A 54,740-nucleotide genomic window follows, 5' to 3' on the forward strand; every position below is an offset into this window, starting at 1 on the left:
AGGGAACTCCATGGTCAGATCGACGCCTCTACCCGCTCAAGTCAAATGCCTGTCGCGCCATCTCAGGCCGAGGCGCTCCTCCCGCGGAGCGGGTTCGTGCATGCTGCGCGAAGCGGACATTCGGTTCCGCACCCCCTACCTTTCCTCCACAATCCGCAAATAAGCCGCCGTGACGAACAGCACGATCAGCCCAAACAAGATCCGCCTTGCCCCCTCCGGCATCTGCAGGATGGTCAGCAGGGTCGTCAGCACCGTCAGGATCAGGGCGCCGATGATGGTGCCGGTGTAGCCGCCGCGGCCGCCGAAGATCGAGGTGCCGCCGATCACGGCTGCCGCCACCGAGGGGAGCACCAGCGGTTCGGCGAGCGACAGCGACGGGGCCTTGATCAGGCCGATATAGAGCAGGCCGGTGATGCTGGCGAGCACGCTGGAGATGACGTAGAGCGCCGTGATGACCTGCCAGTATTGCACGCCCGACAGGCGCGTTGCGCGCTCATTGTCGCCGACGGCGTAGAGCAGGCGGCCGAAGCCGGTGCGGGCAAGCGTGAAGACGATCAGCGCGGCCAGCGGCACGAACAGCAGCAGCGCGTTGGGCACGCCATATGTCAGGCCGGTGCCGAGCCAGGCGAGGAAGTCGGGGATTTTTGCGCCCGACGCTATCACCGTGCGCTGGTAGACCTGCAGGCAGCCGGTGCCGATCAGGCTGGTGCCGAGCGTCATGATCAGCGGGTGGACGCGGAAGACGCCGACGCCGATGCCGTTGACGAGGCCGATCAGCACCGCCGGCATCATCGCCAGCAGGAAGGCCACCGCCGGATCCTGGTTGACGACCTGCGTCGCCATGATGAAGGCGCTCATCGTCGCCACCGTGCCGACCGAGAGGTCGATGCCGCCGGTCAGCATGGTCATGGTCTGGCAGCCGGCGAGGATCGCCAGCGGTATGGCGAACTTTATCGTGTTGGCGATCCAGCGCTCGTTGACGATGCCGGGGCGCAGGATCTGCAGGATCACCACCAGGATGACCAGCAGGATGATCAGCGGGATCAGCGGCCGGTCGGCCATGAAGCGTTTTACGCGGCGGCCGAAGGGGACGGGTTGGATCGCGGTTGTGCTCATGAGGGGGCTCGCGACTGGGGTGGTGTGGTGTTGGTCGGGTTGACTGTGAAGGATGGTGCTCCACGGCGCCCCCCTCTGTCCTGCCGGACATCTCCCCCACGGGTGGGGAGATTGGCGGCTTTGGCGCCTCGCTCATTCTTGCAACGCCGACGATTGGCGAAAGCCGTCGCGCCGTCCGATCTCCCCCCAAGTGGGGGAGATGTCCGGCAGGACAGAGGGGGGCGCGAAGGATCGCCAACCTCACACCGATGCGCCAGCGTCACGCCGCCACTCATGACTGCCGGCTCCGCATGGTGATGAAGGCGCCGAACATCACCACGGCGACCATGATGGCGCCTTCGATGATGGCGGTGACGTTGGGGTCGATGGCGAGCAGCGTCAGGTCGGTGCGCACCAGCCGCAGCACGAAGACGGCGACGATCGGGCCGAGCAGGCCGCCCTTGCCGCCGCCGAGTGCCACGCCGCCCAGCACCACCGCCGCGACGCTGGCGAGCAGATAGGGGCCGGGGATGGGGGCGCCGATGCCGGTGCTCATGGTCAGCGCCAGCCCGCCAAAAGCGGCGAACAGGCCCGACAGCGCATAGGCGATGATGCGAGTGCGCGCGACGGGCACGCCGCTGCGGAACGCCGCCAGCTCGCTTGAGCCGATGGCGTAGATGGAGAGGCCGAGGCGCGAGCGCCTGAGCGGGATCCAGATGATGCAGAGGCAGATGATGAGTAGCAGCAGCGCCTTCGGCAGCCAGGCGTCGATGCCGTCGGAGAGGCCCGGTATCGGCACGATGCCTGAGATCAGCGCCTTCAGCCATTCGGCCGCGGCTCCGCCCGGCGCGTCGAGCACCAAGAGGGCCGCGCCCTGCAGCACGAACAGTGTGGCCAGCGTGACGACGATGTCGGGCACGCGGGTGACGACGATCAGCATTCCGTTGACGGCGCCGAGCACGAAGCCCATTGCCAGCACGAAGGGCACTACGAACAGCGCGTATTCTTCGGAGGCGCCGTTCATCATTGAGGCCGCGGTGACGCTGGTAAGCGCCATCATGGCGGCGACCGACAGGTCGATGCCGCCGGCGATGACGACCACGGTCTGCGCGGCCACCGCAAAGGCATAAGGCAGCACGGCGCGCACCAGCGAGCCGAAATCGCCGCTGCCATAGGCCGGCTGGATCAGCCTGGTGACGATGAACAGCATGACGAAGAGGACGAACAGGCCGGCAACCCAGCCCTGGCGGCGCAGGAAATAGCTCATGGCGTCGCCCCCGGCGAAGTCGAATCCGAGGGACTCGCGGTTTCCGGGGACGAAGAGTGGGGATCGGCAAGGATGCCGATATCGGCCTTGGCGCCGCGCGGCAGGCCGTAGGCGGCGCGCATCAGCGCCGGCTCGTCGGCCTCCTCGACCGGGAAGATATCGACGACGCGGCCGCCGAAGATGACGATGACGCGGTCGCAGACACGCTGCACTTCTTCCAGTTCGGAGGTGTAGAACAGCACCGACTTGCCGTGGCCGGCGACCTCGCGCAGCAATTTGTAGATCTCCTGCTTGGTGCCGACATCGATGCCGCGCGTCGGGTCGAAGCACAGCAGGGTCTGCGTGTCGGCGGCGATCCAGCGGGCGATGGTCACCTTCTGCTGGTTGCCGCCGGACAGGCGCTGCACTTCCCCTTGCGCGCGGGTGTCGATCTGCAGCCGCTCGATGGCGCTGACCACTTTGGCGCGCTCCTGGCGCATGGCAATCGGCCCCCAGTTGCGCAAGGCGGCGCTGAAGGGCAGCGCGATGTTCTCGCGCACCGAGCGCTGCATGGCCAGCGCCTCGGCACGGTCGCCCGGCACATAGGCGAGGCCGGCGCGGATGGCGTCGATCGGGTGCGAGAATTTCACCGGCTGGCCGTCGACCCCTATTGCGCCGCCAGAGGGCCGGATCGAGCCGGCAAGCGCGGCGAACAGCTCGTCCTGGCCCTGGCCCTCGAGCGCGACGACACCGGCGACCTCGCCATCGGCGAGATCGAAGGAGACGTCGTTGAGCTTGGTGCCGACGCGCAAATTGCGTACGGCAAGCCGCGGGCGGGCAGGGGCGGGCGCAGCCTTTTGGGCAGCGCTGCGGGCGGCGACATGGGTCTTGACGATGCGGGTGCCGAGCATCAGCTCGACGATCTTTTCCTCGACGCCGGGCACGATGTCGACGACGCCGACGGTCTCGCCGTCGCGCAGCACGGTGGCGCGGTCGCAGAGCGCCGAGATCTCGACGAAGCGGTGCGAAATGAAGATCACCGCACGGCCACTGTCGCCCTGGCGGCGCACCACTTCCAGCACCTTTTCGGCGAGGTTGGCGGGCAGGGCCGCCGTCATTTCGTCAAGCAGCAGCACGTCGGGTTCGACGGCGAGCGCACGCGCCAGGTCGAGCACGCGCAGCACGGCCAGCGGAATGTCGCGTGCTGTCTCGCGGATATCGAGGTCGGGAATGCCGAGTTCACGCACCCAGGCGCGGAACGGCTCGACCGGCGTGCCGGTCAGCCGCAAATTGGACAGCACGTCGAGATCGGGGATCAGCGACGGCTCCTGGTAGACGGGCAACAGACCGGCGCGGCGCGCGGCGGCGGGCGAACGGATGTCACGCGCCTCGCCACGGATCAGGATGCGGCCGGCGTTGGCAGAAATAGCGCCGGTCAGGATCTTCACCAGCGTCGACTTGCCGGCGCCATTGGCGCCCATCAGCGCGTGCACCTCGCCCGGCAGCACCGACAGCGACGCGTTGCGCAGCGCGGCAACGGCGCCGTAGTTCTTGGCAACGCCCGTGGCGTCGAGGAGGGGGCTGGTGGTCAAATTGTGTGGTTCTCGATCATGTGGCTCAAATCATTTCGCGTTGACGCCGCCCCTCACCTGCCTGCCGGCCGGCATCCTCTCCCCGTATAGAGACGGGGAGAGGGGCGCTCGTCGCCGGCGTTGCGGCCAGCTGCTCTCTCCCCGTTCACGGGGAGAGATGTCCGGCAGGACAGTGAGGGGCAGCGCCGACCGATGGTCAGCAGCGAAACCCCAGACTTACTCGCCCGGGCCCTTGCAGGCGACGATCTGGTCCTTGGTGTAGGTGGTCCAGTCCGGGATCGAGATCGACACCGGCCATTCCGGGCTCAGCGACGGGTCGGCGGCGGCCTTCAGCTTGGCCTTGCCTTCGTCGGTGGCGTTTTCCCACAGCTGCGGCTCGACCAGCACGGTCTGCTGTGCCGGCTTCTTGCCGTCGAGGATCTGTAGCGCGAGCGTCACGCCCGCACCGCCGATCGAACCGGGGTTGGTCACCGCGGCGCCGACGAGTCCCTTGACCGAGCTCAGCTGGCCGACGAAGCCGGCATTGTCGGCGCCGACGATCGGCACCAGCGGCGCCTGCGACTCGACCAGCGCGTCGACGATGACGTTGTCGATGCCGGAGGTCCAGATGCCGTTGATCGGCGTGCCGGTGGCGAGGAAGGACAGCATCTGCTGCTTGGCCTGGTCCTGCTGCCAGCCGGTGAAGACTTCCTGCGCGACCTTCACGTCGGGGAATTCGGCCAACGCCTTCTTGAAGCCCTTGTCGCGGTCGCTGTCGGCGGACGCGCCGGCCGCACCACGCATGTAGAACACCTCGCCCTTGCCGCCCATCTGGCCGAACAGCCATTTGGCGCCGAGATAGGCGTACTGTTCCTGGTTGTTGGAGATGATGTAGGCGGACGGTTCGGTGACCGCCTGGTCGACGGCGACGACGACGATGCCGGCCTTGGTGGCTTCCTCGAGGCCCGCCTTGATGCCGGCCGGATCGGCCGGGTTGACGACGATGGCGTCGACCTTGGCGCTGATCAGGTTGCGGATGTCTTCCAGCTGGCCGGCAGCATCGGTGTTGCGGTGGGCGATGTTGAGCTTGGCGACCTCGCCGGAGGCCAGCGCCTGCGCCTTCATGGCGCAGACCATCTCCTCGCGCCAGCCATTGCCCTGCACGGTGTTGGAGATGCCGATCGTGTATTTGCCCGCGGCGGACGAGGCGCCCACCGAGGCCAGCAAGGCCGCGCCGGCAAGCAGCGGGACCATGGTCAGGTATTTCTTCATGTCAGACTTCCTCCACATTGTTTTTCAGTTCAGTTCCAAGTCGTTAAACCGCGTCGCGTAGAAAGAGATTCAGAGAGATTCAGGCGGCGCGCCTTAAGTCGTTGTTCTCTGCATGTCACTGTCCCGGAACCGCTCCACCCTTTGGGCGACATGCATTTTGCACCGTCATTTGACGAAGGGACGCAGCACGTCGCGGGCGAGCAGGAATCCCCGCTTCACCTGATCGTCGCTGCCTTCAAATCGCCGGTCCTCGTGTTCGATGATGATGGGCCCGTCATAGCCGGCCCGGTAGAGGCCGGAGAAGAAGCCGCTCCAGTCGACATCGCCGAGCCCCGGCATGCGCGGCACCTGCCAGCCTATGCCAGCCGAAAGGATTCCGCGCTCATAAAGTCCATCATGATCAATCATCAGGTCCTTGGCGTGGGCATGAAGCATGTAGGGGCCGAATTCCCGGATGAAGCGGGCCTGGTCGATCATCTGCCAGACCAGGTGCGACGGGTCGAAATTCATGCCGACTTCGCCGCCCCAGGCTTCGAGGATGCGGCGCCAGACCAGCGGCGAATAGGCGATGTTGTGCCCGCCCGGCCATTCGTCATAGCTGAAGATCATCGGGCAGTTCTCGAAGGCGAGCTTGACGCCGTGGTCGCGCGCATGGGCGACGATTTCGGGCCAGACCGTGAGCGCATCCTGCCAGTTGACGTCGACGGTCTTGGAAGCATCGCCGCCGCAGAAGGTGTTGACGACAGGCACGCCCATATTGGCGGCCAGCACGATCACCTTCTTCAGATGGCCGATGACCGCCTCGCGGTGGGCCGCATCCGGGTGCAGCGGGTTGGGGTAGTAGCCGAGGCCGGAGATGGAAAGGTTCTTGTCCGCCAGCGAAGCGACGATCTCCTTGGCCTGCGCGGCGGAAGTCGAAGCGGCGTCGATATGGCTGGTGCCGGCATAGCGGCGGCTGGCGCCCGAGGATTTCGGCCAGCACGCGATTTCCAGCGCCTCGAAGCCGGCCGAACTTGCCCAGCCGGCGACCTCGCCAAGCGGCGTCTCCGCGAAGGGTGCGGTGAGCAGTCCAAGTTTCATCGTTCCTCCCCTGGTCGTGAATTCACGACCGACTTGTACTATGCAGATCGTGCCGGCCGCTTCAACCGTGTGGTGTCGGCTTGTTTCAGATTGCGCCTGACGGTTGCCATCGGATCGTCCGAAAGCAAGCCGTCGAGCGCTGATGTGACGGCCCTGCGGAACACATCGTTCGCGGCAAGGCCGGGGGCGAAAATGGTGTCGATGGCAAGAATGCTGGCGGCCAGCGCCTGTGCATCGCGGCCGGTCGCGTCGGCAATCGCAGCGACCTTGCCGGCATAGGGGTCGGACACCGGCCAGCGTTTGCCGAACCGCTCCGAAGCTTGGATCAGATAGGCCATCCAGCCGGCGACCGGCACCGCCAGCAGCGCGATGCTCTGGTCGTGTCTCAGGCGGTCGCGGATCGGATTGAGCAGGCGCTGGACGATTTTTTGCGAACCGTCGGTGGCGATCTGGTGGTTGCGGTGGCGGATCGCGGTGTTGCGCAGCCGGGCGAGGCTCTGCGCCGCATAGGCCAATGGCTCCATGCCCGGAACCGGCATCAGCGTCGGCAGCGTCTCTTCGACAAGCATGCGCCGCACGAAGGCCAACAGCAGCGGATCGGCGATGGCATCGAATGTATGTTCGAGGCCGGCCAGCACGCCGAGCGTGGCGAGCGTCGTCTGCGCGCCGTTGAGCACCCGCATCTTGAGATGTTCGAACGGCGTGACATCGTCGACGAAACTGGCGCCGACGAGATCCCAGCTCGGCACGCGGCCGGCGAACTTCTTTTCGATCACCCATTGCCGGAACGGCTCGCTGACGGCGACGGCGGCATCGCGATAGCCGAAGCGCTGCTCGACGTCGTCGAGATCGGCTTGCGTGACTGCCGGCGCGATGCGGTCGACCATGGCCGAAGGGAAGGCGGCGTTGGCTGATATCCAGTCGGCAAGGCCATTGCCGCGCCGTTCGGCGAAAGCCTGCACGACATTGGCGAGGATAATGCCATTGGTCGGGATGTTGTCGCAGGAGAGCAGCGTCAGCGGCCGGCCATGCGTCGCCCTGCGCAGCTCCAGCGCCCGCGCCAGAATGCCGGGCACGCTGCGCAGCGTCCGGGGGTTGGCGAGGTCATGGACGATGTCGGGATGGCCGAGATCGAGTTCGCCGCTCGATGGGATGTGGCAATAGCCTTTCTCGGTCACCGTCATCGTCACCAGGTCGATGTCTGGGGAGGACAGTACCTCGAGCGCCGGCGCGGCACTGGCCTGGCTGTCGACCACCTCTGTGATGCTGCCGATGACGCGCGCCTCTATGCGGCTGTTTTCGCGGATCAGCCGCGTGTAGAGGCCGCCTTGCCGGCCGAGCGTTTCGGTGAGGCCGGGCGGTCGGATGTTGATGCCGACCACGCCCCAGCGGTCGAACTGAAGTGACAACAGATCGTCGGTGTATTCGGCCTGATGGCAGCGGTGGAAGGCGCCGACGCCGAGATGCGCCATGCCGGGCGCGAGCGTCGCGCGGTTATAGGCCGGTTTCTGGACGGTCGCAGGCAAACGGTCGAGCAGCGCCGGCCCAAGTGTTTCGGGGGAGGCGGCAGCGCTCACCGGTTCGCCCCGATCACCCACTGTTCCTGGTCGACCAGCGTGCCGGTCATCGGTCCCGCCGCGTCGGAAAGCAGGAAGACCGCGAGGTTCGCCACGTCGTTCGTCGAGAACAGGCGGCCGAAAGGCTGCGACGCGTTGGCAGCATCGAGCCAGCCTGGACCGTTGCCCAGCGTCTCGGCCTGCATGACGCGCTCGGCCGGCGTGTCGGTCCAGCCGACATTGATGCCATTAACGCGGATGCGGTCGAAGCGGTGGGCGTTGGCGGCATTTTTGGTCAGCGTCGCCAGCGCGCCCTTGGTGGCCGAGTAGACGGCGAGTTCCGGTGAGCCGCAATGGGCGTTGATCGACAGGATGTTGACGATGGCGCCGCCCTGGCCGCGCTTCTTCATGTCGGCAATCGCCGCCTGCATCAGGAAGAACGGTGCGCGCGCATTGACGGCGAACAGCGACGCCCAGTCGTCGAGGCCGGCATCGAGGAAGGACGCGCGGTCGGTCAGGCCGGCGGCGTTGACGAGGCCGTCGATGCGGCCGAAGCGCTCGATGCAGGCTTGCGCCAGCAGGGCAGGGGCTGCCGGGTCGGCGAGGTCAGCGGCGACGAAGACGGTCGGTGTGCCGAGCTGCGAAAGCTCCGCCGCCACCGCGTCGCCGCGTGCCTTCTCGCGGCCGGTGACGAGAATGCCCCCGGCGCCGGCACGCGCGAGTGTCTCGGCGATAGCGCGGCCGATGCCTTGCGTCGCACCGGTGACCAGCACCACCTTGCCGTTGAGCTGAAGCTCCATTCCTCCTCCCGGAACAAAGTTTCTATTTTTCGAAATATGGAACGCAAATTCCCGATAGTCAATTGTGCCAGCGGCGTCTCATGTGCCGCGGCGCGCGGCGACGCCTTGGACCAGCGCCATGCCGACGGCCAGCGACGCGGCCAGCGAGCGGAAGCCGGCGAAGTCCGACTCCACCACCTCGAGCCAGGCGTCCGACAGCCGGATCAGCGGGCTGAAGGTGCTGTCGGTGATGGTGACGATGCGGGCGTTGCGCTCATGCGCCACCGCGACGAGATCGGGCGTGATTGAATTGTAGGGGCTGAAGGACACCGCCAGCACGGCGTCCTGCCTGCCGATGCAGCCGACCTGGTCGAGCGCGGTGGAGCCGACATTGTCGACCAGCACGTTGCGCACGCCCTGCTGCGACAGGGTCAGCGACAGATAGGTGGTGACGGGGAAGGAGCGCTTGGAGCCGATGACATAGATCAGGTCGGCGGCTGCCAGCAGCGCCACCATCTTCTCGAAACTCTCGACGTCGAAGCCGCTCTCGATGCGGCCAAGCGAGGCTTGCGAGGCGCCGACCATGCCGTGCAGGAAATGCAGATTGGGCTCGGCCTCGGTCCGCTGCTCGCCGCGCCCTTCCGGCCACGACCCCTTGACGTGATCCTTGAACAGGCCCTGGAAATCGGAAAAGCCAGCATAGCCGAAGATCTGGGCGAAGCGCACCAGCGTCGAGGGCTGCACGCCGGCCTGTGCCGCCACCTGCGCAATGGTGCCGAGCGCCACATCGCTTGGATGCTGCCACAGGAAGATGGCGACCTGGCGCAGCCGCTTGGGGAAATGCACCGTGCCGGACGACAGCACCGCGCGCAGTTCCTCATAGGTCTGCGGCTGGATGTAGCCGAGTGCCGCCAGAGAGCGCCCGCGCTTGCGCGTCGCCGCCTCGTCGGCAACGGACCGTCCGGATGTTTTGCGCGCCCCGCTCATGATTTCAGGCTAGCGCGGCACGATCGTTTTACAATATGGAAATTGGAAATCGTGTTCGAAAGCGCTAGCGGCGTCATAGGCTTGCACGCTGTCGGAAGTCGCCTGTCGGGAGGAGTTTGAAAAATCATGGTCTATGCAACATCGGACGGATCGACACGCCAACGTTTGCGGGTCGGCATGGTTGGCGGTGGCCGCAACGCGTTCATCGGCGCCGTGCATCGGCTGGCCATGCGCCTCGACGACCAGATCGCGCTGGTGGCCGGCGCGCTGTCCTCCGACCCGGAGAATGCCGCCGCATCGGCCGCCGAGATTGGCATAGCCCCGGAGCGCAGCTATACCGATTATCGCGCCATGGCGCAGGCCGAAGCCTCGCGGCCGGACGGCATCGAAGCCGTCGTCATCGTCACCCCCAACCATTTGCACGCGCCGATCGCCACAGCCTTCCCCGAGGCCGGCATCGACGTCATCTGCGACAAGCCGCTGTCGACGACGCTCGCCGACGCCGAAGCCTTGGTGGCGCTAGCGCGGGCGAAAAGGCGCCGCTTCGTCGTCACCCTCAACAACACCGGCTACGCCATGGTCCGCCAGGCGCGCGAGATGGTGGCGGCGGGCGAACTCGGGCGCATCGTTTCCGTGCATGGCGCCTATATCCAGGACTGGCTGACCAAACCGATCGACGCCGAGGGCCAGAAGCAGGCGGAGTGGCGCACCGATCCGGCGCGTGCCGGCCAGTCGGCGGTGCTGGCCGATATCGGCGTCCATGCCTTCAACCTGGCGAGCTACATCTCGGGCTGCGAGGCCGAGGCGGTCTCGGCCGACCTGTTCACCGCGGTGCCGGGGCGGCGGCTCGACGACAACGCGCATGTGCTGGTGCGCTGGACAGGCGAGGCGCGCGGCACGATCCTGGCCAGCCAGACATCGCCCGGCCACTACAATGATCTGTCGGTGCGCATCTATGGCGACAGAGCCGGGCTCGAATGGTCGGGCGCGCGGCCGGAGGAACTGCGCTTTTCCATCTACGGCGAGGAAACCCGCACGCTGGTGCGCGGCGGCCATGGCTCGACGCAAGAGAGCCGGCGCGTATCGCGCATGCCGGCGGCGCATCCCGAAGGCTATATCGAGGCCTTTGCCAATTTCTACCGCGACGCCGCCGACATCATCCGCGCCCATCGTTCGGGTGGCGCCGTCGATCCGGCGCGCGCCGCGCAGGTGCCCGATGTCGTCGACGGCGCCCGCGGCGTGAAGTTCGTCGCGGCGGCGGTGGAGTCGAACGTGGCTGATGGAGCGTGGACGCCGGCGCGATTTGGGTGAGGATAGACGATGACGCCTCATCGCTCCTTCAACGTTCCAGCGACCGGCCCGCTGCCTCCATCGGTGGCGCATTGAGGCCGGCGGCGGCCAGCCGTGCTTCCACCGCCGCCGCCATGGACAGCACCTGCTCATCGGCAAAGCGCCGCCCGACGATCTGCAGGCCGACCGGCAGCCCGTCAGCGGCAAATCCGGCGGGCAGCGACAGCGCCGGCAATTGCGGAAGCATGTTGAAGGGGCAGGTCAGGTCGAGCCCCTTGAAGCGGCCATCGGGCAGTGTCGCGGCATGGTCGTCATCGGTCTCGGTCACAGCAGGCGCGGTGATGGCGCAGGTCGGGCACAGCAGGGCATCGTAGCGTTCGTAAAGCCGAGCCATGTCGCGCCACATCGAGGTGCGCAACAGCTCGACCCGCTTGTAGGCGGTCGCATTCATCGCCAGCCCGCGTTCGATCATCGATACGACCGACGGGTCCATATGGTGGCGATGGTCAGTGAGTTCGCCACCAAAGAAGGCCGACATGAAGACACACCAGAGGTCGAACCATTCGTCGTTGACGGCGCGCGTCCAGTCCATCGGCACTTCGTCGACGACGGTGCCCGCCCTGCGCATCTCGGCGACCGCCTGGCGGATGACCGCTTCAACCTGCGGCTGGATGGCGTAATAGCCGAGGTCGATCGACAGCGCGAAGCGCTTGCCTTCGAGCCCTTCTCGCCGCGCCGCCGCGCCGTCGAATCCGATCGGCAGCGAGGCGATGTCCTCGTCACTGCCGCCCGCCGCCGTCTCCATGAAGGCGACGGCGTCTGCAACGCTGTGCGCCAGCGGCCCGAAATGCGAGATGTTGTCGAAGACGCTGGGCAGGATCGTCATCGGGATGCGGCCGAGGCTGGGCTTCAATCCGACGACACCGCAGAAGGCGGCCGGAATGCGCACCGAGCCGCCCATGTCGGTGCCTTCGGCAAACGGCACGACGCCGGTTGCCACGGCGACCCCCGCTCCCCCGGAAGAGCCGCCGCTGGTGCGCTCGGGATTCCATGGGTTGCGGGTCACGCCCCAACGCGGGCTGTTGGTGAAGCTGGAAAAGGCGAACTCCGGCGTCGTCGTCTTGCCCATCAGGATGGCGCCGGCGGCCTCCAGGCGGCGGATGCAGAGCGCCGTCTGCGTCGGCACCCAGTTTCCACGCGTCCAGGAACCGAGCGTCGTCAGGTCGCCGGCGGTCGGCGTAAGATCCTTGGCCGCGAACGGCACGCCATGCAGCGGTCCGGTCGGCTCGCCGCGCGCCGCGGCGCTGTCCGCCTGGCGCGCCGCTTCCAGCGCTTGTTCCTCGCGGATGACGGCGAAGGGATTGAGCGTCTGGCTGACCGCTTTGGCGCGGCGGATGGACTCGCCCACGACCGTCTCGGCGCTGAAGGCACCCGAGCGGATGCCGTCAGCGATCGTCTTGGCGGTCAGGTCCAGCGGATGGGTCATGGCTCGGGTCTCCGGAAGTGTTTTGATGCCGCGCGGCTTCGCCTCCGGCAAGGACCTGTGACATGCAATAGGTGCTTGTGCTGCGCCGGCGCACCTGCACAATCTCGCCAACGCCGCAAGCAAGAGGTCTACCGTTTCGATGAAGTCCGCAGCCAGACAAGCCGGCTCGCATGCGTCCTTCGATGCCTGGAATGCCAGCCTCGGCGCAGCGGCGAATGCGATCGGCTCGCGCGGATTTCCCGATGCGCTGGCGGCGGCGCTGCGCCTGCTTGCGCCCTTCCAGATGATGAACGGCTTTCTCTATTCGCCGGGCGGTCGCGCCTTCGACCTCTACAATGAGAAGATCGTGCCCGCGCGCTCGATCATCGTCGACCGCTACCTCGCTGGTGCCTTTGTGCTCGACCCGTTCTACGATGCGGTTCGCAGCGATGGCACCGAGCGCATGATCGTGATGCGGGAACTGGCGCCGGACGATTTTCTGCAGAGCGAATATCATCGGCAGCACTACGCCACGACCGAGATCGTCGATGAGATCGGTTTCGTGCTGAAGCTGGAAAGCGGCTTTGCCGGCGTCTTGTCGCTGTCGCGAACCGGTGCGGCGCCACTGTTTGCCGGGGACGAGCTGGCGTGGCTCAGATCCGCCGCGCCAGTCGTCTGCGCGCTTGCGGCGCGACACTGGTTTCAAGTCCCCAGCCTCTCGCTCGACCTCAAGAACGCGGGCACCGCGGCGCGGATCGAGCATCCGTTGCTGACCCGCCGCGAGCTTGAAATCGTCACATTGGTACTCAAGGGACATTCCAACCTCTCGCTCGCCGCGGTCCTTTCGCTGTCGCCCAACACGGTCAAGGTCCATCGCCGGCAGATCTATTCCAAACTCGCAATATCCAGCCAGGCAGAGCTGTTCCGGCTGTTCCTGGCCTAGGTGTGTTGATATTCAGGTGATGCCGGCCGGCAAACGGCTGATACCGGCGCTTCCGGTGCTCACGTTACCCAAAAGTACGCTCCGCTCCGGGTCTCGGAATCCGTCGTCTTCGACTCGGCCTGACCTGCATCTCAACACACCTCGGACTAAGTCCGCGTCACTGGGCGAAGTCCATTTCCGGCGGCGCGACCTGGAAGAAGCTGGTCAGGTAGGCGAGATAGGCGACGCCGACCGCCAGCCAAACGAGGCCGAGGACCTTGGCGTTCTCGTCGAGGTTCCACAACAGGAAGAGGTCGCAGACCGCGGCCAGTGCCGGGATGACCAGCCCGATCAGCACGCCGAGAGGACGGACCTGCTGGTCGCGCTTCAGATAGAGCGCGATCACCGAGACGTTGACGGCGGTGAAAGCGAGGAAGGCGCCGAAATTGATGAACGAGGTCGAGGTGGTGACGTCCATGGTCAGCGCCGCGAGGCCGACGGCGCCGACCAGCATCAGGTTGAGGATCGGCGTGTGCCATTTCGGATGCAGGTTGCCGAAGAACGAGGTCGGCAGCACCGCGTCGCGCCCCATGGCGTAGAGCAGCCGGCCGACGCTGGCCTGCGCGGCAAGGCCGGAAGTGAATTGCGCGACGACCAGCGTTGCCAGGAAGATGGTGACGAACAGGTCGCCGCCGATGGCCCTGGCGATTTCGGTGGCGGCGGCATCGACCGAGACGAAATCCGCCCCCGGATGGGCGAGCTGGGTGATATAGGCCGAGGCGATGAAGATCAGGCCTCCGGCGAGCGCGATGATCAGGATCGCCTTCGGCATGGTGCGGCGCGCGTCCCTGGTCTCCTCGGTCAGAGTCGAGACCGCATCGAACCCGAGAAACGAGTAAGCGGCTATTGCCGCGCCCGCGACCGAGGCCGAGAAGGGCACGCCGGTCTTGAAGAAGGGCGTGACCGAGAGCAGGCCGCCAGAGCCGTTCAGCGCCACCACATAGCGGGCGGCCAGCACCAGGAAGGCGACGAGCACGCCGAGCTGCACCACCATCAGGATGAAGTTGACGCGGTTGGCGAAGGCGATGCCGACGACATTGACCAGCGTGGTCAGTGCGATGAAGCCGACGATCCACAGCCAGGCCGGAACCGCGGGAAAGGCCGAGGTGAGATAGGCAGCGCCGATCAGCCAGATCACCATCGGCAGGAAGAAATAGTCGAGCAGGACCGCCCAACCGACGAGGAAGCCAACGCTGGGGTTGATCGAGCGGCGGGCATAGGTATAGGCCGAGCCGGCGACGGGATAGACGCGCGCCATGACGCCGTAGCTGATGGCGGTGAGAAGGATGGCCGCGGCCGCGACGAGATAGGCCATCGCGGTGGTGCCCTGGCTGGTCGCCGCCAGCGCGCCAAAGGTGCCGAAGACGATCATCGGCGTCATGTAGGCCAGGCCGAAGAGCACGACGGACCAGAGTCCGAGCGCGCGGTCGAGTTTGACAGTGTCTTTCATTGTTCCGCCTCCGGGAAGATTGTGTCCGATGCTTTTTCCGGAGACCTAGGCGGGCTTGAGATCGAACTGTTCCGCGCAGGCTTCCGTTCGCATTTCTTGAAGATGAAGGGAAACATGACTTAGCCGGCGCGCGGCGACCATAACCCCAAAGGGGTATGCGAAATCCTCCTTGGCCGGCCAGCCGACGCGCAATGCCGGCCGCTTCGCCTGGGCGACTTCTCCAGGGAGTGAAGCCGCAGTGGCGGTGGATTCGAATGCGGGGGCGAGGGCGGGGCGGGCTCGATCCGCCGGAACATGACCGCCCCTGTCGACGATCGAACGGCGCATTTCCGAGTCCGGTTACCTGGCGATCGGAGCGCTGATCGATTTCCTGGATGACCCACACAGCCGCGCCGGATGGTGCTCATGGAACCGACGGTGATCCAGCGAGAGACAACGTGATGAGGCCTCGTTCGCCAAGTGCCAGATAGCACTCGATGAAATGAGGGTGCCGCTATCCACATGTTAATCATGACGCGGGTTCTGCGTTGTCAGGAACATCACCCGAACGTATTCGGTAACGCCAATGCGCAACGCATATCTTTTTCTTGCCGCCAGTCTCGGGCTCGGATGTCTCGTCCTCACGGCCGTTTCCCTGGCGCGGTCGGAAGCCGCCGGCACCTTGTTTCCGAATGTCAGGGTGGTCAAAGTGGCGCAATGCTCACGCCTTCTTCAAAGCTATCACGACGGCAGCAGGACGATGCCGGAATCCGGCCCTGAACGCACTCGCTACGAAGATTGCTACTACCTGATATGCGGGGGACGCAGACTGGGCGTGTGACCACCACCGCCACGCATCCGCGTCAGCCAGCCCAATCCGAAGCGCCGACCCATCCTGCCCGAATATTGCCTCTCCGCATCCCCTCCCGGTTAAAAAAGTATCATCCGTTGCCCTGAATCGTGGTGGCGCCTACTGTCATGAGCCGGTAGCGTGGTCTCGAAATGCAGAGCCGAAACCAATTCGGCCGGTTTAGGGAATGTGGGCCGAACGCGGCAACGATCCGTGCCGGCCTGGGAGGAAACGGACATGGAACCGGACCTGGAAGTTGTCCAGATACGACGCGGTGAATCGTTCAAGGCGTGGTCGCATGGCTACCCCTTCCACACGGTGCGTTGGCATTTCCATCCCGAATATGAACTGCATCAGGTGATCTTCACCAACGGCCGCTATTTCGTCGGCGACTTCATCGGCGAGTTCGAGCCGGGCAATCTGGTGCTGACCGGACCCAATCTGCCGCACAATTGGGTGAGCGATATCCCGAGGGACAGCTCGATCCCGCTGCGCGGCCGCATCATCCAGTTTTCGGAAAGCTTCATCGGCGACGCCATGCATGTGCTGCCGGAACTGGCGGGGCTCGGGCCTCTGCTCGAGGCATCGCGGCGCGGCGTGCTGTTTTCCAGCCGCACCAGCAAGGAGTTGGCGCCGCTGATGGAAGAGATGATGCAGGCGCAAGGCGTGCGCCGCATCGAGCTGTTTATGATGATATCAGGCCTGCTCAGCCGCGCCCAGGAGTTCCAACTGCTGGCCAGCGCCAGCTACCGACCCGATCCGTCGGGCTACATGACCGCCGGCATGAACAAGGCGTTGGCATATATCAGGGAGAACCTGACGCAGCTGTTCGACGAGGCGGATCTCGCGACTATTGCCGGCCAGTCGACCGGCGCCTTCTCGCGCTCGTTTCGCCGCCACACCGGCATGTCGCTGGTGCAATATGTCAAGCGGCTGCGCATCAACCTTGCCTGCCAGATCCTGATGAGCGACGAGCAGGCCTCGATCACCGACATCTGCTACGAGGTCGGCTTCAACAATCTGTCCAATTTCAACCGGCAGTTCCTGGCGGAGAAGGGCATGCCGCCCTCGCGTTTCAGGCGCCTGCTGGCCGACAACATCAACGCGGGAAAAGCCGCTTAACGGAGGAGCCAGGGAGGACCAAGGGAGGAACCACAATTTTTCGCCTGACAACGTGGCCCGCATGACGCGGCCCGCGATGGAGAGTGCTTGTCTCGAAAATCCTTCGTCAGCGGAGGATGTCGGCGCGGCTTGAAAGGCCGGCGCCGGGCCCTGGTTCCCAACTGCAGTTGGGGCGAGGGCGGACGCGTGTCTTCACATAAAAGCAGTCAACGACCTTCTTACAACCATATCCAGAAACGGAGAAGACCGAATGACCAAATTTTCATTTAAGTCCGCCGGCATGGCCGCACTTGCGCTGTCGCTGCTGGCCGGCACCGCCGCGATCACACGGGCCGCCGAGGTCACCGACGCCACCGTCGCCTTCCTGATGCCCGACCAGGCCTCGACCCGCTACGAACAGCACGACTATCCTGGCTTCGCCGCCGAGATGAAGAAGCTGTGCCCGGGCTGCAAGGTGCTCTACCAGAACGCCGATGCCGACGCCTCGCGCCAGCAGCAGCAGTTCAACTCGGTGATCTCGCAGGGCGCCAAGGCGATCGTGCTCGATCCCGTCGACTCGACCGCCGCCGCCTCGCTGGTCAAGCTGGCGCAGAGCCAGGGCATCAAGGTCATCGCCTATGACCGGCCGATCCCGACCGCGCCGGCCGACTTCTATGTCTCGTTCAACAATGAAGGCATCGGCAAGGCGATCGCCGACTCGCTGGTCGAGCATTTGAAGGCGCTGAAGGTCGATCCGGCCACCGGTGGCGTTTTGCAGATCAACGGCTCGCCGACCGACGCGGCGGCCGGCCTGATCAAGAAGGGCATCCATGAAGGCCTCGACAACAGCGGCTATCAGATCCTAGCCGAATACGACACGCCGGAATGGGCGCCGCCGAAGGCGCAGCAATGGGCCGGCGGCCAGATCACCCGCTTCGGCCCAAAAATCCTCGGCGTCGTCGCCGCCAATGATGGCACCGGTGGTGGCGCCATCGCCGCCTTCAAGGCGGCCGGCGTCGATCCGGTGCCGTCGGTGACCGGCAATGATGCGACGATCGCCGCCTTGCAGCTGATCATCGCCGGCGACCAGTACAACACCATCTCCAAGCCGAGCGAGATCGTGGCGGCAGCCGCCGCCAACGTCGCCATCAAGCTGCTTTCGGGCGAGACACCGAAGGCCGAGATGACGCTGTATGATACACCCTCGCAGCTGTTCACGCCGGCGGTGGTGACGCAGGAAAACCTGAAGGCCGAGATCATCGACAAGAAGATCAACACCGCGGCTGAACTCTGCGTCGATCGCTACGCGGAAGGCTGCAAGAAGCTGGGCATCGGGAACTGACCGCGACCTTTGCCCGTTCCGCTGCCTGGCCGCCAGACCATGATCCCGAAAAGCGGGAACCGGTTTTCGGACAAGATCATGGTCGAACAATAAGCCAGAGCCCCACCCCGAATGCATCGGGGTGGAACAGGCTCTGGCGGCAGCCAGGCAGCGCTCCCCGCTTTTGAACCGGTTTTTCTTGAAAGGTGTTCCAGGCATGGTCGATAACCCGGACGGACCGGTTCCGACAGGCGAGCTGGTGCTCAGCCTGCGTGGCATTTCGAAGAATTTCGGCGCCGTCTCGGCGCTCACCGACATCGATCTCGATGTCCATGCCGGTGAGGTGGTGGCGCTGGTCGGCGACAATGGCGCCGGGAAGTCGACGCTGGTCAAGATCCTCGCCGGCGTGCATCAGCCAAGCTCGGGCACCATCAGCTTTCGCGGCAAGCAGGTCGCGCTTGCCGACCCAAGTGCGGCGCTGACGCTCGGCATTGCCACCGTGTTCCAGGACCTGGCCTTGTGCGAGAACCTCGACATCGTCGCCAACATCTTCCTCGGCCGCGAGCTCAACCCGCTGCGGCTGGACGAGGTGGCGATGGAAGTGCGTGCCTGGACGCTGCTCAACGAGCTTTCGGCGCGCATCCCAAGCGTCCGCGTGGTCGTCGCGTCGCTGTCGGGCGGCCAGCGCCAGACGGTGGCGATCGCCCGCTCGCTCCTGCTCGAACCGAAGCTCATCCTGCTCGACGAGCCGACGGCGGCGCTTGGCGTCGCGCAGACGGCCGAAGTGCTCAACCTGATCGAGCGGGTGCGCGACCGCGGCCTCGGCGTCGTCATCATCAGCCACAACATGGAAGACGTGCGCGCCGTGGCCGACCGCATCGTCGTGCTGCGGCTTGGTCGCAACAACGGCATCTTCACCCCTGATGCCTCGAACCAGGAACTGGTCAGCGCCATCACCGGTGCGTCGAACAATTCGGTGTCGCGGCGCGCCGAGCGTCGGCAGGCCCAGCAGGATCAAATTCAGGAGCCACGCCCATGAGCCGCCAAGTGGAACAGGCCGCTCCCGTGCCGCCGCAGCTCGACCGCGCTGATGTGCGCGTCAAGCATGAGGCCGGCTTAAGCGGCGCCATCCGCGCCTTCTTCGACCGGGTGCGCTCGGGCGATCTCGGCTCGCTGCCGGTCATCGTCGGGCTGGTCATCATCTGGACGGTGTTCGCCAGCATCAACCCGATCTTCCTGTCGAGCAGCAATCTGGTCAATCTGCTGTTCGATTCCTCCACAGTCGGCGTCATTGCGCTCGGCATCGTCTGCGTTTTGATGGTCGGCGAGATCGACCTGTCGGTCGGTTCGATCAGCGGCTTTGCCTCGGCCCTGGTCGGCACGCTGTGGGTCAACCAGGGCTGGCCGGTGGCGCTCGCCATCCTCGCCGCGATCGCCGTCGGCGGCTTCATCGGCGCGCTCTATGCGCTGCTGTTCAACCGCCTCGGCATGCCGAGTTTCGTCTCGACGCTGGCCGGCCTGCTCGCCGTGCTTGGCCTGCAGCTCTACATTCTTGGCTCGACCGGCTCGATCAACCTGCCTTACGGCTCGAACCTGGTGAATTTCGGCCAACTGCTGGTGATGCCGAAAATCGTGTCGTTCGGGCTGGCGGCGGTGCCCGGCATCGTCATGCTGATCACCGGGTTGCGCACCGTTGCGCGCCGCCGCGCCGCCAACCTGTCGGCACCCTCGACCGGCGGTCTCGTCACGCGGGCAGTGGCGATCACGATCGTGCTCGAACTCATCGTCTTCTATCTCAACCAGGCGCGCGGCATCCCGTGGATGTTCGGCCTGTTCGTCGGCCTGGTCATCGCCATGCACTACGCGCTGACGCGGACGAAATGGGGCCGCTCGATGTCGGCGGTCGGCGGCAACCGCGAGGCAGCGCGGCGCGCCGGCATCAATGTGCGGCTGATCTATTCCAGCGCCTTCGTGCTGTGCTCGATGCTGGCTGCTTTCGGCGGCGTGCTTTCGGCGGCGCGGCTGGCCTCGGCCAGCCAGCAGGCCGGCACCGGCGACGTCAATCTCAACGCCATCGCGGCGGCCGTCATCGGCGGCACCAGCCTGTTCGGTGGCCGCGGCAGCGCCTATTCCGCACTGCTCGGCATCATCGTCATCCAGTCGATCGCCAGCGGCTTGACGCTGCTCGATCTGTCCTCGTCGCTTCGGTACATGATCACAGGCGCCGTGCTTGCCATCGCAGTCATCGTCGACTCGCTGGCCCGCCGCTCGCGTGTTTCCCATGGCCGGGCCTGAACCCATCAACAGGAAGAGAGATATGAGTCAACTGTCCGGAAAAGTTGCAGCCATCACCGGCGCGGCGTCGGGGATCGGCCTCGAATGCGCCAGATACATGTTGGCGGCGGGCGCCAGCGTGGTGCTGGTCGACCGCGCCGAGGCGACGCTGAACAGCCTGTGCGCCGAACTCGGCCCCAAAGCGGTCCCGCTGGTGATCGACCTGATGCAGCCATCAAGCGTCGCCACCATGATGCCGCAGATCCTGGAGAAGGCCGGCCAGCTCGACATCTTCCATGCCAATGCTGGGTCGTATGTCGGCGGCGAGGTGCTGACAGGCGATCCCGACGCCTGGGACCGCATGCTCAATCTCAACATCAACGCCGTGTTCCGCTCGATCCACGCGGTGCTGCCGCACATGGTCGAACGCAAGACCGGCGACATCATCGTCACCAGTTCGATCGCCGGGCTGGTTCCGGTGGTCTGGGAGCCGATCTACACGGCCTCCAAGCATGCCGTGCAGGCCTTCGTCCACACGGTGCGCCGGCAGGTTGCCAAGCACGGACTGCGCGTCGGCGCGGTGGCGCCAGGCCCGGTGGTGACGGCGCTGGTCGACGACTGGCCGAAGGCCAAGCTCGAGGAAGAACTTGCCGCCGGCGGCCTGATGCAGCCGCGCGAGGTGGCCGAAGCGGTGATGTTCATGCTGACCCGGCCGCGCAACGTGACGATCCGGGATCTGGTGATCCTGCCGCAGAGTAATGATCTTTAGGGGAGTAGGGCAGTAGGCAGTAGGCAGTAGGGAAGATGTAGACACAGCCTTACTGCCCGATTTCCGGTCAAAAAACGCTTCCTGCTTGCTGCCCCTCATCGCTAATCGCCTACTGCCTACTGCCTATTCCCTACTGCCTGAACCGGAGGTTTCCCAATGCCCCACTATCTCGGCATCGACGTCGGCACCGGCAGCGCGCGCGCCGGGGTGTTCGACCAGGCGGGAAACCTGCTCGCTTCGGCCAAGCAGGAAATCGAGGTCTGGCGCGAGGCCGGCGACATCGTCGAGCAGTCGAGCAACGACATCTGGCGGGCGGTGTGCACTGCCACCCGCGCCACCGTCGCTGAAGCCGGCATAGCGCCCGAGGCGATCGCCGGCATCGGCTTCGACGCCACCTGTTCGCTGGTGGTGCTGGGCGAGGGCGGCGTGCCGTTGCCGGTCGGCCCGTCCAATAATCCCGAACGCAACATCATCGTCTGGATGGATCACCGCGCGGTCGAGCAGACGCGCCGCATCAACCGCAGCGGCGAGGCGGTGCTGACCTATGTCGGCGGCGTCATCTCGCCGGAGATGGAAACGCCGAAACTCCTGTGGCTGGCGGAAAAACTGCCCGCCACCTTCAACGCCGCCTGGCAGTTCCTGGACCTCGCCGATTTCCTGACCTGGCGAGCGACCGGCAGCCTTGCGCGCTCGGTCTGCACGGTGACCTGCAAATGGACTTATCTCGCGCATGAGAGCCGCTGGGACGAGACCTATTTCCGCAAGATCGGCCTTGGCGCGCTGGCCGACGAGGCGTTCGCGCGCATCGGCACCGAGATCGTGCCGGCGGGAGCATCGCTCGGCGGCGGGCTGATCGCGCAGGCGGCGGCGGACCTTGGCCTCGTCCCCGGCACCGCGGTGGCGGCCGGGCTGATCGACGCGCATGCCGGTGGCGTCGGCACGGTCGGCGCGCGCGGCGATTTCGGCAGCGTTTTGTCGCGCATGGCCTATGTCTTGGGCACCTCGGCCTGCACCATGTCGTCGACCGCCCAACCGGCCTTCGTCGACGGTGTCTGGGGTCCGTATTTCTCGGCCATGGTGCCGGGCCTGTGGCTGAACGAGGGCGGCCAATCGGCGGCGGGTGCCGCCATCGATCATCTGGTGCGCATGCACCCGGCGGCAGGCGGAGCGGCGGCCAAGGCGCAGGCGGAGGGCCTCAGCCTCAGCGCCTGGCTGGCGCTGCAGGCGCAAAGCCGCAAGGGAGCCGCGGCCGCGCCGGCGCTGGTCGGCGATATCCATGTCGTGCCGGAATTCCTCGGCAACCGCGCGCCTTTCGCCGATCCGGATGCGCGTGCGCTGATTGCCGGGCTCGATCTCGACACCAGCCTCAACAGCCTCGTCGGGCTCTACGTTGCCGGGGTCTGCGGGCTGGGCTATGGCGCGCGTCAGATCGTGCGGGCCGAGCATGACAAGGGCATCTCGGTCGACACCATCGTCGTCAGCGGCGGCGCCGGGCAAAGCCCACTGGTGCGCCAGCTGCTTGCCGACACGACAGGTATGGTGGTGGTGGCGTCGACCTCGCCGGAGCCGGTGCTGCTCGGCTCGGCGATGCTGGGCGCCGTCGCCGCCGGGGCCTACAAGGATCTGGTGACGGCCATGGCCGGCATGTCGGAACTCGGCGAGGTCTATCATCCCGACGCTTCGCTGGCCGGCTGGCACGACAGGCGCTTCGCGGCGTTCGAGCTGCTGCAGCAGGCCGGCAAGGCGATCAGGGGCTGAGAGACTGTTTGGAAATTCTACTCTGAGCGGCAGTCCGAGTTGCAGCTCGGCACTTTCCTCGAGATGCGAGACCGCGCGCTGAGGCTGTTTGTCGTGGTCTCATTGAACAGACTGGATGAGCCATAGGAGAGCCAGAAGGTTGGCGAGCGAGGCGCAGGCCGGGCCGAAGGTTTTCATCCGATCATCGATGGTGGTGCCTATGACAGCATCTCCAGCCTGCACAAGGATCATTATCCAGGCGATGGCTTCAAGCCATTCCGTCGAACCTGTAAAAAATGGCACGACGCTTGCGACCACCAAAGCCACACTGCGTGCACAACCGTAAAATGCTATTGTCCGGGCGTTGCCGGTCTCGTTCATGGCTGCAGCCAAGGAGAAACCGAGACTGACAACCGCGCTGAGAGCTGTGACTGACGCGCAAACGATGAAGGCTGCGAACATCGGATTCCATGCCTTGTGTGGCCGCTACACCTTACTCGAATAGCCAGGGCGGAAATCAAGTCACTCTTTGCCGCCCCCGGTTATAACTTGCGCGGTCACATGCAGGACACGAATAGCTTCCGCTGCGCTTACAGCTCCTTCTGCGCCAATTCCCTGAATTCGTCAGGCACCGAGCGTGCCGCCTCCAGCGCCACCGTGCCGTAGCCGACCGCCTGCTTGCCGAAGCGCTCGCGGATCTTGTCAATGGCGCGGTCGGCGCCGAAGCGTGCCAGGCCTTTTCGCGTGCCGGGACGGCGCTTGTCGTCGGCGAGGCCGAGCGGCAGTTCGAGCTGCAGCTCGGCACTTTCCTCGAGATGCGAGACCGAGATCGCCAGCAGCGAGATCGTCTTCTCGTGCGGGTGGTCGGCAAGCGCGCCGCGCACCAGGTCGCCGGCGATCTCGGCCAGCGTCGTGGTCGCCGAGATCGGCTGGTCAAGCGTGATCGAACGCGAAACAGTGCTGAGATCGGCAAAGCGCACGCGCACCGTCACCGTACGGCCAGGCCGCGCCTTGGCGCGCAGCCGGCTGGCGACGCGGTCGGCCAGGTGCAGCAAAGTGGGCACGATGACCCGCGCCACGGCGGGCTTCTGCCCAAGTGCCGACTGGGCCCCGGCCGAATGCGCCCGGCGCTTCGTCTCCAGCCTGCGCGGGTCGCGGTTCCATGACAGCGCCGACAGCTTCTCGCCGGCGGCGGGACCGAGCAGCCGGGTCAGCGCGCCGCTGTGCGTCCTGGCCAGCTGGCCGATGGTCTCGACGCCGATTTCGGCCAGCCGCGCCTTCGTCGCCGGGCCGACGCCCCACATCAGCCCGACCGGCAGGTCGTGCAGGAAGGCGAGTTCGGTGCCGGGGTCGACCACCACCAGCCCGTCGGGCTTGGCGACCTGCGAGGCGATCTTGGCCAGATGCTTGGTGCGCGCCACGCCGATCGAGATCGGCAGGCCGAGCTCGGCCCGCACGCGGCGGCGGATGGTCGTGGCGATCTCTCGCGGGGAGCCGAACAGATGCGTGCAGCCGGCGACATCGGCAAAGGCCTCGTCGATGGAAATGCGCTCGACCACGGGCGTGAAATCGTCGAGCACTTTGATCGCCGCGTCGCCCAGTCGCTGGTAGTCGCCGAAATTGCCGCCGACGAAGATCAGCTGCGGGCAGAGCTCGCGTGCCTTGCGTCCCGGCATGCCGCCACGCACGCCGAAGGCGCGCGCTTCGTAGGAGGCGGCGAGCACCACGCCGCCGCCCACAGCAATCGGCTTGCCGCGCAGCGACGGATCGAGCAACTGCTCGACCGAGGCATAGAAGGCGTCGAGATCGGCATGCAGGATGGTGGCTGTCGTTTCCATCCCGACCGCACATCCGCAGTTGCTGATAGATCGAAACAAATAGAGAACAAAAGGAGATAATTGTCAAGCGCACGCGGCCGCCTAAACAATATGCTCCGCCCGCAACGCCTGTTTCATCTGTTCCAGCGCGGCCTCGCCACCGGCCGCCAGATCGTCGGCGATCCGGGCGAGCTTGTCGTCGGCCTTGCGGTGCTTGCTGCCCCAGGCGCCGAGCGTCGCCAGCACGGGCAAGAGATCGATGCCGGCCTCGGTCAGCCGGTAGACCGTTTTCAGCCCGTGCGTCGGGTCGTCGCTGCGGGTGAGGATGCCTTCGTCCTGCAACGTCTGCAGCCGCTCGGCCAGCGTGCGCGAGGAAATGCCTTCGTCGGACTGCAGGAATTCCCGAAAGTGCTTTTTCCCGGCGAAGATCAGGTCGCGGATGATGAGCAGCGTCCAGCGGTCGCCGAGCAGTTCGAGCGACAGGTTGATCGGGCAGCCGGACTTTCCCTTGTTCGACATGTCTATGGTTCCATTTTTAAATCACTTTACTATTGACACCATTCCTCTCATGCGTCAAATGGTTCCAAAAGTACATCATTCGCCAGCCGCCGGACAAACCGAGGAGAATGACAATGAAAAAGCTGATCCTGCAGATGCAGATGTCGGTCGACGGCTTTGTCGGCGCCAATGAGGACCATTACTGGCAGCTCTGGGAATGGGGCGACGATAGCGCCTGGGACGGCGAGCTGAAGCAGGATTTCAACGTCGTCTTCGCCGGCATCGACACCATCCTGCTCAGCCGCAAGATGGCCGAGGAGGGCTATCTCACCCATTGGGGCAATGCGGCGAAGAAATTTCCGCGCGATCCGTTCTACGCCTTTGCGCAGCGGATCGTCGATGTCCAGAAAGTGGTGCTGAGCGACAGGCTCAAAGCCTCGCGGTGGGAGCGCACGACGGTGGCCAGCGGCGACCTGCCGCGCGAAGTCAACGCGCTGAAGGCGGGCGAGGGCGGCGACATGGCCGTCTTCGGCGGCGCCGGGTTTGCCTCCGCCCTGATCGCGGCCGGATTGGTCGACGAGCTCCAGCTGTTCATCAATCCGGCGGTGCTGGGCGCTGGGCGCCGGATCTTCGACCAGGGCGGTTTCCGGGCCCTGCGGCTGCTCGGCTCGAAGGCCTATGCCTGCGGCATGGTGGTCAACCGCTACGCACCGGCGGGTTGATCGGAAGCACGGGGAAGGCATCGCATCGGAAAAATATCGTTTGGGTGGAATCCTTTGCCCGCGTCTCTTCGTCTTCAAGGTGCGGTCGCCGGCAGGGCGGCCGCATCAATCCTGAACGGAGAGAAGACCATGATCCTGGTGACAGGCGCCACGGGCCTGAACGGCAAGGCGATCGTGCGCGAGTTCGCACGGCAGAAGCATGAGGTGAGGGCGCTGGTGCGGGATCCGGCCCGGGCATCGGCGGTGGGCCTCGACGCGCTTGCCGGTGTACGACTGGTCGAGGGCGACATGCGCCGGCCTGAAACGCTGGGCGCTGCACTCGACGGCATCGACCACGTGCTGATGATTTCGACCGCCACTGAGGACATGACGGAAACGCAGTGCCGCTTCATCGACGCCTGCAGGCAGGCTGGTGTTGCCCATGTGGTGAAGTTTTCCGGCGCGGAATCCAACATCGGCTATGACGCGACGAAATTCCGCTTCACGCGCATGCATGAGGAGATCGAGCGCTATCTGGAAGGGGCAGGCATGGCGTGGACGCATCTGCGCCCCAGCCAGTTCATGCAGGTCTATCTGCGCGACGCGCCGACCATTGCCGCCGAGGGCGCCTTCACTCTCGCGCTCGGCGAGACCGAGCTGTCGCCGGTCGATGTCGAGGACATCGCCAAGGTGGCCTTCCGGCTGCTGCGCGATGGCGGCCATGCAGGCGAGAGCCTCGACATGACCGGGCCCGAGGCGCTGACCATGAGCGATGTCGCGGCGCGGATATCGCAAGCGATCGGCAGACCGGTCCGCTATGTCGATGTGAGCCCTGAGGAGCGGCGGCGCAATCTACTGGCCAGCGGCATCTCGGCCAGCTTTGCCGATGCGCTGGACGAGCAACTGGCCGAGCGGCTGCGGCGGCCGAAATCGCGAGTGCATCTGGCGACGCATGAGATGTTTGGCGTGCGCGCAACGCCGTTCGTCGAATTCGCCCGGCGTCATGCCACGATGTTTGGCGGCGAGGATTAGCCGCGCCCGCGAAAAAAAGCATCCGCCGCCACGTATCCTTTCTGCCCGCCCGTTCGTCCTAGGCTTCGAAGGTCGCGCGGCCCGCGATCCGCAACCCCGGGAGACCGTCATGGCGAGCATACAGAGCGAGGCAAACAGGAACCACTACGCGGCGATCGCCGCCAATGCCGGCAAGCTGACCAGCCCGCAAGCGATCATCGACTACAACGACACGCATTGGACGGCGCTGACCGGCGAACCGGGCGGCGTCGACTATGTCGAGGTCGATGCCGGCGGCGTGCCGGCGATGTGGATCGTGCCGAAGGGCGCCGACGAGGAGCGGGTGCTGTTTTACGCCCATGGCGGCGGCTTCGTCGGCGGCTCGATCTACACGCACCGCAAGCTGGTCGGCCATCTGGCCAAGGCCGTCGGCTGCCGGGCGTTGCTCTACAACTATCCGCTGGCACATCAGGCCAAGCATCCGGCCCAGCTCAATGCGGCGATGACCGCCTGGACCTGGCTCACCGATCGGGGTTTCGACACCAGCCACATCGCGCTTGCCGGCGATTCCTGTGGTGCGATGCTGACCTATGGCGTGTTGCAGCGGCTGCGTGCCGAAGGGCGGCCATTGCCGGTCGCCACGCTGATCATCTCCGGCTGGTTCGACATGGCGCTGACCGGTGCCAGCTATGAGACCAACCGCGACAAGGATCCGGCTTTCGCCAAGGCTGCTGTTGACTGGCTGGTGACGAACTTCATTGGCGATGGCGACCGGCTCGATCCGGAGGTCAGTGCGCTCTATGCCGACCTCCGTGGTTTTCCGCCTGTCTTCCTGCAGGCCGGCGCGGATGAAACGCTGGTCGACGAAAGCCGCATGTTCGCCGAGCGCGCCAGGCTGGCCGGCGTCGAGACGCGGCTCGACGTCTTTGACGGCATGCTGCATTCCTTCCAGATGATGGCCGGCAAGGCGCCGGAAGCCGACGATGCGATCGGCCGCTTCGCCGCCTGGGTGCGGCCGAGACTGGGCTTGCCGGCCGTAAGCGACAAAGTTGCCGGCGACAGGGCGGCGTGAGCATGCGCCGGCTGATCGTGTCGGGCTTCGTGCTTGTGGACGTGCAGCACTTGCGCAATGTTGTGGTGACGCTGACCGATACGTCGCGATGAACCAGCAGATCCGCAAATCCGTTGCACCGGCAAAAGGGATGCAGCCGGCCCTCGTCCCCGAAGGCCTGTTCGACCTGCGCTACGCAGCGTTCCTGGAGACGGTGTCGCATCTGCGCGTCAAGCTGCATCGGTACTGCGCGCGCATGACCGGCTCGGCCCTCGATGGCGAGGACATCATGCAGGAGGCGCTGTTCGAGGCCTATCGCAAGATCGAACGGCTCGACGATGCGCAGGCGCTGCGGCCCTGGCTGTTCCGCATCGCCCACAATCGCTGCATCGACTTCATCCGCAACCGCCGCGCGCGGCAGCGGGCCGAGGCCGGCTATGCCGGCGACGACATCGTGCCGCCCGTCGAGCCCGCCGGTCCCGGCGCGGGCCGTGCCATCGAGCGGCTGGTCGTGCATCTGCCGCCGAAGGAGCGCGCCTGCGTGCTGCTCAAGGATGTCTTCGACCATTCGCTTGAAGAAATCGCCGATCTGGTCGGCTCGACCACCGGGGGCGTCAAATCGGCGCTCAACCGTGGCCGCGCCAAGCTCGCCGCCTTGCCGGCGCAGCCGGTCGCGGCACCAGCACACGACCCCGAACTGGCGCGGCTGCTCGATCGCTATGTAGAGCTCTTCAATATCAGGGACTGGGACGGGGTGCGGACGCTGGCCAGCGCCGATGCGCGGTTGCGGGTCTCGGACTGCTACAACGGCCTGCTGTCGGCCTCACCCTATTTCGTCGAATATGAGCGCAGCGAGCTGCCCTGGCGCATGCGGCGCGGCGCGATCGGCGGGGAAATCGTGCTGGTCCTCGACAGGCTGTATGGCGACGCCTGGCGGCCGGCGTATCTGGTGCGGATCCATGCCGCCGACGGCGTCATCGACCATATCACCGACTACTATGCCTGCCCGTGGATCCTGGACATGGCATCCGTCGACGCTGGATGAAGTGCCTTCCCTTCTCCCACAAGGGGGAAGGGAAGGCGGCCTCACTTGGCATCGTGAAAGATAATGCCGACCGTGTGGCGCATGCCTGAGCGCAGGCGGCTGACGCCGTGGCGCAAATTGACGCGGTAATTGCGCTTGCTTCCCTGCACCGGCCGGTTGTGGACGGCGAAGGCAACCGCGTCGCCCTGGCGCAGCGGCACCACCTCGACCCGGCTCTGCATGCGCGGCCGCTGTTCGGTCAGCGCGAACTCGCCGCCGGTGAAATCCTCGCCCGGTTCGGAAAGCAGGATCGCCACCTGCAGCGGGAAGGCGAGGTCGCCATAAAGGTCCTGGTGCAGGCAGTTGAAGTCGCCCGGCACATACTGCAGCAACAGCGGCGTCGGCCGCGTCTGGCCGGCGGCGTGGCACTGTTCGAGAAACTCGGCATGCGTCGCGGGGTAGCGCATGGCCTGACCCATGCGCTCGTTCCACTGATTGGCGACCTCGGCCAGCCGGGGATAGAGCGCGCTGCGCAGACCGCCGAGCAGATCGGGTAAGGGATAGCGGAAATAGCGGTACTCGCCCTTGCCGAAGCCGTGCCTGGCCATGTGGATGTGGCTGCGGAAGTGCTCTTCATGGGGATAGAGACCGGCGATCTGCCGGCACTCTTCGGGCGCGAGCAGCTTTTCGATCACCGCGCAGCCGAAGCCGTCGAGGTCGGCGGCAAGGGCTGGCCAGTCGTAACCGGCGATGCGCGTCTCAGCAGCTTCGACCACGGACGCGGCAACCTTGGCATGGGCGTTCATAGTGTTGCCTCCTTGTCGAGCAGGGCGCGCTTGCGCTCGACGCCCCAGCGGTAGCCGGCCAGCGTGCCGTCGGCGCGGACAACACGGTGGCAGGGAATGCCGAGCGCGATGGCGTTGGCGGCGCACGCTGTGGCCACGGCGCGGGCACCGTTCGGCTGGCCAAGGCGGCGGGCAAGGGCGGTGTAGGTGATGGTGGCGCCGCACGGGATGGCGCGCAGCACGTCCCACACCCGCTGCTGGAAAGGCGTGCCGTGGCGCATGTCGAGCGGCAGGTCGAGGCCTACGCTGGGCGTTTCGATGAAGCGCGCTATGGCCGCGAGATCGTCGCGCAAGGCGGCCTCGTCTTCGATCCGCATCCTGCCGGGGAAGCGGTTGCCGAGGTCCTGCTCCAGCGTGTCGGCGTCGGAGCCGATCAGGATGGCGCAGACGCCGATGCGGCTGCGCGCCGCCAGGATGTTGCCGATCGCGGATTCGCCGATGGCATAGGCGATGGTGTCAAGGGCGGCGGCGTTGCGGGCTATTGCCGTCGGTGCGGTCATTTGGGTTTGCATGAGGTTCATTGCCTTCACTCCTTTGTGTGTGACTGAACCCTACAGAGACGGCGTCCGGTCCTCACTCCGGTGCTTGCTTTCAAATTCAAATCGCAGGATCTGGGGCCGTTCACACTCGTCACGCGAGGCGGGTGACGGAGAGCTCGCCGAGCAGGAACACTTCGCCGGTCAGCAGGTGTAGCTCGATCTCGCCGGTCGTGGTGCGGCTCCACTCGGCTTTGCCGCCGTCGATTAGCTCGCCGATTGCGGTCATCACCAATGATTTTGCGTCATCGGCGCGCTTGTGGCGAGAACTGTCGCGGGTCTGGCTGTTCCCATTGGCGGTGTTGTCGGGAGACCTAGCCATCGCGCGCATTGCGGTCCGTCTCCTCAGGCCCGCGCAGACCGATGATCTGCTGGTCTCGACCCGCTCGATCCACCGGACCCCGCCTCGCGGTCGAGCAGCGCGCGCTTGCGCTCCGCGCCCCAGGCGTAGCCGGACAAGGCACCGTCCTTGCGGATCACGCGGTGGCAGGGAATTGCGACGGCAAGAGTGTTGGCAGCACAGGCGGCGGCGATGGCGCGGGTCGCCTTTGGCGCCCCAATACGCTCCGCGATCTCGGCATAGGAAACCGTGTGGCCGACCGGGATGTCCTGCAAGGCCTGCCAGACCCGCTGCTGGAACGCGGTGCCGCGCACGTCGAGTGGCAGGTCGAGGCCGAGCGCCGGCGCCTCGACGAAACCGACGACGCGGGCGACCAGCGCCTCATAGTCGCGGTCGCCGCCGATCAGCCGCGCCCTGGGGAAACGGTCCTGCAGGTCGCGCACCAGCGCGTCGGGATCGTCGCCGAGCAGGATCGAGGCGACGCCTTTTTGGCTCGACGCCACCAGGATCGCGCCGAGTGAGGATTCGCCGACGGCAAAGCAGATTTCTTCATGGGCGCCGCCGGCGCGATAGCGCGTCGGCGTCATGCCGAGCATGCCGGTGGATTTCTCGTAAAAACGCCCGCTCGAATTGAAGCCGGCGTCGTAGATCGCCACTGTCACGCTGGCGCCGTCCTCCAGGCCCTGACGGACGCGGGCGGCGCGCTGGGCGGCGGCATAGTCCTTCGGCGTCAGCCCAGTGACGGCCTTGAAGACGCGATGAAAATAGCCGGCGCTGCGCCCGGCGGCGGCCGCCAGTTCGGCGAGCGAAGGTTCTTCTTCGCTCCGTTCGATCCTGCGGCAGGCATCGGCGACCATTGCGGCGTTGCCGGCCTCAAGCGAAGGGCCATCCGGGTTGCAGCGCCGGCACGGGCGAAAGCCCGTTGCCTTGGCCTGATCAATCGTGTCTTGCAACTGCACGTTCTTAGGATTGGCGCGCCGCGACGGGCAGGAGGGCCGGCAATAGACGCCGGTCGTCGCCACCGAATACCAGAATTCTCCGTCGGCCGACTTGTCGCGCGCAACGATGCGCGCCCAGCGCGGATCGTCGGCAACCGGGAGCGGCGTGGATTTCAGATTTCTCGCCAGGGTGATGAACATGGCCGGTATTGAAGCCGCCAAAAGCCGGCCTCGCCACCCGTTTCCTGCCAAGTGCCGCCGATCGCCGTCCCCCGAAGCCTCGTTCCTACGCCGCCCGCTTGGGTTCGATCGCAAATGGGCTGAGCCCGAGCCATGTCTGCATCTTCCTCGCGATGGCCTGGTCGCCGGTCAAGGCGACCTTTGCTCCGGCCTTCTCGACCGTGATCAACCCCATCCAGATCGCCGTCATCGTGTGCAGGTCGGTCGAGACGTAGAGGTCGACGTCAAAGCCAGGATCGTACCAGCACAGGTCGACCTCGCCGTGCTTTTCGACGATCAGCCACCACGACCGTTTGGACGCCGGTAGCTCCTGATACAGAAATTGTATCACCGTGCGCCCTTCGGGCAGTGGCGAGGGGTTCAGGTTGCGCCGCATGTCCCACATCAGCAGCGACGGATCGAGGTTTTTCAGCGACAGCCGGGACTCGACCCATTTCTGTCCCCAGAAGCCCATCGCCTCGACGACCGGGCGCAAATCCCGGCCGGCTTCCGTCAGCCGATATTCGAAGATGCCTTTCTCGCCCGGCACTTCCTTGCGCTCGATGATCCCCGCCAGCTCAAGCTCCTTCAGCCGTTGCGACAGAAGGGTCGGCGACATTTTCGGGACGCCGCGGCGCAGGTCGTTGAAGCGAGTCGACCCCGCCACCAGTTCGCGCAGCAGCACCATCGTCCAGCGGGTGCAGAGCACCTCGGCGGCCATCGATAGCGGGCAGAACTGCTTGTATCCGTGCTGGGTCATGATTGGTGCCTCTCCCTCGAACCTGGGCTGAATATTAGGCCTTCCTGAATGAAGCGACCAGTACGGAAACTGTACTACCCCAGTACAGATCGCGGACTGGTTGGCGAGTGCCCTGCCATGCGAGCCCTTGGCCGGTGCACGGGATACCCTGTGCGCAGCAACCAGGAGACGACCCATGACCGCTTATATTATCGCAGACATCAAGGTGAAGGACCCGCAGTGGATGCCGTCCTATGCCGCATCGGTGCACGACCTCGTCCACAAGCATGGCGGCAGATATCTGTCGCGCAGCGGCAACGTGACGACGCTTGAAGGCAAGCCGCTCGACACCACGCTGATCGCCTTGATGGCGTTCCCATCGGAAGCGGCGGCGCGCGCCTTCACCAACGATCCGGCCTATGCGCGCTTCGTCTCGGCCCGTCAGGATGGCAGCGACAGTCGTTTCCAGATGATCGACAACACCGATCTGGCCGGAACGATCCCGTATCTGCCGAAGGGATGATCCTTCCCGGCAGTCGTCACATCGATTTCGGGATCTCGAAGCAACAACAGTCACAGCCCTTGCGTGTTGGGCCCCCGTATTTTCGGCGGCCGGCCAGCTGTGCTTTTTCAAGAAGAATGGAATGAAGATGATATCAAACTTTTGCAACAGGCTTCTCATGGCGGGGGCCATGCTGGCCGTCTGCACCGCGTTCGCGCAGGCCCATCAGGAAGCGGCTACGCCCGCGTCCGGCCCCAATCCGCTGGCCGACAAGGTACGGGCTGCCAACAGCCGGTTTGTCGACGTCAAGGCCGCGACGGCCGAGGGCTATGCGCCCATCCCATGCGCCAGCGGCATCACCGGCGGCGCCATGGGCATCCACTACGTCAACGGCCCGTACCTGAAGGACGACAAGATCGACATCGCCCGTCCCGAAGCCGTGATGTACGAGCCGATGGCCGACGGCACGCTGAAGCTGGGGGCGGTCGAATACATCACCTCGAAGGGGCCGGCGTCGCTGGACGGACAGCTGTTCAACTTCAACAGCGCGCCCAACCGCTACGGCCTGGGCGAGTTCTACGAACTGCATGTCTGGGCCTGGAAGGGCAACCCGACCGGCACCTTCGCCGACATGAACCCGAAAGTGTCATGCGAACACGCGATGGCGCCGAGCCAGTAGCCGGCAAGGTCAGGCGGCGCCAATGCCGCCTGGCCACTCGCCCGAAGCCCGTGGGGGGGTTGCCGGCTTCAGCTAGGCCCGGTCATTGTGACGCCGGATCGGGGATCGCCAATCCCACCTCGGTGATATTCTGGCTCGCTTCCGGCAGCAGGAAACGCCCCGTCAGGGACCAGACCAAGGACACGACAAGGATCGACAGGTAGCCATCCACGGCATAGTGCCAGCCGGTGTAGACCGAGCCGAACAGGATAAAGGCGGCAAAGGACCAGCCGATAGTGGCCCAGCGACGACCGAAGCTGGCCAGGAAGAATGCATTGAGCGTGGCCATTGCGACGTGCACGCTTGGCATGGCGGAGATGCCGGTACCCAGCTCCGGGCGACCACTTTCGTAGGCTGCAAACAGATAGCTGGCATAGGCATGGACCGACGCCGCGTAGCCGTTTTGCGCCAGGGCGATTTGCAGTCCGGCAAACCGGTCTCCGCCGTAGAACTGGTCGTAGAATATCGGGCCGGTGGACGACAAGACTGTCGCAAGAACGGTACCGCACAGGATCGTGGTCAGCGCAAATGCCCAGAGATAGCGCAAGCGCCTGGCCGGGTTGTTCCAGAAGGCGACGAAGAGCACGGTGCCAAACCATTGCACGAACCAGGCATATCCGTAGCCGGCGAAAATGGCGAACGAGACTGGTTCGGGAACGATGTTGTGCGCCCATGCCCAGGGATCGGTGCCATGCAGCTGAAGATCGAGCTCCGCCAGGGCGCGGTCGGCATAGAATGGGACGATGTCCGGGATTGCGATTTTCAAGGTGGTGAAGGCGGTGATGCCGAGAAAGAACAAAAGGATGACGGGCGCGGCTGCCAGCCAACGCTGCCTGAGCGTGTCGAGCATGAACCTGGTCGGGTTGTCCCTGGCGAATGCCAGCGCCATCAGGCCGAGCCCAGCCGCCAGAAGCGCGGGCAACAAGAAGGCGAACGGCTTGGCATAGGATTGGGCCAGATGCAGATAGCGATCCGGCTGCAGGTAAAGAGCGGTCACGGCATAGGTCAGACACAGGGCAGTCAGCAGCCAGCCGCTCCTGGTTGCCGCGATGTCTAGGTCAAGAGGGGCAGACGAGCGGCTGTTATCGCCGCGCTGCCCGATGTACGCATTCATCGGAGGACATCCCGCCAGCTGCCCAGAAAACTGTTATGGAGTATTTCGCAGAGAATGTATTACCGTCTGGTTACACTTTCATCGAAGTAAAATTAAAAATATTAGAAAGTTATATTGCAAAATTTGTTGGCAAGGATTCATTGACGAAGATGTTGCGCCGCAACGCACCGGCATCATTCGCCGCCATCCGAGGCTTTCGACTGTTGCAGGCTGCCGTCATCAAGCTTCGGCCAAGACAGAGGGCCATCGCCTGGGCGGCGATGGCCCTGCAATCAGGCGGCCTTGATCAGGCCGAGCTGGGTGAGGGCGGCGACGCCGTCGTCAAGGCCGATCTCCTCCACGATCCTGCCGTCGACCACTTTCAGCACGGTGGTGCCGGTGAAGCGCATGGTGCGGCCGGTGGCGGCCGGCAGCGAACCGACGAGGAAATCGCTGAACGCCGGGCCGGTATGCGTGCCGCCGCCCTCCCACTGGCCGACGACATAGTCGCCGTCGGCGATGAGGTCGGCGGTGGCCCAGAAGTTGAGGTCCGGGAAAGCGGCGCGGAAGTCGGTCATGAAGGCCTTGATGTCGTCGCGGCCGCGGCGCGGCTCGTGCAGCGAGTATTTCAGCAGCATGTCGGGTGCTGAGATGTCGTCGACGACCGACAGATCGCAGGTTTCACCCCAGAAATCGGTGAACCATCTGATGACGACGGCCTTGTTGTCTTCCTGTTTGGTCATTGGGAGGTCCTCTTTGTTGTTTGGGGATCACCGGTCTTCGCCGGTGACCTGGGGCCATGACTAGGACGATCCGGCGGGCGCAAAACTCCGGTTCTTGCCGGCCAATCGAAAGGCGGGGAGGCGTCGATGCCGAGGCCAAGGCATAATAAACAGACCGGGCGGATTGTTTTTGCCGTGCTTCAGGTCTATCTCATGGACGCGGACGCCACGTCACGCGTCGCGCAGGTTTGTTGGAAGTCGCCATGGACAATGTTTCCCGTTCCGAACGATCCCGAAGCGCCATCATCCAGGCGGCGCTCGCCATCATCGCGCGGGATGGACCGGGCCGGCTGACGCTGGACGCCATCGCCCGCGAGGGTGGCCTCAGCAAGGGTGGCGTGATGCATCAGTTCCGCACCAAGGAAGCGGTGCTGAAGACGCTGCTGGAGAACCAGGTCGAGTTCTTCGAGAACTTCTCCAGGGATTATCTGGCCAGCGCGGACATGAAGGAAGCGCAACTCTCGGCACAGATCGCGGTGCAACGCAAAGCCATCGCGGAGCCGCATTCGGTGGCCTTCGGCCTGCTCGGTGCCCTGGCGGAGAACCCGGCGCTGCTTTCCGGCCTGCGAGAGACCGATGCCAGGAAGGTCGAGGCCATTCGATCCGAGGCTGCCGACCCCGATCTCGCGACGCTTCGCCTGTTCGCGGCCAAAGGCATTGCCCTGTCGACAATGATGGGCATCTGCTCGCTGTCGGATGAGGATCGGGAGCGGCTGTTCGAGCGCCTCCTCGACAACGGACAGTGGCCGGACTCTGCTGCCGCCAAGGACCGCCCAACTTCCCCTTCAGTCGGCGATTAAAATAAAAACCGACTAGACGGTTTGCAAATCGGATTTTGCCTGTTATACGAACACCCAATGCAAGAGCGAGGGGTGCAGGCATGTTTCGGCCGGGGACGAAGTGCGGTGCTGGATGGCCCGCAAGCAACTGGCAACTGGCCAGGCTGAAGGCTTCCGGCGCAGCGTCTCCGGCTCATGGGCGCATGTCGGCGGAGGCGACGCCTGTCGCCGGCGGGCATGGCATGCGATCCTTGATCTCTTGGCCACTCGCTACATGGCGACCCACCGCATTCAGTTTCACGCCGCTGGTGGCCACCGGCCTCGTCCTGTGCGCCGTCGACCTGATGACGGCCCTGCTGGCAATGCGGCTGTTTGACCGCCTGCGCGCCGCCGCACCTGGTCCAGATCCCTGGGCGTTGTCGGATTATCGGCCACAGACGCTGCTACTGGTGCTGGCGGCGGTGCTCGCCTTGCTGCCGCTGCTTCATCTTGCGTCGAAGGTTCTCGCCCATGCCGCGCAAAAGCCGTCGCGCCGGCATGCGTGGTTGCGCGCCGTCCGCATGACGCTGTGCGTACCGGCGAGCCTCTGCCCGGTCGTCATCACCCTTTTGCTTACAACAGGACATTAAGGCATTGAAAATGCACAAGACCATCAGGACTTCTCTTGAGCGGCTCACGGTTGCACAGAGACGCAGAACCGCTCCCTCTCTTTGTTTGGACGCAATTCCGGACGGAAAACCGCTACGCACTTTTCCTGGAATTGCTTTGGTCATCGCCGGGCTCTGCGTGAGCGTCCAGGGCTGCGTCAGCGCAAATCCGGTCGCCTATTCGGGACTGTCGTCGTCGGCTGAGCTCGCCCCCAATCCGCGAGACGATTCCGGGCGGGTTCCCTATAGCTATTCGACCGCGGTGGACTGGGGAAAATACAGCGGCGTCATCGTCGATCCCGTCGTCATCTATCGGGGCGCGGACGGGCAGTTCGGGAAGATGTCGGCAAGCGACAAGGCTTCGATCGCCGGCTACATGCAGGCCCGGTTTACCGAAAGGCTGAAGAGCCGGTTCGTGCTCGCCGGCAAGCAGGGGCCGAACACATTGCGCGTGCGGCTGACGCTGACCGGCGCGAAAGCCAACACGCCGGTTCTTGGCACGCTGTCGCGCTTCGACATCGCCGGCGGCGTCTACAACACCGTGCAGACCGCTCGCGACCGGGAAGGGTCGCTGACCGGCTCCGTCATCTACGCCGTGGAAATCTTCGATGCCCAGACCGATCGCCTGCTGAAGGCGTTCGTCACCAAGCAATATCCGAGCCCGATCAACATCAAGGCCAGCATGCAGCCGCTGGCCGCCGCGCAGGCCGGCATCGACAAGGGTGCGGATGCGCTTGTCGCTCAGTTGAAATGACCAGGCCTGAAAGGCTTTTTCACTCTTGATGAAACGGCGATTTGCCGGGAACCCAGCCAGTAGGAGCGCCGGGCCATGGAGGCCATTTCAATTGCCTGGTTCTTCAGCTGGCAGCTCTGGTTGACGGCTTTGAGCCTGATCGAAGGACATCCGATGCATCGTGTGATTTTTCGTACAATCCTCCTGATGGGCGCACTGGCCTTGCTCGGCTGCGAACGAAGCAGCCCTTTCGGCAAGCCCGAACAGCCGGCAAAATCCGCCGCGCAAGTGGTGATATCGCCGTGACATATCGGCGAGCACCGTGAACGGCTGAACACGGTCGTGCCGCACGGATCGTTTCACACCACCCCAACGGTAACTGTTTCTTCTCTGGTTTTGCTGCAGATTGTCCCGCTGCGGGGATGAGCGAAACAGACGATGACGCGTCAGGACAAGAAAAGTCGCAATGGAACGTTCTGGGCCAAGGCCCTGGAACGCGCCCATCTTGGCGTCTGGGACTGGGATCTTGCGACCGGCGACTGCTTCTATTCCGCGACCTGGGCGCGGATGCTGGGCTATGATGAAAGCGAACTTGCCAACGCCAGCGACCTGTGGCTGCAGCTGACCCATCCCGACGATCGCGAGCGGGCGCTGGCAAGCGGCGACCGCCACATTGCCGGACAGACCGACGCCATCGAGACCGAACTCAGGCTGAAGCACAAGCTGGGCCATTGGGTGTGGGTGCTCGATCGCGGCGGCATCGTCGAGCGCGACGCGGACGGGCGGCCGCTGCGGCTGATGGGCGTGCAGACCGACATCACCCGGCAGAAGGCGACCGAAGCCGAGCTCGAACAAGTCAATGTGCGCTTCCGCCTGGCGCTCGCCGCCAGCGGCACCGGCATCTGGCACCACGACATCGCCACCAGCAAGAGCTATTGGGACACCCGCACCAGGGATATATTCGGCCTCTTTGCCGACACCGACGAGGTGACGGCCGACCTTTGGCACACCTATCTGCATCCCGACGACAAGGAGGCCACCGAGCGTGCCCACCAGGCGGCAGTCGGAACGGACGGCGTCATCGCCAATCAATACCGCATCATCAGGCGCGACGGCGAGCTCCGCCATGTCGAATCGCTGGTCCGCTTCATCGCCGCCGCGGGTGCCGCGGGCCAGATCCTCGGCACGGTGCGCGACATCACCGAGGAAAAGCTGCGCCAGCAGGAGCTCGCCTATGCGGCCGGTCACGACGCGCTGACCGGCCTGTGGAACCGCTCCGCTTTCGACCGGCTGCTCGCCGACCACATCGCGGCGGGTGCGCCGCTGGCGGTGTTCTATGTCGATCTCGACTACTTCAAGGCGCTCAACGATTTTGCCGGCCACGCCGCCGGCGACCTGGCGCTGAAGAGCGTTGCCGCCGGCATCCGCGCTTGTCTGCCGCCATCGGCGCACGCGGCGCGGCTGGGCGGCGACGAATTCGCGCTGCTGGTGCCGCATTGCGACACCGCGCAGGCCGAGCGGATCGCCACTGCGGTGCTTGGCGCGGTGCGCGAAGCCGATCTCGGCCCGGCCGCGTCGACGCGCAAGCTGGCGGCCTCGATCGGTATCGCCTTCGTCGATGACGCCAACACCACGGTGGCCGACGCGCTGGCCTGCGCCGACGACGCCTGCTATGCGGCCAAGGCTGCCGGACGCAACCGTTTCGCTGTCTTCTCCATCAAGACGGCATCGGGATCGGGCGGGCTGAATGCGGCGCGTATCGCCGCCGACACCGTCGATGCCATGGAAGACGGACGGCTGAAACTGTTCGGCCAGGAAATCCATCTGCTGGGCAGACCCTGGCAAGAGAGCCGCCATGTCGAAGTGCTGGCGAGGCTCGCCGCGCGCAATGGCCGCCTGGTGCCGCCCGGCGAGTTCATTCCGGTGGCCGAGCGGTTCGGCATCGCTTCCAGGCTCGACCGCTGGATCATCCGCACGGCGCTGTCGCGGCATGGTGCGGCCTTGCGCGCGGGCACGCTGACGCTCGGCTTCAACCTGTCGGCGCAGACGCTGAGCGATCCGCAGCTATGGGCGTTCGTCGACAGCGTCATCGAGCAGACCGGGGCGCCGCATTCGGGCATCGGCTTCGAGATCACCGAGACCGCCGCGGTCACGAATTTCGACGCCGCCGAACAATTCGTGCGCAAGGCGCGCGAGCGGCACTGCCGGGTCAGCCTCGACGATTTCGGCGCCGGCATGAGTTCGTTCGAATATCTCAGGCGCTTCCCCGTCGACACCATCAAGGTCGACGGCTCCTTCATCGAGCACATCACGCAAAGCCGCTTCGACCGCGAGATCGTGCTGGCTATCACCAGCATTGCCCGCAGCCTGGGTTGCGATGTGGTGGGTGAGAAGATCGAACGGCAGGACACGTTGACGATGCTGAGCGACATGGGCGTCGCCTTCGGCCAGGGGTTTCTGCTGCACCGGCCGGAACCGCTGGAGGCGATCGTTTCGCGCGCGACCGAGGTGGTGGCGACCCGCAAGGCATCGTGATCCAGCGTGTATTGAGATTCAGGCCGGCCGGCCTGAATCTCAACACGTCTTAGCCGGTTCGCCGCGCCGTCGATTGCGGAAACTCCAGCACTCCAGCCTCGGCTGGCCTGTGCTGTGCTTCCGCCACCGTTTCGATCAACAGATCAAGGGCGTCACATGCCGTGCGGCTCGTCTCGTCATTGCCCTGCAGATAGTGATAGGCGCGTTCGAGATGGATGCGGGCGGCTGAAAAATCACTGGTCAATGGTCTCTCCATGATCCCACCCTAATGTATCTTGCCGGGCCTGGCGGAAGGCGGGGTAAATATCCACAGGCGGCTTTTATTCAAATGCCACCGAATCTAGCGCGCGCTGTCAGGAGCGAAGTCTCCAACTCTTTGCCGTGTCTTGCTGCGCGGCTAGACTGCGACCTTCCTTGTCCGAGGTGAGATCGATGATCGTCCAGGCCTGCATCAACGGCGCGCGTCCCCGTGAATTCCACCCCAGGCTGCCGCTGACTGCGCAGACGATGGCCAGCGACGCCGCGGCCTGCGTCGCCGCCGGTGCGGCCGAACTGCACATCCACCCGCGCAGCATTGACGGGCGCGAAAGCCTGGCGGCCGTCAATGCCACCGTGCTGGCGGTGCGCCAGGCCTGCCCGGGCACGCTGGTCGGCGTGTCGACCGGCGCCTGGATCGAGGACGATGTCGAGCGGACCCGCACCGCGATCGGCGGCTGGCGGGAACTGCCCGACTATGCCTCGGTCAATCTGTCGGAGGTCGATGCGCCTGGGGTCATGGAGCTGCTGCGCAATCGTGGCGTCGGCATCGAGGCCGGGCTTGCCACCCTCGCCGACGCCGAACGCTTCGTCGGTCTTGCCGACCACAGCCGCGTGCTGCGCATCCTGATCGACATCGACATCCGGGATCTGCCGGCCGCGCTGGACGAGGCGCATGGCATCGCCGCTGTGCTCGAGCGTGCCGGGGTGCGGCGGCCGATCCTGCTGCACGGCGTCGACGCCACGGTCTGGCCGTTCGTCGAGCTGGCGCATCGCAAGCGCTGGTCGACGCGGGTTGGGCTGGAAGACGGCAAGACGCTCGCCGACGGCAGGACGGCGAGGGACAATGCGGAAATCGTTGCCGCGGCCGCGGCGATTTTTCGGTCCGCGCCTGCGGGCTGAACGACGGTATGCCTCAGGCTTGTCCGCTGGTCGGTGCTGTCCAGCTGCGCAAAATGTGTTTCTGGATCTTGCCGGATGCGGTGCGTGGCAGCGCTTGCGTGAGCAAAAACTCCTTCGGCACCTTGTAGCGGGCGATGCGTGCGCTGCAGTGGCTTGCCAGATCAGCCGGATCGACGACGCAGCCGGGTTTGACTACGATGAAGGCGCGCCCGACTTCGCCCCAGCGTTGGTCGGCGACGCCGATCACGGCCGCCTCGGCGATGGCGGGGTGGTCGAGCAGCGCCATCTCGATTTCGACCGGGTAGACGTTCTCGCCGCCGGAGATGAACATGTCCTTGCGGCGGTCGACGAGGGTGACAAAGCCTTCGTCGTCCCGCCGCCCGATGTCGCCGGTGCGGAACCAGCCACCGCCGGTGAAGGCGCGCGCTGTCTCCTCCGGCCGGTTCCAGTAGCCTGATGTGACGCTGGGACCTGACAGCCATATCTCGCCTGGCTCGCCGGCGGCGACGTCGCGGCCATCCTCGCCGACGATGCGCAGGCCGATCGTCGGCGCGGCAAGACCCGCCGAGCCCGCCTTGCGGGCGATCCGGTCGGCCTCGACAGGCATGCCGAGCACGGTGCCGGCTTCCGTCATGCCGAAGCCGTCGACCATGCGCACGCCTTTTGCCAGCCACCAGAGGATGTCGGCGGCCGGATTGGGCGCGCCGCCGGTGAAGATGGCGGTGAGCGAGGTCCAGTCCACAGGCGCAAACCCCGGATGGTCGCGCAGCATTCTGGCCATTTGCGGCACGCAGAAATAGTGGGTGACGCCAAGCGCGGGATCGGCGAGGCGACGGTTGGTGAGGCCGGCATCGAAGCCGGGTGAGATCAACACCGTGCCGCCCTGCAGCAGGGGTGGGCGCAGGCTGGCGATGAGGCCGATGACATGGAACATCGGCGTGTCGCAGAGGAAGATGCTGGCATTGCCGACCCGCCCCAGCACGCCGAAATTGACCGCGGTGGCCAAGGCGTTGCGCTCGGTGACGATGACCCCTTTCGGCCGGCCCGACGTGCCTGACGTGTAGAGGATGATCGACGGCGTATCGTCCGCCGGCAAAGGGCGGCGCGGCGCCGGCGCATGCGCCTCGACTGCCGCCGCGAAGGCAGCGACTTCGACCGGCATGCAGCCTTTGGGTAGCGCCATATCGAGGGCCGAGTCATGCAACAGAAGCACCGGATCGCAATCCTGGAGGATCGTCTTCTGTTCGGCACCGGCGAGCCGCCAGTTGAGCGGCACGAAGATGGCGCCGAGCCGCATCGCAGCCTGCTGCAGGACAAGCAAGTCGGCGCTGTTGCGGGCTATCGTCGCGATCCGTTGCCCGGCCGCGATGCCATGGCCGGTTTCGAGAACGCCGACGGCGCGCTGGATAGCCTCGTCGAGTGCGAAGTAAGTCCAGCGCCGGCCGGATCCCAGGTCGACACAAGCGACACGATCCGGCTGCGTCCGGGCGTGCAGGGCCACGGGGTCCGAGGTCGTCCAGGCCGGCATCTGCATCTCCTCCCCAGGGTTGCGCTATGCTTGCACGGTCACCTGGCTTTGTCGTAGGCGCCGAGACCGGGCTTGTAGCTCTTTTCGTCGATGAACTGGCGGATGCCTTCCTTGCGGCCCTCATTGTCGTGGGAGTTGGCTGCCTCCTGGGCGCGCACCAGATAATCCTCGGCATTGTCGTAGGTCATCTCGGCGACGCGGCGGATGGCGTCCTTGGTCGCCTTCAGGGCAATCGGGTTCTTCTTCAGCAGGAGGGTGGCGACCTCGGTGACACGCGCCTTCAGATCCGCCAGCGGCAGGCTTTCGTTGACCAGCTTCCAGGCGGCGGCCTTCCTGCCATCGATGAGTTCGCCGGTCAGCGCATGGTACATGGCATCGCGCATCGACAAGAGGTCGACCACCACCTTGGTGGCGCCGCCGCCGGGCAGGATGCCCCAGTTGATCTCCGACAGGGCGAACTGCGCCTCGTCGGCGGCGAAGGCGAGGTCGCAAGCGAAGAGCGGGCCATAGCCGCCGCCGAAGCACCAGCCATTGACCATGGCGATGGTCGGCTTGCCGTACCAGCGCAGCCGCCGCCACCAGCCATAGGCTTCGGACTGCGCCTTGCGGATGGCGCCAAGACCCTTGGCTTCGGTCTCGCGGAAATACTCCTTGAGGTCCATGCCCGCCGACCAGGCGCTGCCTTCGCCGGACAGCACCAGCACGCCGACATCGTCGCGGAATTCCAGTTGGTCGAGAACCTCCATCATCCGCCGGTTGAGCGCCGGGTTCATGCAGTTGCGCTTGTCCGGCCGGTTGAAGCGCACCCAGGCGATGCCGTTCTCGACATCGAAGGCAACGGTCTCTTCGGTCATGTGCAGGTCCTCCCGTTTCGCCTTAGAATTGATGGCAATTGCTATGCGGCATAGCTATCGGTTTGCTATGTCGCATAGTCTTTTTCGCTTGACAAGGGCTTTGATCGCGGCGATCGGTTGCAACATGGATGAGGCCCACACCAGTCGCAGCGCGCCAGGCGCGACACCCGAAGACGCGCTGGACGCGCAGATCGGCTACAATCTCAAACGCGCCTCGGCCTTTGCGCTCAACGATTTCGCGGTCGAGATGGCCGAGGCGGCGCTGCGCCCGGTCACCTATGGCATGCTGGCGCTGATCGACGAGAAGCCCGGCATCCGCGCCGCCGAACTCTGCCGCCTGCTTGGCATGAAGAGCGCCAACATGGCGCCGCTGCTCGCCGAACTGGAAGAGCGCGGGCTGGTCGAGCGCGACGACCATGCCGGCGACCGGCGCGTGCAGATGCTCACCCTTACGCAAGCCGCCAGGGAGGCCATGCCGGGATGGCGCCGGCAGGTTCGCCGGCACGAGGACCGGTTCCTGCACCGGCTGACAAAAAAGGAGCGGGCAACGCTGCTGCGCCTGCTGCGCCTGATCTGGACGGATGAAGAGGGCTAGCTGATCTCCCCGTCCGGCACCGAAACCCGCAGCAGCAGGGCGAAGAGCGCAATCACCGGCGGAACGACGAAGCACCAGACATTGGCGAAGGCAAAGCCGAGTGCCGCGGCGGCACAGCCGGCGGCGAAAACGGCGACCGCCACAGACATGCGCCGCAGGCGGGCAATGAGGGCAGGGCGGGCTTCGGGCGCGACGCCGCCGATGAGATCGGCGAGGTCGAGCATGAGCTGGGTGGTGGTGCCGGTCATCAGCGTCGACGGTGGTGCTGCCGCGAGATGGACGCGGTGCACTGCATTCTGGATCGCCATCGCGGCGACCAGGACCATGCCGGTGACGATGGCGGCCGCGCCGTCGCCGCTGGCGAAGGGGCCAAAGCGGATCGCAAGGGTGGCGCCGGCAATCAGCAGCGCCAGCTTGGCCGCCAGCAGCACGGCGAGCGCCGGCCGTCCCCGTCTGCGCAAGAGTTCACCCGCCAGCCGGGTCAGGATGACGACGATGCAGAAGACTGGCAGCGCCAGCAGCTTTGCCAGCACGCCCGAGATGCCGAGCACCAGCGAGGCGCCCAGGGTGACGAAATTTCCTGTGACATGCGCGGTGAACAGGCCCTGCAGCGCCAGGAACCCGGCCGTATCGACATAGCCGCCATTGAGGCTCAACAGCAGCGGCAGTGTGGGTTTCATGCGGCATCTCCGACCAGACTTGCCGGACAGCGTCTCATATCCCGGCGGGGCGTTCCACCTCGGCGCGGCTTCTTGCCGTCGCCCGCGGCCCTTGCCGTCGCCCGCGCGGCCCTTGCCGTCGCCCGCGCGGCCCTTGCCGTCGCCCGCGCGGCACCTTTGCCGTCGCCCCCGCCACACGAACGGCAAACTCGGATGTCACTCGAGGACCAACTGAATAAGACACCTCAGGCGCGGGGGGTCCAACGGAGCTTTGCATGTCGCTGTCCGGTACGACAAATCGCTACGGAAGCCTCGCCCAGGCATTTCACTGGCTGACGGCACTGCTTGTGCTCATCGCCTTCCTGGTCTCCGAAGGTGGCCCGCCGACGCGGGTCTATTCCGAGGCCCGCGCCTCGACGCTGCTGCTCCACGAGTCGCTCGGTTTCACCGTTTTCTGGCTGCTGGTCCTTCGTCTGATCTGGCGCCTGTTCGACCGCGTTCCCGATGCACCGCCGATGCCCGCATGGATGGACGTCGCCTCGAAGGTAACGCATTGGGCGCTCTATGCGCTTCTGTTCGCGGTTCCGGCGACTGCCATGCTCGGCGCATGGTTCGGCGGCCACCCGGTAACGGTCTACGGCTTTGGCGCCATTGGCCCGTTTTTCGGCCCGTGGGATGCCGGCGCATCGCTGGCGGACATCCACGGCACGCTTGGCGATATCATCCTATGGCTCGCCGGCCTGCACGCCGCCGCGGCCATCTTCCATCACGTCTTCCTTCGCGATCGCGTGCTAAGCCAGATGCTGCCCGGCTCCCTCGTTCAACGGGGAGAAATGCCCGGCAGGCAATGAGGGCGGCGCCGACTTAAACGATGAAGCGAACCGGCCCCTCTACAGCGCAACCACGTGTCCCACTCCCCGCCGTACCGCCTCGCGATAGGCGAGGTCGGCCGCCACCATGTCCTCCATGGCAACGCCCATGGCCTTGTAGACAGTGACCTGATCGGCGCTGATGCGCCCCGGCCGCAGCCCGAGCAGCATTTCGCCGAGTTCGGTTCCGGTTTGCGGATCGAGGCCGGCGAGTTCGCAGGAACCGATCGGGGTCGGGGCGAAGGCTTCGCTTGTCTCGACGAACAGGCTGGCCCGCCTGATGAGGTCGACCGGCAGTTCGCCGCCGGGCGGTGCGACGCCCACCGACGAGACATGGGTGCCGGGCCGCACCCAGTCGGCCGAGATCACCGGTTCGTAGGAATGCGTCGCCAGGCAGACCACATCCGACGAGCGCACCGCGGCTTCAATATCGCTGACGGCGACGACCCCGGGATGCTGCGCGGCAAGCGCGTGCGCATCCGCGAATTCCTTCGAGACGACGCGGATCTCGGCGAAGTCGCGCACCAGCGGCAGAAGATTGAGATGCTGGCTGGCTTGCACACCGGCGCCCACTACCGTCGCGACCCTGGCGTCGCGACGGGCGAGTTCGCGCACCGACAGCACGGCTGAGCCGGAGGTGCGCACGGCGGTGATGTAGGTGCCGTCCATGACGCTGACCGGCATGCCCGTCTGCGGGTCGAACAGATGGATGGTGGCGAGATGGCTGGGGATGCCTTTGGCGATGTTGCCTTCGAAGACGTTGACGATCTTCACCGTCAGATGCATGCCCGTCATCCAGGCCGGCATCGCCAGCGAATAGCCGGCTTGCGGAACATCAAGCTGCGGCCGCGCCGGACTGACGATCTTGCCGCCGGACAGCGCCTTGAAGCCGCCGGCCAGCGCGTCGAGAAGCTGGCGCAGGTCGATGCATGTTTTCACCTCGGCTTCGCTCAAGAAGAGCACTGGTGTATCGCCCTTGGCCTGGGCGCTGCGGGAGATCGATAGGGCTGATGTCATGGGATCCGCTTTCGTTGTCGGCTGGGGTACACGGCAAACGGTATTGCGATCTGATGGCGCGATGAAATATGCTGTTTTTGCGATTTCAGCGTGACTATCACGCTTGTCCTGGCTCAAAAGTGTGAATCCTGAAATGGACGATCTGGACCGTATCGACCGCTCGCTGCTGCGCTTGTTGCAAGAGGACGGCCGCCGCACGACGCTCGATCTGGCGCGGCGAGTCGGCTTGTCACCAACAGGGGCGGCGCAGCGCGTCAAGCGGCTGTTCTCCGAAGGGTTCATCCGCGCGGTGCGAGCCGTTCTCGATCCCGCCAGAATCGGGCAGGCACAGCTCGTCTTCATTGAGGTGCGGCTCGACCACACGGCGCCGCATGTCTTCGACCGCTTCGCCGAGGCGGTGTTGCGGGCGCCCGAGATCATCGAGTGCCACATGGTGGTCGGCGGCTTCGACTATTTGGTCAAGGCGCGCATCGCCGACATGACGATGTTCCAGGATTTTCTGCAGCGGGTTATCCTGCCGCTGCCCGGCGTCCGCGAAACGCACACCTATGCCTCGATCGCCAATGTGAAGCCCGACGCCTTGTTGCCGATCTAGCTGGCTGCATCAGGTCATTGCAACTGTCGTTGAAAACTCGGCAAAGCACACTCCTTCCAGATGATCTTCCAAAAAATCTTTTACGTCGCGATCCGTTTCCGCCCTTCGGATCGTCCTTGGTGTGTTCGAAACAGAAGGAGACATGCCATGTCCGACGAGTCCGTTATTTTGATCAATCTGCTGAAGGTCAAACCCGGCAAGCAGGATGCGCTGATCGCGCTCTTGAAGCAGAACACCGACACGGTGGTCCGCACGCTCCACGGCTGGAAGACGACCCGGCTGATCGCGGCAAACGACGGCGCCGGCGTCGTCATCTACTCCGAGTGGGAGACCCCGCAGCTGTCGAGGCGATGCGCAGCGATCCGCGCATGAAAGCCTATTTTCCGAAGATCATTGAGCTGGCGAGCTTGGACTCGATCGTGGGCTCGGCGGTGTTGAGCGAAACCCGGTGAGGGTGAACACACAAGCAAGTTTGCGTCACACCGGTAACAAAGGAGAACCGTAATGGCTCGGATGGTCGTGATTTACCGGACACCGAAAGACGTCGAGGCATTTGACCGACATTACTTCGAAATCCACGTGCCTCTCGCCAAGAAGATTCCGGGTCTCAGGAAATACGAGGTCAGCGACGGCCCCGTCGCAACGCCGGTCGGAGCCTCCAACGTTCATCGGATCGGAACGCTGTATTTCGACGACCTTGCGGCGATCGAGAAGGCGTTTGCAAGCGCGGAAGGACAGGCGGCTGGGGCGGATCGCCGACTTTTTGCGCCTGATGACTCGGGCGTTCAAATGTTCCTTTTCGACAACAGGGAAGTTTGAACCCGAAATGGCGGGCGGCCGCTTCCAAAGATCGTAAAATCAGACGAAGAGGAATGAGCGATGTCAGCAACCAAAGCAGTTTTTGTCCTGATCCACGGCGGTTGGCACAACCATTCGGCGTGGGACAGAGTTACACCAATACTTGAAGCCAACGGCTTCGCGGCTTTGACGCTCGACCTTCCCGGCGCGGGGGTGGCGCAACAGAGCGCGGAAGCGCTGTAGGTCTCGATACATGAACACGAACGAATTCGAGGATCGTCTGAAAGCTTTGCGGCCGCGCCTTCATCGCTACTGCGCGCGCATGACGGGATCGGCGGTCAATGGCGAGGATGTATTGCAGGATACCCTCGTCAAGGCCCTTCACGCGCGAACCCAGGGCGTCGCGGTGGACAATCTCGAGGGCTGGCTGTTTCGCATCGCCCACAATGCCAGCCTCGATTTCCTGCGCGACAGGTCCCGGAACACGGTCGTTCCGCTCACCGAGGACGTCGAAGCGGCGCCCATACCCGAAGCGGACATCGTCGCGATCAGCTTTCAGACGTTTCTGCGACTGCCTGAACTTCAGCGCTGCGCGGTGATCCTCAGGGATGTTCTGGGTCATTCGGTCGACGAGATCGCAGGCATCGCCGAGTGCTCTGCGACAGCCGCCAAATCGGCGCTTCAGCGCGGGCGCGCTGCGCTGCGGCGGCTGGCGCAGGCGCCTGAAGACACAAGGCTGCCGCTGATGTCCGATCAGGACCGGCGGAAGATCACCGCTTATGTCCATCTGTTTCGGAGCGGCGATTTCGACGCAATCCGCGCCATGCTCGCCGATGACGTGAAGCTCGATCTGGTGAACCGGCTCCGGCTGGAAGGGCGCGACAAGATTGGCCTCTATTTCACGCGCTATGCGGAAGAGACGAAATGGCGGTACGCGCTCGGCGCGGTTGAAGGACAGCCGGCCATGCTGGTCTTCGACAGCACCGGCCCGATGGAAAGACCTGCGCATTTTGTCCTGATCGACTGGTCGGAAAGCCGGATCATCGAGATCCGAGATTTCCTGTTCGCTCCCTATGTGCTCGAAGCCATAGATTGGGTGCGGTTGGGCTGAAGCCCAACCCACGCGGCCACCAGCGACTCATCCGCTGGACTGGACCGGTGGCCTTGCTCCGGCATCGAGCAGCCATTGCCGCACCGCTTGCGTCGGCTCGGGATGCCGCTGTTTTCTCGGCATCACGACGTAGAAATCCTGAGTGCCGCGCATTTCGCCACTGACCGGCTGAACCAGCCGGCCGGCGGCGAGATCGGCCGCGACCAGAAAGCGGCTGGCCAGCGCTATGCCCTGGCCGGCGATGGCCGCGTCAATGGCGAGCCCCGTCTGGTTGAAACGCATGCGTTTCAGTTCGGTCGTCAGCTTCAGGCCAACGACCTTTTCCATGAATTCCGGCCACAGATTATGCGTGTCGTGCAGCAGCACATGATGCTGGATTTCAGCCGCCGCGATCTCACTGGCGCTGGCCGGCAGTAGGGCCGGGCTGCAGACGGCGATGATCTGCTGGGGAAACAACAGGTCGACAATCAGGCCGGCGCCGAAGGGCGGGCGTCCTTGCCGGACAGCAATGTCGACGCCATCGGCCTGGAAACTCGACAGGCTCTCGCTGGCCAGGATGCGCAGATCGACCAGCGGATTGTGCGCCACGAAATCCTGCAGTCGCGGGATCAGCCATTTGGTGGCGAAGCTCGGCGTCACGCTGATCGTCAGCCGCGCCGGTTCGGGGCGCAACAGCAGCGTCGCCTCGGAGATCAGATCGAAGGCGCGGCGGATGTTGGGCACATAGGCGCGGCCCTCGTCGGTCAGCGCCAGGCCTCGCGGCAGCCGCTGGAACAGTTTTGCGCCGAGATCGGCCTCCAGTCCGCGAATGTGCTGGGCCACCGCCCCTTGCGTGACGTTCAACTCCTCGGCCGCGATGCGGAAGTTGAGATGACGCGCCGAGGCTTCGAAGGCGCGAAGCGCATTCAACGGCGGCAGGCTCAGGAACGCTTCGGGCATGCAGTAGTTTTTCTACAGCTTGATTTCAGGCATTCTGGTTCGAACCAGCCGTGCAAACCAGCTATATCACTGCCCGAAGCCTGAAAACACTGCTTGCAGAGTCCTGCCAACCCGAGAGGAAATCCAATGAGTGTAGAAAAAGTAGCTGTTGTCGTGGCCGGCGGCAGCGGCATGGGGGCGGCGGCGGCGAATCGCCTGGCGGCGGATGGCTTCAAGGTCGCCATCCTGTCGTCCTCGGGCAAGGGCGAGGCGCTGGCCAAGGAGCTTGGCGGGCTCGGCGTCACCGGCTCCAACCAGTCGAATGACGATCTGCAGCGCCTCGTCGACCTGACGCTCGAGCGCTATGGCCGCATCGACGTGCTGGTCAACAGCGGCGGCCATGGGCCGCGTGCGCCGATCCTCGAGATATCAGACGAGCAGTGGCACACCGGCATGGATGTCTACCTGCTGAACGTCATCCGGCCGGTGCGCATCGTGGCACCGCAGATGGTCAAGCAGAAGGGCGGCGCCATCATCAACATCTCGACCGCCTGGGTGGTCGAGCCGAGCCCGATGTTCCCGACCTCGGCAGTGTTCCGCGCCGGGCTTGCCGCCTACACAAAGATCTTCGCCAACACCTATGCATCAGACAATGTGCGCATGAACAACGTGCTGCCCGGCTGGATCGACAGCCTGCCGGCCACCGAGGAGCGCCGCGACAGCGTGCCGATGCAGCGCTACGGCACCTCAGATGAGATCGCCGCGACCATCGCCTTCCTGGCTTCCGAAGGCGCCGGCTACATCACCGGCCAGAACATCCGTGTCGACGGCGGCATCATCCGCGCTATCTGAGGCGGCGATGAGCCAGGCTGCCGCCTTCGTGGGCTCGCGCTGAAGGTGATCCGGCAGCACCTCTGAGAGACGGATTCTGATATCCCCTTCTGACATTTCCAAGGAGCAAAAAATGCGGCTTTTGATACTCGGCACCGGCTGGATGGCGCAGGAACATGCCCGGCGCTTCAGCGCCATCGAAGGTGTCGACATCGTCGGTGCCGTCGATGTCGATGCGGCGCGCGTCGGCGAATTCGCCGACGGCTTCAAGATCGACAACCGCTTCACCTCGCTGGAGGAGGCGCTGACATGGGGCGGCTTCGACGCGGTGGCCAATGTCACGCCGGACCGCATCCATCACCCGACCACCATGGCGCTGATTGCCGCCGGCAAGCCGGTGCTGTGCGAGAAGCCGCTGGCCGAAAATTTCGGCAAGGCCACCGAGATGGCGGATGCCGCCGAGGCTGCCGGCATCGTCAATATGGTGAACCTCACCTATCGCAATGTCGCGGCACTGCAAAAGGCCCGCCAGATGGTGCAGGCGGGCGAAATCGGCACGGTCAGGCATGTCGAGGCGTCCTATCTGCAAAGCTGGCTGGTGTCGAAATTCTGGGGCGACTGGCACACCGATCCGAAATGGCTCTGGCGCTTGTCGCGCGGCCACGGCTCGAATGGCGTGCTTGGCGATGTCGGCATCCACATCCTCGATTTCGCCAGCTACGGTGCCGCTCTCGACATCGACCATGTCTTCTGCCGGCTGCGCGCCTTCGACAAGGCGCCCGGCAACCGCATCGGCGACTACGAACTCGACGCCAATGACAGCTTCGCCATGACGCTGGATTTTTCCAATGGCGCCTTCGGCGTGGTGCATGCCAGCCGCTGGGCGACCGGCCATCTCAACGAACTGCGTCTGCGCATCTATGGCGACAAGGGCGGCATCGAAGTGGTGCACAATCTCGACGGCTCGGCGCTCAAGGCCTGCGTCGGCGCGAATGTCGAGAACGCCAAATGGGAAGAGCTCGACGCCGGTGCGGTGGCGACCAACTACCAGCGTTTCGTCGATGCCGTCGCCAGCGGCGTGCAGAGCGAGCCCAGCTTCCGCCACGCCGCCGGCCTGCAGAAGGTGCTCGACCTCGCCGTGGTGTCGGACGAGAAGCGGGCGGAACTGAGGGCACACGCGGATACGCAGTGAGGGATGATCTTCCCTTCTCCCCTTGTGGGAGAAGGTGGATCGGCGCGCAGCGCCGAGACGGTTGAGGGGTGCTGGACGGAACGCCGTCATTGCCAAGCTGGAACACCCCTCATCCGACTTCGCTTCGCGAGGCCACCTTCTCCCACAAGGGGAGAAGGAAAGACGCGATTGTCACTGCTGATCCGCATCGGTCAGCGTTTGCAGGAAGGCGACGATGTCGTCGATCTCGGGGTCGGTCAGCGCTGGCTTGTCGCCGGGCTTCTTGCCGAAGGGTGGGTCCTGGTTGAGGTTGGCCCAGTAAGCCTTTGGCAAATCGTCATTTTGCCGGATCGTGCCGTCGGCGTTTTTGGGATACCAGTGGCCGGGATCGCTGTCGCGGCTGGCGTAGAAGGCGACCGCGTCGCGCAGGGTGTGGAAATAGCCGTTGTGGAAGAAGCTTTTCCGTAGCGCGACATTGCGCAGCGTCGGCGTGCGAAACAGCCCGCAATACTCTGACCGGCCGTGGAAGTCGGTGCGCTGCGGTCCGCACAGGCCGAGATCGACATAGGCGGGGTCGGCATTGGCCGGTATGGCCGGGTTGCGCGGCACGGCGACGGCGATCAAGCCGAAATCGGTGAACTGCGGCGGCTCGCCGTCATTGGCGGGTTCGCTCAGATGGCAGGAGGCGCAATTGCCCTTGGTCTCATCCTCGAACAGCGCGCGGCCGTGCAATTCCTGCGCCGACAGCGTCGCCTTGCCGGCGAGGAAGGCGTCGTAGTGGCTGGAATAGGGATAGAAATCGGCGGCGCTCTGCTCGAAGGTGCCCAGCGCCTCGACAGCGGCGTCGAAGGCGTCATCCGGGTGGTCGAACACGGCATCGCCGAAGGCGGCCTTGAATTCGTCGGCATAGGCGGTCTTGCGCAAGCCGGCGGCGACGGCGGCGGCATCCTTGTTGGCCATCTCGAACGGCGACAGCAGCGGGATCCTGGCCTGATCGCGGCCGCGGTCGGCGCGGCCGTCCCAGGTCAGGCCGCCGGTCGGGCCGTTGTCGACGCTCTCGTCGCCTTCATCCTCGGAATCGTAAAAATGCTCGGTGAAGGCCGGCACCGCCTGCAGGTAGCGCAGCGAGGGCACGGCGCGCAGTCCGGGCTGGTCGAGATGCGGCCCACCCATCTCGACCGGTGCCGCCGAGGCCGGGCCGAACGCATGGTGCGGATCATGGCAGGACGAGCAGGCCTGCTTGCCCGAAGCAGACAGCGACGGGTCGAAGAACATTTTGCGGCCAAGCGCCGTCAGCGCCTGCGCCCGCGCGAAAGCATCCGCGCGCGACATCGGCCCGGGATGGACGCTGCCGCTTCCGGCATGAACAAGGGTTGCCGACAGGGTCATGGCAAGGCCAAACATCGATGCCGCGGCGGTCGCGATCATCAGGCCTTTCCGTCGTCTTGCCGTCATAAGGTTCAGTCCGGTTTGTTCCGGAATTAGGTCCGCACTGCAACGGATTGATGACCAGCCCACCCGCTCACGCAACCGTGTTCGGATGGACGGCAAATGTCACAAAGGTGACAAGGCGCCGACCTAGCGTCTGCAGCCATGGCTCGTCGCCCCAGCCATATATTGCCCCTCTAGCCATCACCCTAGCCATGAGGACTTCCCATGACGCGGCTCACGCTTTTTACCTCGCTTTGCTTGGCCGGCACGGCGCTGGCCTCGATTCCGGTTACAGCCATCGCTGCCCCGCCCGGCTACGACAAGATCGACACCGTCGTCGTCATCTATGCCGAGAACCGCAGCTTCGATAATCTCTATGGCGGCTTCCCCGGCGCCAACGGCCTGGCCAACGTTTCGGCCGACCAGGTGCACCAGCTCGACCGCGACGGCAAGCCGCTGACCGAATTGCCGCCGGCCTGGGGCGGCCTGACCGCCAAGGGCGTGACGCCGCCGGTGACCGAGGCGCAGTCGGCGCATCTCAGCAATGCCAGCTTCGCCATCGACGACGCCAGCGGCTTCAACGAGAAGACCTCCGTCATCACGCGCGACCTCTGGCATCGCTTCTACCAGGAGCAGATGCAGATCGATGCTGGCCGGAACGACAAGTTCGTCGCCTGGGCCGATTCCGGCGGCCTAGTGATGGGCCATTATGACGGCTCGGTGCTGCCGATGTGGGCGGTGGCGAAGAAGTATGTGCTCGCCGACAATTTCTTCCAGGGCGCCTTCGGCGGCTCCTTCCTCAACCATATCATGCTCGCCTGCGCCTGCGCGCCGGTCTATCCGCACGCCGACACCAGCCCGGTGAAGGGGCAGATCGCGGTCGTCGAAGCCGA

At 65.1% G+C, this 54,740-nt stretch carries 57 protein-coding genes (1 of these 57 running past the window's edge); 30 read left to right on the forward strand and 27 right to left on the reverse strand.

All coding sequences use genetic code 11. The features are described from left to right. Positions 1–135: 135 nt before the first annotated feature. The 8 genes from ACFFNA_RS15900 to ACFFNA_RS15935 form a co-directional block, all read right to left on the reverse strand. Positions 136–1,116 carry an ABC transporter permease gene (locus tag ACFFNA_RS15900; RefSeq protein WP_378919673.1) on the reverse strand — a complete coding sequence of 327 codons (981 nt, stop codon included), beginning with the start codon at positions 1,114–1,116 and terminating at the stop codon, positions 136–138. Between the two features lie 271 nt (positions 1,117–1,387). Then, the gene (locus ACFFNA_RS15905) at positions 1,388–2,362 is read right to left on the reverse strand and encodes an ABC transporter permease (RefSeq protein ID WP_378919675.1); all 975 of its coding nucleotides are present in this window, start codon (positions 2,360–2,362) and stop codon (positions 1,388–1,390) included. Then, the gene (locus tag ACFFNA_RS15910; protein ID WP_378919677.1) at positions 2,359–3,933 is read right to left on the reverse strand and encodes a sugar ABC transporter ATP-binding protein; all 1,575 of its coding nucleotides are present in this window, start codon (positions 3,931–3,933) and stop codon (positions 2,359–2,361) included. Before ACFFNA_RS15910 ends, ACFFNA_RS15905 begins: the two co-directional genes overlap by 4 nt. Before the next feature lie 216 nt (positions 3,934–4,149). Continuing rightward, positions 4,150–5,184 carry an ABC transporter substrate-binding protein gene (locus tag ACFFNA_RS15915; RefSeq protein ID WP_111543400.1) on the reverse strand — a complete coding sequence of 345 codons (1,035 nt, stop codon included), beginning with the start codon at positions 5,182–5,184 and terminating at the stop codon, positions 4,150–4,152. Between the two features lie 165 nt (positions 5,185–5,349). Then, on the reverse strand, positions 5,350–6,264 hold the full coding sequence (locus ACFFNA_RS15920) for a sugar phosphate isomerase/epimerase family protein (protein WP_378919679.1): 915 nt from the start codon (positions 6,262–6,264) through the stop codon (positions 5,350–5,352). A 38-nt stretch (positions 6,265–6,302) separates the two neighbouring features. Next, complete coding sequence (locus tag ACFFNA_RS15925; protein WP_378919681.1) at positions 6,303–7,841, reverse strand: mannitol dehydrogenase family protein; 1,539 nt, start codon at positions 7,839–7,841, stop codon at positions 6,303–6,305. Next, positions 7,838–8,620, reverse strand: a complete 783-nt coding sequence (locus tag ACFFNA_RS15930) for an SDR family oxidoreductase (protein ID WP_378919683.1) — start codon at positions 8,618–8,620, stop codon at positions 7,838–7,840. Before ACFFNA_RS15930 ends, ACFFNA_RS15925 begins: the two co-directional genes overlap by 4 nt. Before the next feature lie 78 nt (positions 8,621–8,698). After that, on the reverse strand, positions 8,699–9,586 hold the full coding sequence (locus tag ACFFNA_RS15935; RefSeq protein WP_378919685.1) for a MurR/RpiR family transcriptional regulator: 888 nt from the start codon (positions 9,584–9,586) through the stop codon (positions 8,699–8,701). A gap of 126 nt (positions 9,587–9,712) precedes the next feature. Here ACFFNA_RS15935 and ACFFNA_RS15940 point away from each other — a divergent pair, with 126 nt between their 5' ends. Then, positions 9,713–10,897, forward strand: coding sequence for a Gfo/Idh/MocA family protein (locus ACFFNA_RS15940; RefSeq protein ID WP_378919687.1), 1,185 nt, complete (start codon positions 9,713–9,715; stop codon positions 10,895–10,897). Between the two features lie 28 nt (positions 10,898–10,925). Here the strand turns inward: ACFFNA_RS15940 and ACFFNA_RS15945 are convergent, their stop codons facing one another. Then, on the reverse strand, positions 10,926–12,362 hold the full coding sequence (locus ACFFNA_RS15945) for an amidase (protein WP_378919689.1): 1,437 nt from the start codon (positions 12,360–12,362) through the stop codon (positions 10,926–10,928). A 139-nt stretch (positions 12,363–12,501) separates the two neighbouring features. Here ACFFNA_RS15945 and ACFFNA_RS15950 point away from each other — a divergent pair, with 139 nt between their 5' ends. Beyond that, entirely contained in the window at positions 12,502–13,284 is a 783-nt protein-coding gene (locus tag ACFFNA_RS15950) for a helix-turn-helix transcriptional regulator (protein WP_378919691.1), read from the forward strand. A 157-nt stretch (positions 13,285–13,441) separates the two neighbouring features. On the opposite strand, the gene ACFFNA_RS15955 is transcribed toward ACFFNA_RS15950, so the two are convergent. Beyond that, positions 13,442–14,773: an APC family permease gene (locus ACFFNA_RS15955; protein WP_378919693.1), complete on the reverse strand. Its 1,332-nt coding sequence runs from the start codon at positions 14,771–14,773 to the stop codon at positions 13,442–13,444. A gap of 1,066 nt (positions 14,774–15,839) precedes the next feature. Between ACFFNA_RS15955 and ACFFNA_RS15960 the strand changes: the two genes are divergently transcribed. The 6 genes from ACFFNA_RS15960 (at position 15,840) to ACFFNA_RS15985 (ending at position 22,825) form a co-directional block, all read left to right on the forward strand. Next, positions 15,840–16,724: an AraC family transcriptional regulator gene (locus ACFFNA_RS15960; RefSeq protein ID WP_111543409.1), complete on the forward strand. Its 885-nt coding sequence runs from the start codon at positions 15,840–15,842 to the stop codon at positions 16,722–16,724. A 250-nt stretch (positions 16,725–16,974) separates the two neighbouring features. Beyond that, positions 16,975–18,045, forward strand: a complete 1,071-nt coding sequence (locus ACFFNA_RS15965) for an ABC transporter substrate-binding protein (protein ID WP_378919696.1) — start codon at positions 16,975–16,977, stop codon at positions 18,043–18,045. Positions 18,046–18,241: 196 nt separating this feature from the next. After that, positions 18,242–19,063, forward strand: a complete 822-nt coding sequence (locus ACFFNA_RS15970) for an ATP-binding cassette domain-containing protein (protein WP_378919698.1) — start codon at positions 18,242–18,244, stop codon at positions 19,061–19,063. Further along, positions 19,060–20,319: a sugar ABC transporter permease gene (locus ACFFNA_RS15975; protein ID WP_111543412.1), complete on the forward strand. Its 1,260-nt coding sequence runs from the start codon at positions 19,060–19,062 to the stop codon at positions 20,317–20,319. The genes ACFFNA_RS15970 and ACFFNA_RS15975 overlap by 4 nt, the downstream gene beginning before the upstream one ends. A gap of 22 nt (positions 20,320–20,341) precedes the next feature. Beyond that, positions 20,342–21,067, forward strand: coding sequence for an SDR family oxidoreductase (locus ACFFNA_RS15980; RefSeq protein WP_378919700.1), 726 nt, complete (start codon positions 20,342–20,344; stop codon positions 21,065–21,067). Positions 21,068–21,223: 156 nt separating this feature from the next. Continuing rightward, complete coding sequence (locus tag ACFFNA_RS15985) at positions 21,224–22,825, forward strand: FGGY-family carbohydrate kinase (protein ID WP_378919702.1); 1,602 nt, start codon at positions 21,224–21,226, stop codon at positions 22,823–22,825. A 99-nt stretch (positions 22,826–22,924) separates the two neighbouring features. Here the strand turns inward: ACFFNA_RS15985 and ACFFNA_RS15990 are convergent, their stop codons facing one another. The 3 genes from ACFFNA_RS15990 to ACFFNA_RS16000 all read right to left on the reverse strand — a co-directional run bounded on the left by ACFFNA_RS15990 (position 22,925) and on the right by ACFFNA_RS16000 (position 25,140). Continuing rightward, a complete protein-coding gene (locus ACFFNA_RS15990) occupies positions 22,925–23,185 on the reverse strand; it encodes a hypothetical protein (protein WP_111543797.1) in 261 nt (86 codons plus the stop codon). A gap of 209 nt (positions 23,186–23,394) precedes the next feature. Beyond that, entirely contained in the window at positions 23,395–24,642 is a 1,248-nt protein-coding gene (gene dinB / locus ACFFNA_RS15995; RefSeq protein WP_111543414.1) for a DNA polymerase IV, read from the reverse strand. Positions 24,643–24,723: 81 nt separating this feature from the next. After that, the gene (locus ACFFNA_RS16000) at positions 24,724–25,140 is read right to left on the reverse strand and encodes a winged helix-turn-helix transcriptional regulator (RefSeq protein ID WP_378919705.1); all 417 of its coding nucleotides are present in this window, start codon (positions 25,138–25,140) and stop codon (positions 24,724–24,726) included. Between the two features lie 113 nt (positions 25,141–25,253). Between ACFFNA_RS16000 and ACFFNA_RS16005 the strand changes: the two genes are divergently transcribed. The 4 genes from ACFFNA_RS16005 to ACFFNA_RS16020 all read left to right on the forward strand — a co-directional run bounded on the left by ACFFNA_RS16005 (position 25,254) and on the right by ACFFNA_RS16020 (position 28,927). Next, the gene (locus ACFFNA_RS16005; RefSeq protein WP_378919707.1) at positions 25,254–25,841 is read left to right on the forward strand and encodes a dihydrofolate reductase family protein; all 588 of its coding nucleotides are present in this window, start codon (positions 25,254–25,256) and stop codon (positions 25,839–25,841) included. A 129-nt stretch (positions 25,842–25,970) separates the two neighbouring features. Next, on the forward strand, positions 25,971–26,852 hold the full coding sequence (locus tag ACFFNA_RS16010; RefSeq protein WP_378919709.1) for an SDR family oxidoreductase: 882 nt from the start codon (positions 25,971–25,973) through the stop codon (positions 26,850–26,852). Positions 26,853–26,961: 109 nt separating this feature from the next. After that, the gene (locus ACFFNA_RS16015; RefSeq protein WP_378919711.1) at positions 26,962–27,903 is read left to right on the forward strand and encodes an alpha/beta hydrolase; all 942 of its coding nucleotides are present in this window, start codon (positions 26,962–26,964) and stop codon (positions 27,901–27,903) included. Between the two features lie 88 nt (positions 27,904–27,991). Next, positions 27,992–28,927: a sigma-70 family RNA polymerase sigma factor gene (locus tag ACFFNA_RS16020; RefSeq protein ID WP_111543418.1), complete on the forward strand. Its 936-nt coding sequence runs from the start codon at positions 27,992–27,994 to the stop codon at positions 28,925–28,927. Positions 28,928–28,968: 41 nt separating this feature from the next. Here ACFFNA_RS16020 and ACFFNA_RS16025 read toward each other — a convergent pair whose 3' ends face one another. The 5 genes from ACFFNA_RS16025 to ACFFNA_RS16045 all read right to left on the reverse strand — a co-directional run bounded on the left by ACFFNA_RS16025 (position 28,969) and on the right by ACFFNA_RS16045 (position 32,544). Then, on the reverse strand, positions 28,969–29,712 hold the full coding sequence (locus ACFFNA_RS16025; RefSeq protein WP_378919713.1) for a 2OG-Fe(II) oxygenase: 744 nt from the start codon (positions 29,710–29,712) through the stop codon (positions 28,969–28,971). Beyond that, positions 29,709–30,272 carry a methylated-DNA--[protein]-cysteine S-methyltransferase gene (locus ACFFNA_RS16030; protein WP_378919715.1) on the reverse strand — a complete coding sequence of 188 codons (564 nt, stop codon included), beginning with the start codon at positions 30,270–30,272 and terminating at the stop codon, positions 29,709–29,711. The genes ACFFNA_RS16025 and ACFFNA_RS16030 overlap by 4 nt, the downstream gene beginning before the upstream one ends. Positions 30,273–30,381: 109 nt before the next feature. After that, positions 30,382–30,618 carry a hypothetical protein gene (locus tag ACFFNA_RS16035; protein WP_111543421.1) on the reverse strand — a complete coding sequence of 79 codons (237 nt, stop codon included), beginning with the start codon at positions 30,616–30,618 and terminating at the stop codon, positions 30,382–30,384. Between the two features lie 14 nt (positions 30,619–30,632). Next, a complete protein-coding gene (gene ada / locus ACFFNA_RS16040; RefSeq protein ID WP_378919717.1) occupies positions 30,633–31,766 on the reverse strand; it encodes a bifunctional DNA-binding transcriptional regulator/O6-methylguanine-DNA methyltransferase Ada in 1,134 nt (377 codons plus the stop codon). Positions 31,767–31,851: 85 nt separating this feature from the next. Next, the gene (locus ACFFNA_RS16045) at positions 31,852–32,544 is read right to left on the reverse strand and encodes a winged helix-turn-helix transcriptional regulator (RefSeq protein ID WP_378919719.1); all 693 of its coding nucleotides are present in this window, start codon (positions 32,542–32,544) and stop codon (positions 31,852–31,854) included. A 175-nt stretch (positions 32,545–32,719) separates the two neighbouring features. Here ACFFNA_RS16045 and ACFFNA_RS16050 point away from each other — a divergent pair, with 175 nt between their 5' ends. Further along, entirely contained in the window at positions 32,720–33,046 is a 327-nt protein-coding gene (locus ACFFNA_RS16050; RefSeq protein ID WP_378919721.1) for a DUF1330 domain-containing protein, read from the forward strand. 121 nt (positions 33,047–33,167) lie between these two features. Continuing rightward, on the forward strand, positions 33,168–33,704 hold the full coding sequence (locus ACFFNA_RS16055; protein WP_378919723.1) for a hypothetical protein: 537 nt from the start codon (positions 33,168–33,170) through the stop codon (positions 33,702–33,704). Between the two features lie 82 nt (positions 33,705–33,786). On the opposite strand, the gene ACFFNA_RS16060 is transcribed toward ACFFNA_RS16055, so the two are convergent. Then, the gene (locus ACFFNA_RS16060) at positions 33,787–34,857 is read right to left on the reverse strand and encodes a phosphatase PAP2 family protein (RefSeq protein ID WP_378919725.1); all 1,071 of its coding nucleotides are present in this window, start codon (positions 34,855–34,857) and stop codon (positions 33,787–33,789) included. 272 nt (positions 34,858–35,129) lie between these two features. Beyond that, on the reverse strand, positions 35,130–35,579 hold the full coding sequence (locus ACFFNA_RS16065; protein ID WP_378919727.1) for an ester cyclase: 450 nt from the start codon (positions 35,577–35,579) through the stop codon (positions 35,130–35,132). Between the two features lie 242 nt (positions 35,580–35,821). On the opposite strand from ACFFNA_RS16065, the gene ACFFNA_RS16070 reads away from it, so the two are divergent. The 5 genes from ACFFNA_RS16070 to ACFFNA_RS16090 all read left to right on the forward strand — a co-directional run bounded on the left by ACFFNA_RS16070 (position 35,822) and on the right by ACFFNA_RS16090 (position 40,312). Next, positions 35,822–36,418, forward strand: coding sequence for a TetR/AcrR family transcriptional regulator (locus tag ACFFNA_RS16070; protein WP_378919729.1), 597 nt, complete (start codon positions 35,822–35,824; stop codon positions 36,416–36,418). Between the two features lie 221 nt (positions 36,419–36,639). Then, entirely contained in the window at positions 36,640–37,026 is a 387-nt protein-coding gene (locus ACFFNA_RS16075; protein WP_378919731.1) for a hypothetical protein, read from the forward strand. A gap of 136 nt (positions 37,027–37,162) precedes the next feature. Continuing rightward, positions 37,163–37,798 (forward strand): DUF3313 domain-containing protein, encoded by a 636-nt coding sequence (locus ACFFNA_RS16080; RefSeq protein WP_378919733.1) that lies wholly within the window; start codon positions 37,163–37,165, stop codon positions 37,796–37,798. Positions 37,799–37,873: 75 nt separating this feature from the next. After that, entirely contained in the window at positions 37,874–38,083 is a 210-nt protein-coding gene (locus ACFFNA_RS16085) for a hypothetical protein (protein ID WP_111543430.1), read from the forward strand. Between the two features lie 132 nt (positions 38,084–38,215). Then, on the forward strand, positions 38,216–40,312 hold the full coding sequence (locus ACFFNA_RS16090; RefSeq protein WP_378919735.1) for an EAL domain-containing protein: 2,097 nt from the start codon (positions 38,216–38,218) through the stop codon (positions 40,310–40,312). Positions 40,313–40,361: 49 nt separating this feature from the next. Here ACFFNA_RS16090 and ACFFNA_RS16095 read toward each other — a convergent pair whose 3' ends face one another. Beyond that, positions 40,362–40,556, reverse strand: a complete 195-nt coding sequence (locus tag ACFFNA_RS16095; protein WP_167458385.1) for a hypothetical protein — start codon at positions 40,554–40,556, stop codon at positions 40,362–40,364. 188 nt (positions 40,557–40,744) lie between these two features. Here ACFFNA_RS16095 and ACFFNA_RS16100 point away from each other — a divergent pair, with 188 nt between their 5' ends. Beyond that, complete coding sequence (locus ACFFNA_RS16100; protein WP_378919737.1) at positions 40,745–41,470, forward strand: 3-keto-5-aminohexanoate cleavage protein; 726 nt, start codon at positions 40,745–40,747, stop codon at positions 41,468–41,470. 13 nt (positions 41,471–41,483) lie between these two features. Here the strand turns inward: ACFFNA_RS16100 and ACFFNA_RS16105 are convergent, their stop codons facing one another. Next, complete coding sequence (locus ACFFNA_RS16105; RefSeq protein WP_378919739.1) at positions 41,484–43,004, reverse strand: AMP-binding protein; 1,521 nt, start codon at positions 43,002–43,004, stop codon at positions 41,484–41,486. A 32-nt stretch (positions 43,005–43,036) separates the two neighbouring features. Beyond that, positions 43,037–43,852 (reverse strand): p-hydroxycinnamoyl CoA hydratase/lyase, encoded by an 816-nt coding sequence (locus ACFFNA_RS16110; RefSeq protein WP_378919741.1) that lies wholly within the window; start codon positions 43,850–43,852, stop codon positions 43,037–43,039. 124 nt (positions 43,853–43,976) lie between these two features. Between ACFFNA_RS16110 and ACFFNA_RS16115 the strand changes: the two genes are divergently transcribed. Next, the gene (locus ACFFNA_RS16115; RefSeq protein WP_378919743.1) at positions 43,977–44,447 is read left to right on the forward strand and encodes a MarR family winged helix-turn-helix transcriptional regulator; all 471 of its coding nucleotides are present in this window, start codon (positions 43,977–43,979) and stop codon (positions 44,445–44,447) included. Here ACFFNA_RS16115 and ACFFNA_RS16120 read toward each other — a convergent pair. Then, positions 44,444–45,127, reverse strand: a complete 684-nt coding sequence (locus ACFFNA_RS16120) for a YoaK family protein (protein WP_378919748.1) — start codon at positions 45,125–45,127, stop codon at positions 44,444–44,446. The two genes, ACFFNA_RS16115 and ACFFNA_RS16120, sit on opposite strands and share 4 nt — an antisense overlap. A 254-nt stretch (positions 45,128–45,381) precedes the next feature. Between ACFFNA_RS16120 and ACFFNA_RS16125 the strand changes: the two genes are divergently transcribed. Then, on the forward strand, positions 45,382–45,957 hold the full coding sequence (locus tag ACFFNA_RS16125) for a cytochrome b (RefSeq protein ID WP_111543436.1): 576 nt from the start codon (positions 45,382–45,384) through the stop codon (positions 45,955–45,957). A gap of 39 nt (positions 45,958–45,996) precedes the next feature. On the opposite strand, the gene ACFFNA_RS16130 is transcribed toward ACFFNA_RS16125, so the two are convergent. Beyond that, the gene (locus ACFFNA_RS16130) at positions 45,997–46,992 is read right to left on the reverse strand and encodes an ornithine cyclodeaminase family protein (RefSeq protein WP_378919750.1); all 996 of its coding nucleotides are present in this window, start codon (positions 46,990–46,992) and stop codon (positions 45,997–45,999) included. A 133-nt stretch (positions 46,993–47,125) separates the two neighbouring features. On the opposite strand from ACFFNA_RS16130, the gene ACFFNA_RS16135 reads away from it, so the two are divergent. From ACFFNA_RS16135 to ACFFNA_RS16155, 5 genes are all read left to right on the forward strand, one after another. Then, positions 47,126–47,587 carry an Lrp/AsnC ligand binding domain-containing protein gene (locus tag ACFFNA_RS16135; RefSeq protein ID WP_378919752.1) on the forward strand — a complete coding sequence of 154 codons (462 nt, stop codon included), beginning with the start codon at positions 47,126–47,128 and terminating at the stop codon, positions 47,585–47,587. 147 nt (positions 47,588–47,734) lie between these two features. Next, entirely contained in the window at positions 47,735–47,959 is a 225-nt protein-coding gene (locus ACFFNA_RS16140; RefSeq protein WP_378919754.1) for an antibiotic biosynthesis monooxygenase, read from the forward strand. Between the two features lie 132 nt (positions 47,960–48,091). Then, positions 48,092–48,406, forward strand: a complete 315-nt coding sequence (locus tag ACFFNA_RS16145) for an EthD family reductase (protein ID WP_378919756.1) — start codon at positions 48,092–48,094, stop codon at positions 48,404–48,406. A gap of 60 nt (positions 48,407–48,466) precedes the next feature. Then, positions 48,467–48,628 (forward strand): alpha/beta fold hydrolase, encoded by a 162-nt coding sequence (locus tag ACFFNA_RS16150; protein ID WP_167458387.1) that lies wholly within the window; start codon positions 48,467–48,469, stop codon positions 48,626–48,628. A gap of 10 nt (positions 48,629–48,638) precedes the next feature. Beyond that, positions 48,639–49,496 (forward strand): sigma-70 family RNA polymerase sigma factor, encoded by an 858-nt coding sequence (locus ACFFNA_RS16155; RefSeq protein ID WP_111543440.1) that lies wholly within the window; start codon positions 48,639–48,641, stop codon positions 49,494–49,496. A 27-nt stretch (positions 49,497–49,523) separates the two neighbouring features. Here the strand turns inward: ACFFNA_RS16155 and gcvA are convergent, their stop codons facing one another. Next, positions 49,524–50,435: a transcriptional regulator GcvA gene (gene gcvA / locus ACFFNA_RS16160; protein WP_378919758.1), complete on the reverse strand. Its 912-nt coding sequence runs from the start codon at positions 50,433–50,435 to the stop codon at positions 49,524–49,526. A gap of 126 nt (positions 50,436–50,561) precedes the next feature. Between gcvA and ACFFNA_RS16165 the strand changes: the two genes are divergently transcribed. Continuing rightward, positions 50,562–51,266, forward strand: coding sequence for an SDR family oxidoreductase (locus tag ACFFNA_RS16165; protein WP_378919760.1), 705 nt, complete (start codon positions 50,562–50,564; stop codon positions 51,264–51,266). A gap of 112 nt (positions 51,267–51,378) precedes the next feature. After that, positions 51,379–52,437 (forward strand): Gfo/Idh/MocA family protein, encoded by a 1,059-nt coding sequence (locus ACFFNA_RS16170; RefSeq protein WP_378919762.1) that lies wholly within the window; start codon positions 51,379–51,381, stop codon positions 52,435–52,437. A gap of 171 nt (positions 52,438–52,608) precedes the next feature. On the opposite strand, the gene ACFFNA_RS16175 is transcribed toward ACFFNA_RS16170, so the two are convergent. Next, positions 52,609–53,820, reverse strand: a complete 1,212-nt coding sequence (locus ACFFNA_RS16175; RefSeq protein WP_378919917.1) for a cytochrome-c peroxidase — start codon at positions 53,818–53,820, stop codon at positions 52,609–52,611. A 252-nt stretch (positions 53,821–54,072) separates the two neighbouring features. Here ACFFNA_RS16175 and ACFFNA_RS16180 point away from each other — a divergent pair, with 252 nt between their 5' ends. Further along, on the forward strand, positions 54,073–54,740 hold the beginning of the coding sequence (locus ACFFNA_RS16180; protein WP_378919764.1) for an acid phosphatase. Its footprint extends 871 nt past the window's final position; the window shows 668 of its 1,539 coding nt (coding positions 1–668); it begins with the start codon at positions 54,073–54,075; its stop codon lies beyond the right edge, outside the window.

Source organism: Mesorhizobium kowhaii, from assembly GCF_042431665.1.
In the GTDB taxonomy this organism is placed as follows: Bacteria; Pseudomonadota; Alphaproteobacteria; order Rhizobiales; family Rhizobiaceae; genus Mesorhizobium; species Mesorhizobium kowhaii.

Bases quoted from the DNA above. Each gene is read 5' to 3' on its own strand.
- ada (WP_378919717.1), bottom strand. From the start codon at position 31,766: ATGTTCATCACCCTGGCGAGAAATCTGAAATCCACGCCGCTCCCGGTT.
- ACFFNA_RS16170 (WP_378919762.1), top strand. From the start codon at position 51,379: ATGCGGCTTTTGATACTCGGCACCGGCTGGATGGCGCAGGAACATGCC.
- ACFFNA_RS16145 (WP_378919756.1), top strand. From the start codon at position 48,092: ATGGCTCGGATGGTCGTGATTTACCGGACACCGAAAGACGTCGAGGCA.
- ACFFNA_RS16065 (WP_378919727.1), bottom strand. From the start codon at position 35,579: ATGACCAAACAGGAAGACAACAAGGCCGTCGTCATCAGATGGTTCACC.
- ACFFNA_RS16110 (WP_378919741.1), bottom strand. From the start codon at position 43,852: ATGACCGAAGAGACCGTTGCCTTCGATGTCGAGAACGGCATCGCCTGG.
- ACFFNA_RS15905 (WP_378919675.1), bottom strand. From the start codon at position 2,362: ATGAGCTATTTCCTGCGCCGCCAGGGCTGGGTTGCCGGCCTGTTCGTC.
- ACFFNA_RS16050 (WP_378919721.1), top strand. From the start codon at position 32,720: ATGACCGCTTATATTATCGCAGACATCAAGGTGAAGGACCCGCAGTGG.
- ACFFNA_RS16000 (WP_378919705.1), bottom strand. From the start codon at position 25,140: ATGTCGAACAAGGGAAAGTCCGGCTGCCCGATCAACCTGTCGCTCGAA.
- ACFFNA_RS15915 (WP_111543400.1), bottom strand. From the start codon at position 5,184: ATGAAGAAATACCTGACCATGGTCCCGCTGCTTGCCGGCGCGGCCTTG.
- ACFFNA_RS16085 (WP_111543430.1), top strand. From the start codon at position 37,874: ATGGAGGCCATTTCAATTGCCTGGTTCTTCAGCTGGCAGCTCTGGTTG.
- ACFFNA_RS16045 (WP_378919719.1), bottom strand. From the start codon at position 32,544: ATGACCCAGCACGGATACAAGCAGTTCTGCCCGCTATCGATGGCCGCC.
- gcvA (WP_378919758.1), bottom strand. From the start codon at position 50,435: ATGCCCGAAGCGTTCCTGAGCCTGCCGCCGTTGAATGCGCTTCGCGCC.
- ACFFNA_RS15945 (WP_378919689.1), bottom strand. From the start codon at position 12,362: ATGACCCATCCGCTGGACCTGACCGCCAAGACGATCGCTGACGGCATC.
- ACFFNA_RS16140 (WP_378919754.1), top strand. From the start codon at position 47,735: ATGTCCGACGAGTCCGTTATTTTGATCAATCTGCTGAAGGTCAAACCC.
- ACFFNA_RS16020 (WP_111543418.1), top strand. From the start codon at position 27,992: ATGAACCAGCAGATCCGCAAATCCGTTGCACCGGCAAAAGGGATGCAG.
- ACFFNA_RS15920 (WP_378919679.1), bottom strand. From the start codon at position 6,264: ATGAAACTTGGACTGCTCACCGCACCCTTCGCGGAGACGCCGCTTGGC.
- ACFFNA_RS16035 (WP_111543421.1), bottom strand. From the start codon at position 30,618: ATGCGCGCGATGGCTAGGTCTCCCGACAACACCGCCAATGGGAACAGC.
- ACFFNA_RS16075 (WP_378919731.1), top strand. From the start codon at position 36,640: ATGCGATCCTTGATCTCTTGGCCACTCGCTACATGGCGACCCACCGCA.
- ACFFNA_RS15950 (WP_378919691.1), top strand. From the start codon at position 12,502: ATGAAGTCCGCAGCCAGACAAGCCGGCTCGCATGCGTCCTTCGATGCC.
- ACFFNA_RS16010 (WP_378919709.1), top strand. From the start codon at position 25,971: ATGATCCTGGTGACAGGCGCCACGGGCCTGAACGGCAAGGCGATCGTG.
- ACFFNA_RS15990 (WP_111543797.1), bottom strand. From the start codon at position 23,185: ATGAACGAGACCGGCAACGCCCGGACAATAGCATTTTACGGTTGTGCA.
- ACFFNA_RS15965 (WP_378919696.1), top strand. From the start codon at position 16,975: ATGACCAAATTTTCATTTAAGTCCGCCGGCATGGCCGCACTTGCGCTG.
- dinB (WP_111543414.1), bottom strand. From the start codon at position 24,642: ATGGAAACGACAGCCACCATCCTGCATGCCGATCTCGACGCCTTCTAT.
- ACFFNA_RS16155 (WP_111543440.1), top strand. From the start codon at position 48,639: ATGAACACGAACGAATTCGAGGATCGTCTGAAAGCTTTGCGGCCGCGC.
- ACFFNA_RS16150 (WP_167458387.1), top strand. From the start codon at position 48,467: ATGTCAGCAACCAAAGCAGTTTTTGTCCTGATCCACGGCGGTTGGCAC.
- ACFFNA_RS15955 (WP_378919693.1), bottom strand. From the start codon at position 14,773: ATGAAAGACACTGTCAAACTCGACCGCGCGCTCGGACTCTGGTCCGTC.
- ACFFNA_RS16055 (WP_378919723.1), top strand. From the start codon at position 33,168: ATGAAGATGATATCAAACTTTTGCAACAGGCTTCTCATGGCGGGGGCC.
- ACFFNA_RS15900 (WP_378919673.1), bottom strand. From the start codon at position 1,116: ATGAGCACAACCGCGATCCAACCCGTCCCCTTCGGCCGCCGCGTAAAA.
- ACFFNA_RS16070 (WP_378919729.1), top strand. From the start codon at position 35,822: ATGGACAATGTTTCCCGTTCCGAACGATCCCGAAGCGCCATCATCCAG.
- ACFFNA_RS15985 (WP_378919702.1), top strand. From the start codon at position 21,224: ATGCCCCACTATCTCGGCATCGACGTCGGCACCGGCAGCGCGCGCGCC.
- ACFFNA_RS16175 (WP_378919917.1), bottom strand. From the start codon at position 53,820: ATGTTTGGCCTTGCCATGACCCTGTCGGCAACCCTTGTTCATGCCGGA.
- ACFFNA_RS16100 (WP_378919737.1), top strand. From the start codon at position 40,745: ATGATCGTCCAGGCCTGCATCAACGGCGCGCGTCCCCGTGAATTCCAC.
- ACFFNA_RS16025 (WP_378919713.1), bottom strand. From the start codon at position 29,712: ATGAACGCCCATGCCAAGGTTGCCGCGTCCGTGGTCGAAGCTGCTGAG.
- ACFFNA_RS15935 (WP_378919685.1), bottom strand. From the start codon at position 9,586: ATGAGCGGGGCGCGCAAAACATCCGGACGGTCCGTTGCCGACGAGGCG.
- ACFFNA_RS16060 (WP_378919725.1), bottom strand. From the start codon at position 34,857: ATGAATGCGTACATCGGGCAGCGCGGCGATAACAGCCGCTCGTCTGCC.
- ACFFNA_RS16005 (WP_378919707.1), top strand. From the start codon at position 25,254: ATGAAAAAGCTGATCCTGCAGATGCAGATGTCGGTCGACGGCTTTGTC.
- ACFFNA_RS16115 (WP_378919743.1), top strand. From the start codon at position 43,977: ATGGATGAGGCCCACACCAGTCGCAGCGCGCCAGGCGCGACACCCGAA.
- ACFFNA_RS16105 (WP_378919739.1), bottom strand. From the start codon at position 43,004: ATGCAGATGCCGGCCTGGACGACCTCGGACCCCGTGGCCCTGCACGCC.
- ACFFNA_RS16130 (WP_378919750.1), bottom strand. From the start codon at position 46,992: ATGACATCAGCCCTATCGATCTCCCGCAGCGCCCAGGCCAAGGGCGAT.
- ACFFNA_RS16090 (WP_378919735.1), top strand. From the start codon at position 38,216: ATGACGCGTCAGGACAAGAAAAGTCGCAATGGAACGTTCTGGGCCAAG.
- ACFFNA_RS16165 (WP_378919760.1), top strand. From the start codon at position 50,562: ATGAGTGTAGAAAAAGTAGCTGTTGTCGTGGCCGGCGGCAGCGGCATG.
- ACFFNA_RS16125 (WP_111543436.1), top strand. From the start codon at position 45,382: ATGTCGCTGTCCGGTACGACAAATCGCTACGGAAGCCTCGCCCAGGCA.
- ACFFNA_RS15980 (WP_378919700.1), top strand. From the start codon at position 20,342: ATGAGTCAACTGTCCGGAAAAGTTGCAGCCATCACCGGCGCGGCGTCG.
- ACFFNA_RS16015 (WP_378919711.1), top strand. From the start codon at position 26,962: ATGGCGAGCATACAGAGCGAGGCAAACAGGAACCACTACGCGGCGATC.
- ACFFNA_RS15970 (WP_378919698.1), top strand. From the start codon at position 18,242: ATGGTCGATAACCCGGACGGACCGGTTCCGACAGGCGAGCTGGTGCTC.
- ACFFNA_RS16120 (WP_378919748.1), bottom strand. From the start codon at position 45,127: ATGAAACCCACACTGCCGCTGCTGTTGAGCCTCAATGGCGGCTATGTC.
- ACFFNA_RS16135 (WP_378919752.1), top strand. From the start codon at position 47,126: ATGGACGATCTGGACCGTATCGACCGCTCGCTGCTGCGCTTGTTGCAA.
- ACFFNA_RS15960 (WP_111543409.1), top strand. From the start codon at position 15,840: ATGGAACCGGACCTGGAAGTTGTCCAGATACGACGCGGTGAATCGTTC.
- ACFFNA_RS16030 (WP_378919715.1), bottom strand. From the start codon at position 30,272: ATGAACCTCATGCAAACCCAAATGACCGCACCGACGGCAATAGCCCGC.
- ACFFNA_RS15940 (WP_378919687.1), top strand. From the start codon at position 9,713: ATGGTCTATGCAACATCGGACGGATCGACACGCCAACGTTTGCGGGTC.
- ACFFNA_RS15975 (WP_111543412.1), top strand. From the start codon at position 19,060: ATGAGCCGCCAAGTGGAACAGGCCGCTCCCGTGCCGCCGCAGCTCGAC.
- ACFFNA_RS15930 (WP_378919683.1), bottom strand. From the start codon at position 8,620: ATGGAGCTTCAGCTCAACGGCAAGGTGGTGCTGGTCACCGGTGCGACG.